Source organism: Staphylococcus sp. EZ-P03, assembly GCF_003344575.1.
Taxonomy (GTDB): Bacteria; Bacillota; Bacilli; order Staphylococcales; family Staphylococcaceae; genus Staphylococcus; species Staphylococcus simulans_B.
Genome location: NZ_QPMO01000020.1, coordinates 1 through 46,177, shown reverse-complemented (window position 1 = coordinate 46,177; position 46,177 = coordinate 1). Strand labels below are relative to the sequence as shown.

Genomic DNA, 46,177 nt, shown 5'->3' with positions numbered 1-46,177 from the left:
GGACACCCTTGTCTTTCGCTAACAGTTCCTACTGCCAAGCCTGTAATGGACTTTCACCATCAAGTTGCTAATCATGCCGAGCGCACTTAAAAAAAGACCAAAACACAAGTTTGGTCTTTCCTTTAATTACGGTGATGCAAAAGCAATTTACATCATATCTGCATGTGCATAATCTATATCCGTAAACTTATTATATTGTTTCATGAAGTGCAGTTTGACAGTACCGGTCGGGCCGTTACGCTGCTTCGCAATGATGACTTCGATTTCACCGTTATCATCATTGGTTACAGGTTCCATTCCGCCGTCGTCATCTTCTTCTCCATCTTCGCGATTATAGTAATCATCACGATATAAGAAAGCAACGATATCCGCATCTTGCTCAATCGAACCGGATTCACGAATATCACTCATCATCGGACGTTTATCTTGTCGCTGTTCTACACCACGAGATAACTGACTCAGTGCAATAACAGGACATTCTAACTCACGTGCAATAGCTTTAAGTGTTCTTGAAATCTCAGATACTTCTTGCTGACGGTTGTCTGACATACGAGAACCGCTTCCCATAATCAACTGCAAGTAGTCGATTACAATCATATCTAAACCGTGCTCTTGTTTCAGTCTGCGGCATTTTGAACGCAAGTCTGTAATTCTGATACCCGGCGTATCATCAATAAAGATTTTCGTACGTGAAAGCTTACCGACCGCAACTGTGAAACGGTTCCAGTCTTCTTCAGTCATCGTACCTGTACGCAAACGGTTAGAGTCAACGTTGCCTGAGCTGCAGATCATACGTGTTGCAAGCTGGTCTGCACCCATCTCAAGCGAGAAGATACCTACCGTATAATTACTTTCATGTGTTGCGACTTTTTGCGCAATATTTAATGCGAAGGCAGTCTTACCTACAGAGGGACGTGCAGCTAAAATGATTAAATCGTTGCGGTTAAAGCCCGCAGTCATTTGGTCTAAATCACGATAACCTGTAGGGATACCTGGTGTCTGACCACTGTTTTGGTCAAGTTCTTCAGCATTTTCATAAACTTGGCCTAAGACATCTCGGATGTCTTTAAAGCCTTCTGATTCTCTCGTTGAGGCAAGTTCTAAAATCTTGCGCTCAGCATCGCTTAAGATATCATCAAGTTCAAGTTCTGAATCATAGCCGTCTTTTGCGATTTGATCAGCAACACGAATCAAATTACGTTTCGCGGCTAATTTATAGACGATTTCTCTATAGTATTCAATATTGCGTGTAGTCGGTACATTGCTTGCCAGTTCAGCAAGATATTGCGGTCCGCCCGCTTCGCTCAATGTCCCTTCTGATGTCAGCTGGTCCATCAAGGTTACGACATCAATTTCGCTGTTTTCCTCAGAGAGGTGCATCATCGCACGGAATATGTGTTGGTGAGCGCCTCTATAAAAGGACTCAGGAAGCAAGACTCCCTGAGTTTCCCCGATGAGCTGCGGATCAATAATAATGGCACCTAAGACAGATTGTTCAGCCTCATTGTTATGGGGCATCTGGTTTTGTTCATACATTCCATCCATTTTTGATTACACCTCTGATTATTTCCAAATCTTTCTTATTGTTCAACTGTGTGAACACGGATTGTACCTTCGACAGTTTTGTCTAATTTTACTGGTACATTTGTATAACCTAATGCATGGATACCATTAGGCAATTCCATTTTACGTTTATCAATTTTAATATCATGTTGTTTTTGTAGTGCTTGTGCAATTTGTTTAGTACTTACAGAACCGAATAATTTACCGCCTTCGCCTGATTTCGCAGTCACTTCTACTTCGATTTCTTCAAGGCGTTTTGCTAATGCTTTTGCATCTTCGATTTCTTGTTCTCTTTCTTGTTCAGCACGTTTGTTTTGCTGTTCTAATTGTTTTAAGTTGCCTGGTGTTGCTTCCACAGCAACATTTTTCTTGAATAAGAAGTTGTTTGCGTAACCTACTGGTACGTCTTTTACTTCGCCTTTCTTGCCTTTGCCTTTAACGTCTTGTGTAAAAATTACTTTCATTATCCTTCACTCCTACTGATTTGTTCATCTATGGCTTGTTGTAATTGTTCTACTGCTTCGTCTACTGTTACACCTTTAATTTGAGTTGCCGCATTTGTTAAATGTCCGCCGCCGCCCAATGCTTCCATTGTCAGCTGAACGTTGATAGAACCGAGTGAACGTGCAGAAATACCGACTAAGTCGTCTTCTCTGCGGGCAACCACATAAGATGCCTCTACACCGTCTAAACTTAACAACTCATCTGCAGCTTGTGCAACTGTAACAGGATGATAAATTTTATCATTAGAACCATGTGCAATCGCAATACCATTATCTTGCAATTTCACAGTTCGGATTAATTCTGAACGATTGATATACGTATCAATATCGTCCTTTAAGAAATGCTGCGTCAAGATCGTATCTGCACCATGTGCACGTAAATAACTTGCCGCATCAAATGTTCTTGAACCTGTACGCAATGTAAAGTTGCGTGTATCCACAATAATACCTGCATACATAATTGTAGATTCAAGTCTTGTCAGACGCTGTTCTGTCGGTTGGTATTCAAGCAGCTCTGTCACAAGTTCTGCTGTAGAGCTGGCATAAGGTTCCATGTATACCAATAACGGATGAGAGATAAAGCTTTCGCCGCGGCGATGGTGGTCGATGACCACTTTGCGGTTGGCTTTATTTAAGATGTTCTCATCTAAGACCATTTCAGGTTTGTGCGTATCGACGACTACTAATGTTGTTTTCGATGTCATAGTATCCCATGCTTCATCAGATGTGATAAAGCGGTCTTTCAATTCTGGTTTCTTATCGATTTCATCCATGACACGACGCAATGTCGGGTCAATATCTTCATCGTTTAAGACAACATAAGCATCTAAATTGTTCATCATCGCAAAACGCGATACCCCGATTGCTGCACCGATAGCATCTAAATCAGGACGTTTGTGCCCCATGATGATGACTTTGTCGCCTTCCATTAAAATATCTTTCAACGCATGAGAGATAACGCGTGCACGTACACGTGTACGTTTCTCCATCGGGTCAGTCTTACCGCCATAGAAACGAACGTTGCCGTTAATATGTTTGATGGCTACTTGGTCTCCGCCGCGGCCTAATGCAAGGTCTAAACCTGATTGTGATAAATCCCCTAAATCAATCAAGTTCTCTGAGCCTTCGCCGACACCGATACTTAAAGTTAATTGGGCACGATAGCCCACACTTTTCTCACGCAGATTACGCAAGATATCAAAATTCGACTCTTCTAATTGTGCTAGGATACGTCTGTTTAAATACGCAACGAATTGGTCTGAACTGTAACGTTTGAAATAAATGTCATATTCAGATGCCCAACGACTGATAACACGTGTCACCATTGAGTTGATTTCAGAACGTTGTGTATCATTCATATTTTGTGTGATTTCATCGTAGTTATCTAAGAACAGCGTCGCAATAATCGGTTTCGATTCTTCATATAACTCATAAGTCTGTACTTCTTCTGTAATGTCGAAGAAATACAATACATGTTCATCTTCAGAATAACGAACGCGGTAATGATAACTGCCATCTGTAATTTCGATTTCTTGTGTCTTTTCTAATTGCTTCAGAATGTTAGGATACACTTCATTTATCGGATCTGAGATAACATTGCGATCTAACCGATCAGACATGAAATGGTTCATCCATTCTACATCTTCGTTCTCATCAAGGACAATAATTCCGATTGGCAAGCTTTTAATCGCGATACTGTTGCCTGCTGAAATTTGTCCGCTCAAATCATCTACATAATTATCCAACCGTAAGAATGCATTGCGCAACGCAAATGCACTGATAATAATCATGACAATCAATACTGCCGAAGCAATACCTGCAATCAATTGATTAAAGATAAACCATACAACTACTAATGCGATTGCAGTCAATACCATCAGCAAAAAAGGTATCATCAGTGCTTTCTTCGTGGATTGACGATTCATTCTGTCACCTCAAATCATTTTTTGATAAATCTTTTCAGATTGAAACATAAATCTACAACACCTAAAAGGCCTACGATAGGTATGATAGGTGTAATTAAAAATCCGACAATCATTAATAATATACCCACTGCTGCCGGTAATCGTTTTACTTTCGCAAAGAATGCGATAAAACTTAATCCTTGAATGAACATAATAAACGATAAGATGACTTGCATATTTAACACAATACTTTGGAATGTACCAGGTTGTGTTGCGAACATGACACACAACAATACTACAAAGTAGATATATGCAATCACACGTTTAAAATGCCAAGCATACAGCGGTTTAAATACTGGGGTTGCTATTTTGAACTTACGTAATATCGGGAACGTAACAATTAAGTTAATCAAAATCATGATAAAAATGATAATGATAGCATAACTTGGTAATTGGACTGCCAATTGTCTAAAGCCTTCTTCAAATACACCGCGTGAAGAAGCGTCCAACCCGCTCATTGCCATTGCGTGATATAATTGATCTTTTAATGGCTTCACAAGTACTTGTGAAAGCGGCAGCTTTTCAAAGACTTGAAGCAGCATAAACGCTGCTAATGAAATAATACTCATATATGTAGTCGCGATATAGAGTATACGTTCTTTGGAAGTACGTTCTTTCAATAATTGGCCTACAACCAAGCTTAAAACCAAGATAAAGATGATATAGCTTAGTACCAATTGACTTCCGAAAAGAACAGCCAATACAACTGTAATCAACGCGGCAACACCGAATGACATAATAGACTTATGCCATAGAATTATCCCAGGCACCGTTGCAACGAAGAATAATATGATTCCGGCAACCGGTAAAAAATAGGTGACTGCAGCAACTATCAGCAAAGCTAATGTCGCTAGAAGCGTCGCCTTCAGGTCTATTTTTGCAAACAAATTCGCCACTCCTATACTTTAGTAACTATAAGAATTATTTTAACATAGTTGGCAAGAATCACCTACTTGATATCACTGGTATCCTATATGTTTTTAAGCCTGTCGCTCATCTTTGATTCTCACTTTTTATTTTCATAACTGAGACATAGAATCCCCTAATGTTTCTATTGATTTTAAATGAGGTATAAATTAATAAAATACATATTTATTAAATTCTTAAAGGAGGAGTTATATGTCAGCCGGTGCAATCATTACATATGTCATTGTACTACTTTTGTTAGTCGTTTCAGTTATCCTTTCTGTTCGAGAATTGAAGAAAGAAAAAAGATATAGAAGCCAGAAAATAACAGTACTTTCTCTGAGTTTAACCGCAATTGCCTCACTTATTATTTTGATTTTCGGTATCATGCAATTGATGACAGGTGCTTAATATACTCTGTGCAAGGACAAAAATTTGTTAAATTTATATTAATTCACGAAAACGCTATCGAAATATGTTGCAAACCACGATATAATGAGTATGTCAAAGAAGATTTTATATTAAGAAGGAGCAGCGGAATATGCAGAAAGTTTTCTTAGCAGGAAGCAGCCTTGCGCTGTTTTTCACAAGCATATTATGTTTCGTATTGCATGCCTTGATTAGAATGAGTATCACTGGGTTTGTCTTTTTAAACGCTGGAAATTTTCTGATTCCATTAGGTTTTGCATTCGTTACACTGAGCATTATGGCATTGATCGCATTTCTATATGTCGATACTTCACAGCGTTCAGAAGCTCAAAAACAAAAAGGTAAAAGGGTAGACTTCCGTTTGTCTGAAGTTAGACACCTCGATGTCTAACAAACCCTTTCATTACAGTATTTTTAATCTATTCTATTTCAATCGATTATCCTTAGAGGGTAGTCGGTTTTTTGTTTTTCATCAGGAAATAATGGTTTGGGAAATAAAAAATCGGACGCTATGTTGGTAAGGCATAGCGTCCATGTGGTAGGTAAATATATATATTGGAACGAGGTTGGATCATCTTAATTCATTTTCCAACTACTCGATGATCCCATTTATTTTGTTGCTGGGCCGATTTTTTCTTTTCCGCCCATAAATGGTACTAATGCTTTTGGAATCGTGATTGAACCATCCGCATTTTGGTAATTTTCAACAATCGCCGCAAATGTACGACCTACTGCTAATCCGCTTCCGTTCAATGTATGAACTAATTCAGGTTTAGCATCTTTGTCGCGTTTGAAACGAATGTTAGCACGACGTGCTTGGAAATCTGTCATGTTAGAGCATGAGCTGATTTCTTTGTAGTCATCATAACTTGGAAGCCAAACTTCTAAGTCATAAGTTTTACTTGAACTGAATCCTAAGTCGCCTGTACATAAGATGACACGACGATATGGTAATTCAAGTTCTTCTAAGATTGCTTCTGCGTTGCTTGTTAACTGTTCTAATGCATCCCAAGAATCTTCAGGTTTTTCAAAGCGTACCAACTCAACTTTATCGAATTGGTGCAAACGGATTAAACCACGTGTATCACGTCCGGCAGAACCCGCTTCACTTCTGAAGCATGCTGACTGTGCAGTGAATTTACCTGGTAATTTATCTGCAGGTAAAACTTCTTCGCGGTAGAAGTTAGTTAAAGGTACTTCTGCTGTTGGAATCATGTAGAAGCCTTCTTTTTCAATTTTGAATAAGTCTTCTTCGAATTTTGGAAGTTGACCTGTACCATACATTGCATTTGCATTTACAAGTTGAGGTACCATCATTTCAGTATAGCCGTGCTGAGTTGTATGTTTTGTTAACATGTAGTTCATTAACGCACGTTCTAATTGTGCACCTTCATTTGTTAAGAAGACGAAACGTGCACCAGATACGCGTGCAGCACGTTCGAAATCAGCCATACCTAATTCTTCGACTAAATCCCAGTGTGCTTTTGCTTCGAAGTCGAATTCGCGTGGTGTACCCCATTTTTTAACTTCAATATTATCTTCATCAGTTTCGCCTTCAGGTACATCATCATGCATGATATTAGGGATTGTAGATAATCTATAATTCAACGCATCATCCACTTCATGTAATTCAGTATCAATATCTTTGATTTTATCGCCAAGTTCTCTCATTTCTTTAATAGCGTCATCCGCATTTTCTTTGTTGCGTTTTTTCTCAGCGATTTCACCGCTTACTCGGTTGCGTTCAGCTTTCATTTCTTCTGCTTTACCGATTAATTCACGACGTTTGCCATCAAGTTCTAATACTTCATCCACGATTTTCGGATCCATATTACGTAATCTTACTTTCTCTTTTAAGCGATCAGTTTCATTTCTAAACAATTTAATATCTAACATGTTTAAGTCATCCTTTCGAAATATGTGTAGGGGTATAATAATAAAAATTAATAATATTTTAGAGTAGCTTTAAAAAAAGATAAAAAAATACCACGCCCCTACAAGGGACGTGGTATACGTGTTGCCACCCTATTTAACAGTATGTATCAAAAATTGATGCACACTGCACTCTCACTAAAATAACGGTTAAAACCGGTTGTTCACTCATATGCAGGTAGATTCACCGCTAAGCCTTAATTGCTTATTCACACCAACCATAAGCTCTCTGAAATTATTACTTAGGACTACTTATCCTGCGAACAATGTTTTATTAACTTAACTTCACTATAGCAAATACTATTTTAAATTGCAACTCAAATATAAAATTTTTCTGAATTCAAGAAAAATTCATGTTATTTGCATTCTGCATCAGTATACGCAGCTTGCTGTAAATAACGCGAAACTTGCGTGATATCTTGATGGAATTGACGGTCTTCTGTAATAGAAGGTGTAATGTTTCTTAATGTCTCATATTTTTCACGTGAACGCGGCGATAATTGATCGATACCTTTCAGTTCCACTGCTTGCAGCGCAATAATCAATTCGATTGAAAGCACTCTGCGCGTATTATCCACAATCTGATAACCATGTCTTGATCCGATTGTACCCATTGAAACATGATCTTCTTGGTTAGCTGATGAAGGAATGGAATCAACACTTGCCGGATGTGCTAATGTTTTATTTTCTGAAACTAAACTTGCAGCCGCATATTGCATAATCATCGCACCGCTTTGCAATCCAGGTTCAGGACTTAAGAAGGCAGGCAAACCACCGTTTAATTGCGGATTAACTAAGCGTTCTAAGCGGCGTTCTGCGATATTGCCTAATTCACTGACTGCTACTTTTAAGAAATCTAACGCATAAGCAACAGGCTGACCATGGAAGTTGCCGCCTGAAATCACTAAGGTTTCATCATCTTCATGGAAGATTAACGGATTATCATTAGCCGCATTCATTTCACGTTCCAATTGCTGTTTCACAAACTTCAATGTTTCAAAGCTGGCACCATGGACTTGCGGAATACAGCGTAATGTATACGCATCTTGAACTCGGATTTCACCTTGATGTGTAGTTAACTGAGAATCTTCTAACCAATACAACATACGATCCGCTACTGCACTTTGTTCTGGGAAGTTGCGCACATCATGTACTTCTGGACGATAAGCATCTGTAATGCCGTTTAATGCTTGATGTGTCAGTGCCGCAATCCATTCAGATTGATATGCCAGGCTTTCCGCTTCAATACAGCTGATGACACCTTGGGCTGTCATCGCCTGCGTTCCATTAATCAAAGCTAATCCTTCTTTTGCGGAAAGTTCTAATGGTTGTCGTCCTAGCATTTCAAGCACATCTTTACTGTCTCTTTCTTCTTGCTGATAAAAGACTTTGCCTTCTCCGATTAATGCTAATGCAAGGTGAGATAACGGTGCTAGATCACCTGATGCACCTAACGAACCTTGTTGCGGAATAATCGGAATAATACGTTCATTGATGAAATAAATCAATTGATCCACTAAGTCAGTTGTTACACCTGAATGCCCTTTTAACATAGTATTCAGACGTAATACCATCATCACTAATGCTACATCATGCGAAAACGGATCCCCTGTTCCACAGGCATGGGAACGAATCAAGTTCACTTGTAATTGATTGTATTGCTCAGGGTCGATTAAGACATCGCTGAATAAGCCGAACCCTGTTGTAATACCATAAATCGTTTCTTTATTTTTAATGATTTCCTCCACAATAGCACGGCTCTGCTTTACACGTTCCATTGCTTCAGCTGAGATTGCTACCTTATCTTGCTGGTGTAAAAATGTCTTGATATCTTCAATTGTGAGCGATGCTCCGTTTAATTCTAATGTCAATTGAATTACCCCCTCAGTAAAATAAATGTATACAATTATCACAAGTATACGCTTACATTTTGGGTAGGACAATAGCTTTAGCGAAAGACGTAGCGTGTTAATACGTCACTATTTTAACAAGCTAAAATACAACTTCTGACTTCTTCATTACGTTTCATGAGTTGAACATAGTCGTAAAGCCGATACTAGAAGCAGAAATGCAGATGATAGAAGACTGCTCATCCTTGTCATGACGCATGCTTACTAAATGTTAATAAATACTTAAATTATATGTATTGACTTACCCATTCGATAGGTATAGTATATTCTAATGCATTAAGAAATTAGTAAAAAATATGGACTAACAGGCTCATCTCATTGGATTGAGATGTGCTTAAATTTTATAAGCAACCATCAACACATCGAGAAACCTAAAGCTCCATTTATGAAGCTTAAGATTCAAAATTGATAGGGAATATGGAGGGATTATGGTGGAAATTTTAACAGATGTTACTATTCCAAAAAGACAAGATGAAACCCATAAAGGGGACTACGGCAAGATACTTTTAATCGGCGGTAATGCGAATTTAGGCGGCGCAATTATTATGGCTGCACGTGCATGTGTATACAGCGGAAGCGGACTGATTACAGTCGCAACGCATCCGACTAACCATGCGGCACTGCATTCACGCTGTCCAGAAGCAATGGTTATAGATATCAACGATACAAAAATGTTAACGAAAATGATAGAAATCTCAGATAGTATTTTAATCGGACCTGGACTAGGCAGAGATTTCAAAGGTAATAACGCAATGACATTCTTACTCCAAAATATTCAACCGCACCAAAACTTGATTATTGACGGAGATGCAATTTCTATTATGAGTAAATTGAAAGTAGAAATTCCGGACTGCCGTAATATCGTCTTCACACCTCATCAAATGGAATGGGAAAGATTGAGCGGTATTCCGATTGAAGAACAAACTTATGAACGTAATCGCGAAGCAGTTGATCAAATCGGCACAGCGGTAGTCTTAAAGCAGCATGGCACTGAAATCTATTTAAAAGATAAAACTTACAAATTAGATATCGGCACACCTGCGATGGCGACAGGCGGTATGGGTGATACACTTTCTGGTATCATTACTAGCTTCATCGGCCAATTCGATGATTTCGACTATGCGGTTAAAGCAGGTACTTATGTACACAGTTATGTTGGCGAGTATCTATCTAAAGAAATGTATGTAGTACCGCCATCAAACTTAATTGCGGAAATTCCATATGCGATGAAACGTTTAGAAGAAAAAGAAGATTAAACTTAATTCATTTATAGTAATAAAAAAGCTTTCTGCTTAACCGTTGGGTTTTGCAGAAAGCTTTTACTTTATCTATTCACTTAAATTATTCTTCTTCGTTATCTTCATCTTCTGAATCCGCATTTTCAATATCTTCATTCACGCGATCCATGAAGTCTTGTCTTACTTCTTTTCTTTCGCCGTCTTCATCTTCAGTTTCATCGACAACTTCTGTATGAATTGTACGGTCGTCATCGTCTGATTCAATCACTTGTTCTTCGACTGTCGGTGTCGGTTCGTCTTCTCCAGGAAGTGCACCGCTGTCTGAAGTACCTTCTAATTCATCTTCTGGTTCTTCTTGAACTTTTGCGACAGTAGATACAAATTGATCTTCGCCTAAACGAATCAATCTGACACCTTGTGCTGAACGGCCGTTTTGAGAAATGTCGCTGACATCGATTCTGATAATGACACCATGATCTGTCACAATCATCAAGTCTTCTTCGCCAGTGACGGTAGTGATACAAACGATATCACCGTTTTTCTCTGTGATTGTCGCTGTTTTAATACCTTTACCGCCGCGATTAGAAAGACGGTATTCACCAAGCGGTGTACGTTTACCGTAACCATTTTCAGTGACTACGAGTACTTCATCTTCACTATCGCCATTCGCAACTGCAAGTCCCACAACAAAGTCGCCTTCACGTAATGAAATACCTTTTACGCCTGCTGCTGTACGGCCAAGTGGTCTTAAGAGTGATTCTCTGAAGCGGATGAGCGATGCACGAGAAGTACCTAATAATACATCTTTTGTGCCGTCTGTTAGACGTACCGCAACAAGTTCGTCTTCATCTCTGAAGTTGATTGCGATTTTACCGTTTCTGTTAATGTGCGAGAAGTTGCTTAATGATGAACGTTTCACAATACCGTTTTTCGTTGCGAAAACAAGATAAGCATCTTCTTTTTCTAAGTCTTTCACCGCAATCATCGTACTGATGGACTCATCATTTTCTAACTCAATTGCGTTGATTACAGGGATACCTTTAGACTGACGTGAGAGTTCCGGCACCTCATAACCTTTAAGTTTGTAGACACGGCCTTGGTTTGTAAAGAACAATACATGGTCATGCGTACTCATCGTAACAATCTGACTCACGAAGTCTTCATCCAACATGTTCATACCTTGTATACCGCGTCCGCCGCGATTTTGCGAACGGTACGTTGAAACCGGTAAACGTTTGATGTAGTTGTTATGACTCAATGTAATAACGATTTGTTCTTCTGGAATCAAGTCTTCATCTTCGATTTGATCAAGACCGCCAAGTTGAATTTCAGTACGGCGTTCATCACCGAAGCGTTCTCTGACATCGATTAATTCATCACGTACTAATTGCAGTAATTTTTCTTCGTCTGCAAGGATTTCTCTCAACTCTTCGATATAAGCAATCAAATCGTTATATTCAGATTCGATTTTGTCTCTTTCTAATCCTGTTAAACGTCTTAAACGCATGTCCAAGATCGCTTGTGCTTGGCGTTCAGAAAGTTCGAAGCGTTCTTGCAAACGTTCCATTGCGACTTTATCTGTTTCTGATTCACGGATTGTCGTAATAATCTCATCGATATGGTCTAAGGCAATTCTTAAACCTTCTAAGATATGTGCACGATCTTCGGCTTTTTTCAAATTGTATTCTGTACGTCTGCGTACAACTACTTTTTGGTGTTCTAAGTATTCAACTAGCGCTTCTTTAAGATTGATTAATTTCGGTCTGCCGTTGATTAATGCAATCATATTCACACCAAATGAAGTTTGCAGCGGTGTTTGTTTATATAAGTTATTCAAGATAACACTTGCGTTGGCATCTTTTCGAATATCAATAACTACTCTGACACCTGTACGCAAACTTGTTTCGTCACGCAAGTCTGTAATGCCGTCTATTCGTTTATCACGCGCTAATTCTGCTATCTTTTCAATCATACGTGCTTTATTGACTTGGAACGGGATTTCAGTCACAACGATACGTTGGCGACCGCCGCCGCGTTCTTCGATTTCAGCACGTGCACGCATTTGAATAGAACCGCGTCCTGTTTCATATGCACGGCGAATACCGCTCTTGCCTAGGATTAAACCTGCAGTAGGGAAGTCAGGACCTGTAATATCTTCCATCAATTCCGCAATTGTAATATCAGGATTGTGGCTTAGGCTTAAAATACCATTGATGACCTCTGTCATATTGTGCGGCGGAATGTTTGTTGCCATACCTACTGCAATCCCTGAAGCACCATTTACTAAGAGGTTCGGGAAACGTGCCGGTAAGACTTCCGGCTCTCTTTCTGTCCCATCATAGTTATCAATGAAGTTGATTGTATCTTTATTGATATCTCTTAATAGTTCTGTAGAAAGTTTCGTCATACGTGCTTCGGTATAACGCATTGCAGCTGCACCATCGCCATCCATTGAACCAAAGTTGCCTTGACCGTCAACAAGAGGATAACGATAGCTGAAATCCTGAGCCATACGCACCATAGCCTCATAGATAGATGAGTCCCCGTGAGGGTGGTATTTACCCATTACGTCACCTACGATACGTGCGGATTTCTTATACGGTTTATCAGGCGTCATTCCTTGTTCGTTCAAACCGTATAATATACGACGATGTACCGGTTTCAAACCATCTCTGACGTCTGGCAAAGCACGAGATACGATAACACTCATCGCATAGTCTAAGAACGATTCACGCATCTCGTTACTAATATTTCGTTCAATTATTCTTGATTCAGGATATTCAGCCATCAAGATTGCCTCCTTAAGTTATTAATTCCGTAGCTGTTGCAGTGATACATACTTTTAAGATTAGAAATCCAAGTTTGCATAGACTGCATTGTCTTCGATAAATTGACGGCGGTTTTCAACGACATCGCCCATCAGCATTTCGAATGTCATATCCGCTTCAATCGCATCATCCAATGTTACTTGAAGCATTGAGCGGTGTTCAGGGTTCATTGTAGTTTCCCATAATTGATCGGCATCCATTTCCCCTAAACCTTTGTAACGAGAAATTGACCATTTCGGTGTCGGTTTCAATTCTGATTTTAATTTCTCTAATTCACGTTCGTTAAAGACATAATACTTTTGTTTGCCTTGCGTTAATTTGAATAACGGCGGTTGTGCAATATATACATATCCCGCTTCAATCAACGGACGCATGAAACGGTAGAAGAATGTTAATAACAACGTTCTGATATGCGCACCGTCCACATCGGCATCTGTCATAATAACGATTTTATGATAACGTGCTTTCGTAATATCGAATTCTCCGCCGATACCTGTACCGAATGCTGTAATCATGGCACGGATTTCGTTATTGTTTAAGATTCTGTCTAAGCGTGATTTTTCAACGTTCAAAATCTTGCCTCGTAATGGCAGAATCGCTTGTGTTCTAGAGTCTCGGCCTAATTTTGTAGACCCTCCGGCAGAGTCACCTTCGACTATGAAGATTTCACTTTCGTCCGGGTTCTTGCTTGAACAGTCTGCTAATTTACCAGGTAAGCTGGACACTTCAAGTGCTGATTTTCTGCGTGTCACTTCACGCGCTTTTTTAGCTGCGATACGAGCACGAGAAGCCATAATACCTTTCTCCACGATAATACGAGCTACTTGAGGGTTTTCCATCAAGAAACGCTCCATATCTTCTGTGAAGAGTCTGTCTACAATCTGGCGTACTTCCGTGTTGCCTAATTTTGTTTTCGTTTGTCCTTCGAATTGAGGATTACTGTGTTTGATAGACACAATTGCTGTTAAGCCTTCACGTGTATCTTCACCAGATAAACGCTCTTTGTCCTCTTTGATAATGCCTTGTTTTGTACCATAGCTGTTCAATACACGTGTCAATGCACGTTTGAATCCATCTTCGTGCGTACCGCCTTCATACGTATGAATGTTGTTGGCATAAGATAATAAGTTTGTCGCAAAGCCTTTGTTGTACTGCAATGCGATTTCGACTTCTACGTCATCTTTGCGGTCATGAAGATAAACAGGCTCATCAAATAACGGTTCTTTGTTTTCGTTGATTAATTCAACGTAAGATTTAATACCGCCTTCATAGTGATAAGAATCTTCTCTTACCTCTTCTTCGCGTTCATCGCGTAATGTAATCTGAATGCCTTTGTTTAAGAAAGCTAATTCACGAATACGTTTTTGAAGGATTTCATACTGATACTCAGTTGTTTCAGTGAAAATCTCAGGGTCCGCTTTAAAACGGATCACTGTACCTGTACCTTCCGCTTCTCCTACAACTTTCAAGTCGTATTGCGGAATACCACGTTTATAAGCTTGGTTATACACTTTATCATTACGGTGTACATAAACTTCTAAAGTTTCTGAAAGTGCGTTAACTACAGAAGAGCCTACACCATGCAAACCGCCTGATACTTTATATCCGCCGCCGCCGAATTTACCTCCGGCATGCAAGACAGTTAAAATAACTTCAACTGCAGGACGGCCCATTTTTTCTTGAATATCTACTGGAATACCGCGACCGTTATCTTCTACGCGAATCCAGTTGTCTTTTTCGATAACGACATCGATTCTATCAGCATAGCCAGCTAATGCTTCGTCAATACTATTATCTACAATTTCCCATACGAGATGGTGCAGACCTCTTTCTGAAGTAGATCCGATATACATACCCGGACGTTTACGAACGGCTTCAAGCCCTTCTAATACCTGTATTTGTCCAGCACCATAATCTTCCGTGTTGTTCACATCTGACAATGCTTCCACCTTCACTTTCTATCACTTGATAATTTCACCTTGGTTTATTCGGTAAAGTTTTGCATGTTTCATAATTTCATGATCAATACCTTCTACAGACGTTGTTGTCACAAAGGTCTGTACCTTATCTTGAATTGTACTCAGCAGGTGAGTCTGACGGGAGTCATCTAATTCACTCAGCACATCATCAAGCAATAAGATAGGGTATTCGCCGACTTCTTTGTTGATCAGTTCAATCTCAGCCAGCTTGATTGATAATGCAGATGTACGCTGCTGTCCTTGCGAACCATACGTTTGTGCGTCCATCCCATTTACGTTGAAACCTAAATCATCACGATGCGGGCCGTAGAGTGCCACACCGCGTTCTATCTCTCTGTCCATATTATCTGCCAGCAGTTGAAGTACCTCTTCGAACAACGCTGCTTCATCCTCAGTATCAGACAGCTTCAAGCTTGGACGGTAATTGACTTCTAAAGCTTCTTTGTCGTCAGTAATACTGGCATGAATCGGTTGTGCGAGTGTTTCCAGTTCTGCGATGAAATGGGCACGTTTAAGTGTCACTTTCAAAGCATATTGCGCAAATTGCTGGTTCAAGACTTCAATCATGGTACGATCCGTCTTTTGTTTCGTTTGCAATTGCTTTAAATAATTATTTTTTTGTTTCAAAATACGCTGGTACTGTGATAAGTCGTTGAGGTACACCGCAGACATCTGACCCAGCTCCATATCGATAAAGCGGCGTCTGACTTGCGGAGATCCTTTGACGATATTCAGGTCCTCTGGGGCAAAAAGAACAACATTCAAGTGTCCGATATACTGTGTCAGACGATGTTGTTCCAAGTGGTTGACTTTAACCTTTTTGCCTTTTTTAGTTATAAACATCGTAAGCGGCATCTTGCCATGTCTATAACTCAGCTCACCCTCTATTTTAGCATACTCAGCACCAAAACGAATAAGCTCTTTATCATTAGCTGTTCGATGACTTTTAGCTAATGCAAGTGTGTAAATAGATTCTAATAAATTGGTTTTGCCTTGCGCATTTTCACCAATCAAAATGTTTACATCAGGATGGCAATCTAATGCGACTGCTTCGTAATTGCGGTAATTTTCAAGCTGGAGTGCATTTAATTTCATTGGTCACCTTGATGTGCTATTACAAAAGAACCCACTTCAGGTATTTCAATTTGATCGCCATCTTCAAGTTTCTTTCCGCGACGCGTTTCTCTTTCGCCGTTCAAGAAAACTTCGAAATCTTTTAAAAACCATTTTGCCTGTCCGCCTGATTCGATAATGCCTTCGGTTTTCAGGAATTGTCCTAAAGTAATGTCACCTTCAACCATGATTTTTTCAGTCAACACACTCACTCCATTTCTTTGTAAGGTCATTAATATATTATACCTTTTTTTGTAATAAATTTCATGTGTTACAGGTTGATTTCTAGGCTTATCTCAATAAAATTTCAGCTGTTTTTCAAAAAGTTGATTTTTTTACCTCTCTATCGCTCATTTTTTGCATTTTAAAAGGTGACATTGAAAAATTTTGTTGTCCTGATATTTTTATCCAAATCAATTTTAAAGTTTACTGTGCGACATCTGAGGGCCTTTAAAATTGATTTAAACTCCATATTTCATTTTCAACACGAAAAAACGGAAACCCTGCAAAAAGGATTTCCGTTTTTTTACGTGAATGTCACTGTTTATTTTCGGACTAGTAAGTTCTGATTGGAAGAATTAATTGAACTACTGAATCGTCATCTTTAGGTTTTAAAGTGAAAGGTTTCATAGTACCGAAGAATTCTACTTCAACTTCGTCGTTATCGATTGCTTTTAATGCGTCCATCATGTATTTAGAGTTGAATGAAATCTTCAAGCTGCTGCCTTCAACATTATTTGCGTCTACATCTTCTTTAACCGTACCGATTTCAGGTGATGTAGAAGAAAGTTCAACTTCTTGATTGCCTGTGCTAAGTTTGATGACATTATTGCCGCCTTCGCGTGCAAGCAATGAAGCACGATCAATTGCATGATAGAAGTCGCTGTTGCTCATTTCGATTTTTGTTTCATAGTTTTCAGGGAACAAGCGAGAAGTATCAGGATAATGTCCTTCAAGCAATCTTGAAATGAAATTAATGTGTCCGACTTTAAATAACACTTGGTTTGAAGCAAAGAAGATATTGATGTCATCTTCTGAGTCCGTTACGATTTTGTTTAATTCAGCTAAAGCTTTACCAGGAATGATGACATTTTTATTCTCGATGTCCTCATCTTCTAATTTTAATTTTCTTACAGCCAAACGGTGTGAGTCTGTCGCAGTGCATATTAATTCATTATCTTGAATCAACCAGTTCACACCAGTTAAAACTGGCCGTGTTTCTGAGGTGGACACTGCGAAGTTTGTTTGCGCGATGACATTTTTTAAGACTTTGATTGGTAATTGAATTGCATCATCTTGAGAAACTTGCGGCAGCAATGGATATTGATCTGGATCTAAGCCGCTTAAGTTAAACTCTGAATGACCTGATGTAATTAAAGTTTGGAACTGTTCGTTTGTTGATAACTTAACATCTTTGCCTGGTAATTTTTTAATAATATCTACAAAGAAACGACCAGGAAGTACGACTGATCCTGTTTCTGAAATTGTGACAATCTCTTCTCCGTCGACTTCTTTAGGGATTGAAATTTCAATTGAAATCTCTGAATCTGAACCAGTCAAAATGATACCTTCTTCTTTCGCATCGATTTTGATACCAGTTAAGATAGGCAATGTTGTTCTTGGTGAAATTGCTTTTAGCGTGTCATTTAATTGATTTATGAAATAGTCTCTTTTAATCGTGAATTCCATCATAAATTTTAAACTCCTTCCAGTCGTTTATAAATTAATTATATAGGTTTTAAAACCGTAGTAATAGTAGTAGGGGCTGTGGATAAGTGGATAACCCTGTAAAAACCTTGCTATGAAAAGTTATACACATGTGGATAATCTGTGTATGATGTGTACAACTTCTGCACATTGTCCACAATCATCTTTTTATCTCTGTAGTATAACAGCTCGGTTGTCTCACTTAATTTTACCCTGATCTGCTAGTAAATTTCTAAAATGTTTACTGATTTCGAATTTCTTTTTCCAGATTTTCGACTTCTTGCTTGAATAATGTATCTTTTTCCATATCTTCACGAATAGTTCTGTGCGCATGAATCACTGTTGTATGATCGCGGCCGCCGAATTCTTCTCCGATTTTCGGTAGTGAGAAATCAGTCAGTTCGCGAGAAAGATACATTGCGATTTGACGCGGATAGGCGATGGATTTTGTACGTTTTTTCGCAATAAAATCTTCAAGTCGCACGTTGTAATATTGTCCAACCACTTTTTGAATATCCTGGATTGTTATTTTCTTAGATTTCGGTGTTTGAATAATATCTTTAAGTGCTTCTGCAGTGAGTTCAGTTGTAATCGGTTCGCCTTGTAATCTGGAATAGGCGATAACGCGAGTTAAGGCACCTTCTAATTCACGGATGTTGGATTGGATTTGGTTTGCGATATAAGTTAAAGATTCTAACGGAATATCGACATCTTCTTCTTCTAACTTTTTCTGCAGAATTGCCATACGTGTTTCATAATCAGGCGGCGTGATATCAACGATCAAGCCCCATTCGAAACGAGAGCGCAAACGATCTTCTAATTTTGAAATTTCTTTAGGAGGTCGGTCGCTTGAGATGACAATTTGTTTTTCAGCTTGATGTAATTCATTGAAAGTATGGAAGAATTCTTCTTGTGTCTGCTCTTTGTTTTGGATGAATTGAATATCGTCAATCAGCAGCACATCGATATTTCTGTATTTTTCTCTGAATCTTTCGGTTTCATTATCTCGGATTGATTTAATGAATTCATTTGTAAACTTCTCGCTGGATGTATAGATGACTTTCGCATCTTTATTATTTTGCAAGACGTAATGCCCGATTGCGTGCATTAAATGTGTCTTTCCTAAACCAACGCCTCCATAGATGAATAGCGGGTTATAAGCTTTTGCGGGTGCTTCCGCTACTGCCAAACTTGCTGCGTGCGGGAAGCGGTTCCCAGGTCCGATAACGAAAGTTTCAAATGTATTATGCGCATTGAATTGGTCTTCGCTGCTGTTTTGGAAGCTTGGTATTTCGGCTTCTTTTTCATTATTTTGTTCTTTCACATCAGTTTTAAGTTGTGCATCAGCTGTCAGATCATTTTGAATGACAAATCTTGGTTTAAGCGGCGTCCCAATCGCATTTTCGAATAATTTTTCAACTATACCAGTATATTGTTTTTTCAAAAATTCTTTGATAAATCCATCATTCACTAAAATAATGGCCTCAGAATCTTCGATACCTACCAATTCTGTTTTTGGAGGCTCAAACCAAGTGTTATAACTTACTTCTGTCAATTCGTCTTTAGCTAATTCAAGAACTTTTCCCCAAATTTCTTTTTTTGACATATAAACTCCATCTTTCTTAAATTTTTTAGACTTATTCACAAAATCACATCCCGTGGATAACTTAATACACAGGATGTTGGTAATTATCCACAAGTTAATCACAATCGGTGGATAACTTTATTGAATTTTGAGTTGTGCACAGATAAAATGTTGATAAATGAAAGCTGTAAACCTTAGGTCTATCAAACTTTATAAGACTTATCCACATCATTATACTTATTAACAAATCTACCTGTCAAACCTATGTGGATATGTTACTTTTATGTGCAGGAGTCTGTGTATGGTAACATATTTATCCACAGAATGTCACTGTTCCTCTGTGAATAAGTGGATAACTTTTCAGATAACATACACATAAAATGTACTTGCTTTATAAGGTTGAATTTGTTATATTTTAGTAGTTGCTTGAATTATGACTAAGATATTGATTAATTGAACTAAGTAAGGTGAGCATTTGATAGGAGCTCATCCTTTCGCAGACACCGTAGAAAAGACTACGGAGTAACTTGGTATAAGACTGTAATATCTCGGTTATAGCAGATAAGGCTGTAGATGCAGATCTTTTCCAAGAATCTCATGATGTTAAATATGAGAAAGCGACTATAAATGAATGAAATGATTCGATATGGAGGTGTTTTTACATGGTAAAACGTACTTATCAACCAAATAAACGTAAACACAGTAAAGTTCATGGTTTCAGAAAACGCATGAGCACTAAAAATGGCCGTAAAGTATTAGCGCGTCGTCGTCGTAAAGGCCGTAAAGTTTTATCAGCATAAGATCACTGACCTATCAGTGGTCTTTTTTTTGCTTTAAAGCAGGTAAAAGATCCGCAGGTTGGAAATTGATACCCCGATTCTCTACACTAGATACGTAAGATACAAAGTAGGGTAGGGGAGCAGCAAGAAAAGAAAAATAAGTGAGTGATGGAAGTGGAAAAAGCATACCGCATTAAAAGGAACAGCGATTTTCAAGCGATTTACAGAAAAGGGAAGTCAGTCGCAAATCGCCAATTTGTCATTTATGTCATGCCTGACGAAAACTTGACTCATTTTAAATTAGGGATTAGTGTTTCTAAGAAACTCGGCAATGCAGTGACACGCAATCGTATCAAACGTTCAATCAGAGAAAATTTTAAAGTACATAAGAATGATATTATTGCGAAAAAGATTATTGTAATTGCAAGACAACCTGCAAAAGATATGACTGTACTAGAAATTCAAAAAAGCTTAGAACACGTGCTAAAAATTGCAAAACTATTCAATAAGAGAATAAAGTAGACTATCCGAAGTCTTAGGTCAGACAAACGTAAGACTAACTTCATAGAAATTGAACACATATGTGGCAATTTACAATAAAAGTCATTACAATTATATAGTTAGAAATTTAAGTAGAGGAGGCGAAGCAGCATGTTGGATTTAGATACAATTACCAGTATTTCTACTCCGATGGGAGAAGGTGCAATCGGTATTGTCCGTTTGTCGGGAAGCCAAGCTGTTGAAATTACAGATCGGCTGTATAAAGGAAAGAAACCATTAGCTGAAGTAGATTCGCATACAATTAATTATGGGCATATTATCGATCCTGAAACGAATGAAGTCGTTGAAGAAGTGATGGTATCCGTGCTGCGTGCACCAAAAACATTTACAAGAGAAGATATCGTAGAGATTAACTGTCATGGCGGGATACTTACTATCAATCGTGTTTTAGAACTGACAATGACATATGGGGCAAGAATGGCTGAACCAGGGGAATACACAAAACGTGCATTCTTAAACGGCCGTATTGATTTGTCTCAAGCTGAAGCAGTGATGGATTTCATCCGTTCTAAGACTGACCGGGCGTCTAAAGTTGCGATGAATCAAATCGAAGGACGCTTAAGCGATATGATCAAACGCCAACGTCAATCGATTTTGGAAATTTTAGCGCAAGTTGAAGTGAATATCGATTATCCTGAATATGATGATGTCGAAGATGCGACAACAGAATTCCTGTTAAAACAGTCTGAAGCAATCAAAGCTGAAATCGATCGTCTTTTAGCGACAGGTACACAGGGTAAAATCATGAGAGAAGGTCTTTCTACTGTAATTGTAGGTAAACCGAACGTCGGCAAGTCTTCTATGCTTAATAACTTAATTCAAGATAATAAAGCGATTGTCACTGAGGTTGCGGGTACGACGCGAGACGTCTTAGAAGAATATGTGAACGTCCGCGGTGTACCGTTGCGCTTAGTAGACACTGCAGGTATCCGCGAGACTGAAGACATCGTAGAAAAAATCGGTGTTGAGCGTTCACGCAAAGCACTCAGCGAGGCTGATTTGATTTTGTTCGTCTTAAACTATAACGAAGCGTTGACTGAAGAAGACCGCAAGTTATATGAAGTCATCAAAAATGAAGATGCAATTGTCATTGTGAATAAGACGGACCTCGAGCAGCACCTTGATTTAGATGAAGTGCATGAAATGGTCGGTGATATGCCTGTCATTGAAACATCAATGCTGAAACAAGAGGGCATTGATCAGCTCGAAGAACAAATCCGCGACCTATTCTTCGGCGGAGAGGTTCAAAACCAAGATATGACATATGTTTCTAACTCAAGACATATCTCATTATTAAAACAAGCAAGAAATTCAATACAAGATGCAATAGATGCGGCAGAAGCCGGAATACCAATGGATATGGTACAAATAGACTTAACAAGAACATGGGAAATTTTAGGTGAAATTATCGGAGAATCCGCAAGTGATGAATTGATCGATCAGTTATTCAGTCAATTCTGTCTCGGAAAATAATTAAGGAGGATAAACTATGGCTTTGGATTATGATGTAATTGTCATCGGTGCCGGACATGCGGGTATCGAAGCAGGTCTCGCTTCAGCGCGCCGCGGTGCGAATACACTGATGCTGACAATTAACTTAGATAATGTTGGATTTATGCCATGCAACCCGTCAGTAGGGGGCCCCGCTAAAGGGATTGTCGTTCGTGAAATCGACGCATTAGGCGGTCAAATGGCTAAGACAATAGATAGAACGCATATTCAAATGCGTATGTTGAATACAGGTAAAGGACCTGCAGTACGTGCATTAAGAGCACAAGCAGACAAAGCATTGTATCAACGTGAAATGAAACGTGTACTAGAAGATGAAGAGAACTTGCACATTATGCAAGGAATGGTAGATGAATTAATCATTGAAGGTGACGAAATTAAAGGTGTTCGTACAAACATTGGTACAGAATACCGCTCTCAAGCAGTCATCGTCACAACAGGTACATTCTTACGCGGTGAAATTATTTTAGGCAACTTGAAGTATTCAAGCGGTCCTAACCACCAATTACCATCAATTACACTTGCTGATAACTTGCGCGAGCTTGGTTTTGAAGTTGTACGTTTCAAAACAGGTACACCGCCGCGTGTGAACTCTAAAACAATTGATTATGACAAAACAGAAATCCAACCAGGTGATGATGTAGGACGTGCATTCAGCTTTGAAACAACTGAATTTATTTTAGACCAACTGCCATGCTGGCTGACTTATACAAATGATAAAACGCACCAAGTGATTGATGACAACTTGCATTTATCTGCGATGTACTCAGGTATGATCAAAGGTACAGGCCCGCGTTATTGCCCATCTATCGAAGATAAATATGTGCGTTTCAATGATAAACCGCGCCATCAATTATTCTTAGAACCAGAAGGCCGCGACACAAACGAAGTTTATGTTCAAGGATTGTCTACAAGCTTGCCAGAACATGTTCAGCGTGAAATGCTTCAAACGATTCCTGGTTTAGAAAAAGCAGACATGATGCGTGCAGGTTACGCAATCGAATACGATGCATTAGTACCGACACAATTATGGCCGACTCTTGAAACTAAGAAAATCAAAAACTTATACACAGCAGGCCAAATCAATGGTACGTCTGGGTATGAAGAAGCGGCTGGCCAAGGCTTAATGGCCGGAATCAATGCTGCAGGCAGAGTGCTCGGCACAGGTGAAAAAGTATTAAGCCGTTCAGATGCTTATATCGGTGTATTAATCGATGACTTGATTACCAAAGGAACAAACGAACCTTACCGTTTATTAACATCTCGTGCAGAATACCGCTTATTATTACGTCATGATAATGCAGACTTGCGTTTAACGGACTTAGGTCATGAATTAGGATTGATTTCTGATGAACGTTATGCGCGTTTCAATGAAAAACGTGATCAAATCCAAGCAGAAATCGACCGTTTATCTAACATTCGTATTAAACCTAATGAACATACGCAAGAAGTAATCAAAGCTCATGGCGGTTCACCATTAAAAGACGGTATCTTAGCAATTGAATTACTGCGTCGTCCGGAAATGGATTATCAAGCGATTCTTGATATTTTAGAGGAAGAACATCAAATTCCGGCAGCAGTAGAAGAACAAGTAGAAATTCAAACGAAATATGAAGGATATATCAATAAATCATTACAACAAGTCGAAAAAGTAAAACGTATGGAACAAAAGAAAATTCCACACGACTTGGACTATAGTAAAGTTGACAGCTTAGCGAGCGAAGCACGTGAAAAATTAGCAGAAGTTAAACCATTAAACATTGCACAAGCGTCACGTATTTCAGGCGTTAACCCTGCTGATATTTCAATTTTACTGATCTATCTTGAACAAGGTAAGCTTGAAAGGGTGAAATAAATGAGTGTTGAATGGTTGGCTGATAAGCTAGAATCACATGGCATTACTTTGAACGACCAACAAAAACAACAGTTTCAAACTTATTACAAAATGCTGGTTGAATGGAACGAAAAGATGAATTTAACAAGTATCACGGATGAAGAAGAAGTGTACTTGAAGCACTTTTATGATTCCATCACAGCCGCATTTTATATGGATATGACAAAAGAACTCAGCATCTGTGATGTAGGCGCAGGTGCAGGGTTCCCAAGTATCCCGCTAAAAATTGTCTTCCCGCAGTTGAAAGTAACGATTGTGGATTCACTTAACAAACGTATTCAATTCTTAAATCATCTTGCGGATGCTTTAGAATTAACAGGTGTGAGCTTTGTCCATGAGCGAGCTGAAAACTTCGGCAATACACGCGGAGACAACCGGGAGTCTTATGATATTGTGACAGCACGTGCCGTTGCACGTTTAACAGTACTGAGCGAGTTATGCTTGCCGCTCGTTAAGACAGGCGGACACTTTGTGGCAATGAAATCTTCAAAAGGCGAAGAGGAACTTGAAGAAGCACGATTTGCGATTGGTGTGTTTGGAGGAAGAGTCGAAGCGGTAGAAACCTTTGAACTGCCGGATGATGCAGGCGAACGCCAAATGATTATCATCGAAAAGCGCAGTAAAACCCCTAAAAAGTATCCTAGAAAAGCAGGTACGCCTAATAAATCTCCTTTACTAAAATAAAAATAAATATTAGTATATAATTATATTTAGAGGGAGAGATTGCGGAATGAAAAAGCCTTTTTCTAAACTATTCGGTTTAACAAACAAAGATGAAGATATGACAGGCTATACTGAAGAAGATCGCAATAATCATGTTGAATCTATTCAAATTGAGAAGATTGTGCCTAACCGCTATCAACCAAGACAAGTCTTTGATCAGACAAAGATTGATGAACTTGCGGAATCCATTCAAGAACATGGATTGCTTCAACCGATTGTGGTACGACCGATTGAAGAGGGCATGTATGAAATCATTGCAGGTGAACGTCGTTTCCGTGCTATGAGCAGTATTCATATGGCATACGCGGATGTCATTATTCGCGAGATGACAGATGAAGAAACGGCAGTCGTTGCGTTGATTGAAAATATTCAACGTGAAAATCTATCGGCAGTTGAAGAAGCGGAAGCGTATCAAAAGTTATTAGAACTTGGAGATACAACACAAAGCGAACTCGCACAAAGTGTGGGTAAAAGCCAAAGTTTTATCGCAAACAAACTACGTTTATTAAAACTTGCGCCAAAAGTGCTTTCTAAACTTGCAGAAGGTAAAATAACAGAACGTCACGCACGTGCATTGCTGAGCTTATCACATGAAGAACAAGAAGAAATGGTTCAAATCATTATTGATCAGCACTTGAATGTGAAACAAACAGAGGCCAGAGTGAAAGCGAAAGTCGGACCTGAAAAAGTCAAAGCACAAAACTTCCAATTCACAAAAGACCTCACACCAGCAAAAGAAGCACTTCAAAGCAGTTTTGAAAAAATAGAGAAAAGCGGACTTCGCGTAGAACAAAAAGAACGCGACCACGAAGACTATTTAGAAATTAAAATAAGAGTGTATAAACGCTAACAGCCATTCGTTCTTAGGAACGAGTGGTTTTATTTTTATACATGATTAGACATATTATGTCCACTTAGATATGTATAATGAAAATGATTACTTATATTTACGACATCGGAGGATATGACATGAAAGTAAGACTATTAGCATCAACTTTAGCAGCAATGACCTTGTTACTAACTGCATGTGGACAAAAAGAACAAGAACAATCAAGTAATAATCAAGACAACCAAAAAGAATCGAAAACAAAACAAGATAAAAAAGAAAACCATTCCAATCATAAAGAAAGCTCGTCTGACTCACTTGACAAGAAACATAAAGACACTAAAACACTTGAAAAAGATGTAGCACAACTAGCACCTAATGAAAAAGTTGCATTAGCATTATTTGAACCGGCAGTCAGTGATATGGCTGTAACAGCAAATGAATTGTTGAATCATTCATTTAGATTTAGAGCTACTGGTAATGTCGATGAACAACGACCAATTAATATATACAAATTAAATACAATTAGTCCAGGAATGGTCACAAATATACCACAAGGAACAACATTTTATGTAGCACGTCCAGGTAAAGGTGGAGGTGTCACTCTTATTGGCGTGAGTAATAATCAAGTTATTGTTACAGGTGGACAAGCGGCAAGTTCTTATCAACAATTAGTAAATGAAAGCTTTACTAAAATTTATAATATTAAAGATTTATATCAAAAATATGGTTCTAATCCAGACTTCAAAAAAGTAGCATCAATGATTGAAATTACTAATGCACCTATTAATAATAACCAAGCTTCTCAAAGTGCAAATAAATCTGAAAGTACATCATCTGGTGAAACAGTCACACGTGCGAATGTGATTGATAAAGTAGAGGCATATGAAGGACATAAATTAGATACAAGCAAGTATACATTTAAAGAACCTGAACAAATGGGAGACGGCCGTTGGGGCTTCTCTATCTTAGATAAAGCTGGTAACTTAGAGGGTTCATATATTATCAATAAAGATGGATCAGTTGAGAAATATGATGCTAAGGGACAACGAGTCTAGGGGGTGGCAAACATGAAATTAAACACAGTTTTTGTGTCATCTGCTGTACTGGCTTTGTTACTTGCAGGATGTGGACAAGGAGAAACAAATTCATCTGACTCATCGAAAGACGATAAGAATCATCAAACACAGAAAAAATCTGATGCTAGCCTTTCAGATTTATATAATAGTAATAAATCAAAACAGCACGATACTAATAACAACAAACATGAATCTCAATCGAAAAAGGGCGTTTATAAAAGCTTTGATCAATTAACTAAAGCCGATAAAATTGCTTTAGCAATACTTGCGCCACCAACTTCAGAATGGATGTTAACACCTTCTCAAATCTTTAACGATTCCCGTTTTAATAAAAATCATCCAATGGAATTCATACGTGAGGTTGATTTTAAAGAAGTAAAAAGACCTTCAAATGCAGATATTTTAGTAGCAACTGAAGGTGGTAATGGTGGTGTCAAATTTGACTTCCATGTTAAAGTCGCGATTAATGATACCCAAATTGCAGTATTAGGAGAAAAAGGTGCTATTCTTAAGTATAAAGAGATATTTGAATATGGAAAAGTTTATAATATAAAAGACTTGTATGAAAAATATAAAAGTGATCCCGATTTACCTAAAATTGTAAGTTTAATTTCGGTGGATGAAACGTATCATCCTGATACAAGAAATTTGAATACAGATAGTGATTCAGACTCAGACAGTTCATCATCATCAAGTGAAACAGTCACACGTGCGAATGTGATTGATAAAGTAGAGGCATATGAAGGACATAAGTTAGACACAAGCAAGTATACGTATAAAGAACCTGAACAAATGGGAGACGGTCGTTGGGGCTTCTCTATCTTAGATAAAGCTGGTAACTTAGAAGGTTCATATATTATCAATGCAGATGGATCAGTTGAGAAATATGATGCTAAGGGACGACGTATATAAGCGAAGAAAGCTGGCTTCTTATGTGTAAACATAGGAAGTCTTTTCTTATTTGACAAATGTCAGAATTTTTACAATAATAGAGGTGATAAACAATTACCAATATTGTGAGAAATACATAGTTATGCTATATGTTCCTTTAGGGGTAACGTATAGCTTTTTCATTATTTAAGGAGGGACGTAATTTGGTCATTTCAAGAAGATTATCAAAAATTCCGGACAGTTACTTTGGAAAAACAATGGGGAGAAAAATAGAACATGGACCGCTTCCCCTCATCAACATGGCTGTAGGTATTCCTGACGGGGAAACACCTGAAGGTATCGTAGATGAGTTTGCGAAAGCACTGCGTGTGCCAGAAAACCAAAAGTATGTCGCATTCCAAGGGAAAGACACATTCAAACAAGCGATTGTGGATTTCTATCAGCGCCAATACGGTGTTGAATTAGACAAAGATGATGAAGTTTGTATCTTATATGGTACTAAAAACGGGTTAGTCGGTCTGCCTAACTGTATTGTGAATCCTGAAGATTATGTTTTACTGCCAGATCCTGGTTATACAGACTACTTAGCAGGGGTCTTATTTGCGGATGCGAAACCTTATGCCTTAGAGCTTGAACCGCCATACTATCAACCTGATTTTGATAAAGTACCGGAGGAAGTCTTAGGTCAGACTAAGTTAGTGTATTTAACTTACCCTAATAACCCTACAGGCTCTACAGTGACACAAGATGTGTTTGAAGATGTGGTTCAAAAGTTTAGAGGTACGCAAACGAAGATAGTACATGACTTTGCTTATGCGGCATTCGGCTTTGATCATAAGAATCCGAGTATCTTGCAGACAGAAGGCGGTAAAGACGTCGCAATTGAAGTATATTCGCTGTCTAAAGGCTATAACATGTCAGGCTATCGTGTAGGCTTTGCGGTCGGTAATAAAGACGTGATTGCGGCACTTAAGAAATATCATACACATCACCATGCAGGTATGTTTGGTGCTTTACAAGATGCGGCGACATTTGCGCTCAATAACTATGATTATTTCTTAGATAAACAAAGTGAAGTCTTTAGAGCACGCCGCGACCGTTTCACTGAAATCTTAGATGAAGGCAACATTCCGTATGAACCAATGACTGGCGGTATCTTCTTATGGCTAGCGACACCAGAAGGTTATGATGGCGAACAATTTGTGGAATTCTTGCTTCAAGATCAATCTATTTTAGTTGCTCCAGGTATTCCGTTTGGGGAAAATGGCCGTAATTACGTACGTGTCTCTCTTGCATTAGATGATGCACAGTTGGATGAGGCTGCGAAGCGGTTAAAATCATTAAGTGATATGTATAAAGCTTAAATAAGTATTTGCTTTCAATTAAATAAAACCAATCATTCAATCACTGCTTGTTGACTATCATCTGCGAGCGGTGATTTTTTGCATCAAAATAAGGTACTGAATATAAAGGCTGTGCACTCACGGGGTGGTGGGAAATGCGGCTTTATATTCAGTACCTCTTGTTTTTTAGTAGTAAAAAAGGAGTATAGTTTGCCTAATATCGGGAAATAGGCGGTTTTTAATTTTACTATTTCGTATCGGGTTAGAAATAGTATGGATTATGAAAAGAAATGTTCTTATCGGGTTTAAGAACAGTGGCGATTCATTGCCCCAATTCCTGAGGACCCAGGGCAACGTAGCCAACTTTTTATTGTATTTACTCATAACTTTTAAGGAGTCGTTTTTAAAATTTAATAATGGCAGCACGTAATGGATGATCGCGGTCCATTACTGCTTGTTTGGTGTAATCGCAAATGCACGGACCGGGAATCCTGGTGCATCTGCCGGTTTTGGACTGATGGTATAAATGACTGCACCTCTTTGTGGGAGACGGTCTAAGTTAGTTAATAACTCAATTTGGAACGTATCTTGTCCCAGTACATAACGTTCACCGATTAAATCGCCGTGTTTTGCGACATCGACTGAAGCGTCTGTATCGAATGTTTCATGGCCTACTGAACGTACGCCGCGTTCTTCTAATAAGAATTGCAATGCATCGAGTGACCATCCGGGTGCGTGAGGATTGCCTTCTGCATCTTTATTCTCAAATTGTTCCACATTCGGCCAACGGTGTGACCAATCACTGCGGAATGCGACGAATGTATCTGGTTCAATACGGCCGTTTGCTTGTTCCCATTCTAATAAATGCTGCTTAGTTAAACGGAAATCGGGATTTTCCGCAACTTCTTTAGAATAGTCGAGAACAATTAATGGCAATACTAATTCTTTTAAATCTAATTCATGCAAATATCTTCTGTTTTCTACAAAGTGGATGGGGGCATCAATGTGTGTACCATATTGTGTGGCAACACTCCATCTTTGTACAAAATAACCATTTTCTTTAACTGTACTGATCGTATCAATGTATGCTGCTTCTAATGCGCTGAAATGTGGACTGTCTGAATCGAATGTATGTGTTAAATCCACCCATTCATTTTCTTTCAAACTTTTCAGCTGATCCCATAAAGGATAACTCATCTTGAACACCTCTTACTGACTGATTTGTTTTTGGTGCTTTTTGAAATGTATGGCGGTTATTTTATAGGTTGGCTGACTAGTGGTACTTGAGACTGCTCTCCCACTAGCAAGCCTTTGCCTATAAAGTTGAAACTTGTATTACGCTGTTTCTTGTCCTTCTTTATTTCTTAATTTTTTAACTGCTGAAACTAAAACTGTTAATGCTTCTTTTACTTGATCTTCATTACGTGTTTTCAAGCCGCAGTCTGGGTTAACCCAGAATAATGAACGGTCGATTTCTTGTAAACCACGGTTAATCGCAACTGTGATTTCTTCTTCAGTCGGGATACGCGGACTGTGGATATCATATACACCTAATCCGATACCTAAATCATACGTTACATCCTCGAAGTCTTTGATTAAAGCACCATGGCTGCGTGATGTTTCGATTGAGATAACATCTGCATCCAAGTCGTGGATTGTATGGATGATTTCGCCGAATTGAGAATAGCACATATGCGTATGAATTTGTGTCGCATCCGCCACTGAAGATGTAGCTAAGCGGAATGAATGCAATGCTTGGCTTAAGTACTCTTCATGGAACTCAGAGCGTAATGGTAAACCTTCACGTAATGCTGGTTCGTCTACTTGGATAATTTTAATACCAGCATCTTCAAGTGCTAATACTTCTTCGTTGATTGCTAAAGCGATTTGATCTTGAACTTCATGACGCGGAATGTCTACACGTTCGAATGACCAGTTTAAGATTGTAACTGGACCAGTCAACATACCTTTTACAGGGTGGTCAGTTAAGCTTTGAGCATAAGCTGTTTCTTCCACTGTGATTGGTTTAGTCCATTTAACGTCTCCATAGATAACTGGTGGTTTAACCGCACGAGAACCGTATGATTGAACCCAACCGTATTTAGTAACTAAGAAGCCTTGTAATCTTTCGCCGAAGAACTCAACCATGTCGTTACGTTCGAATTCACCATGAACGAATACGTCTAAGCCGATATCTTCTTGGATTTTAATCCAGCGTGCGATTTCATCGCGTAAGAATTGGTTATATTCTTCATCACTGATGCGGTGGTTTTTCCAGTCTGCACGTTTTTTACGAACTTCTTTAGTTTGCGGGAATGATCCGATTGTTGTTGTTGGTAATTCTGGTAATTTTAAGCGTGCATCTTGAACTTTTTTACGTTCAGGGAATGCTGATTCACGATGTGTACGTACGCTGTCAAAGTCATATTCAAGGTTTTTGAATGCTTGGTTTTGGAAGCGTTCGTAAGCTGCTTTTAATTGATTGTATTTTTCGCTGTCGTTATCGTTGATAACACGTTTTAAAGCGTCTAATTCGTCTAATTTTTCAGTCGCAAAGCTTAAGCCTTCTTCGATAGATTCATCTAATTCTTCATCATCTAATGAAACAGGTACGTGTAATAATGAAGAAGAAGGTTGGATGACTAACTCATCTGTATAGTTTTCTAATGTTTCGATTAATTCTTTTTTCGCTTCGATATCTGCAGCCCATACGTTGCGGCCGTCGATAATACCTGCATATAAAGCTTTATCTTTAGATAATTTGCCTTCTTTGATTTGTTTTAAGTTTTCGCCGCGGTCATGAACGAAGTCTAAACCGAAACCTTTAACTGGTAATGTGTTGACGAAGTCTAAATCAACATGTTCGAAGTAAGTTTGGATGACTAATTTGTCAGCCAATCCAGCTTTTTCGAAGTAGTCATAGACATGACGTGTAACGTCTTGTAATTCTTTTGCGTTATCTGTAACTAATACAGGCTCATCGATTTGGATGTACTCAGCACCTGCATCTACAAGTGATTGCAATACTTCTTTGTATAATGGAAGCAATGCTTCGATTTTTTCTTCAAATGATTGTTCTCCGCCGCGTGATAATTGAACGAATGTTACAGGACCTAAGATCACTGGGTGTGCATTCACATTTAATTGTTTTGCAAATTCGAAACGTTCTAATAAGACATTGCGGTTTAATTTAGGTTCTACGTTGTCCCATTCAGGTACGATGTAGTGGTAGTTAGTGTTGAACCATTTGATTAAAGCACTTGCTACGTTTTCTTTAGTACCGCGTGCGATATCGAATAATAAATCATCATTAACTTCTTGGCCTTGGAAACGTTCTGGAATGATGTTGAATAATAATGATACGTCTAAAACGTGGTCATATAATGAGAAATCTCCAACCGGTACGCTGTCGATGTTATAGTGTTTTTGTAATAATAAGTTTTCTTTGTGCAAGTCGTTTAAAGTTGTTGTTAATTCATCATAGTTTGTTTTGCCTGCCCAGTAACTTTCGATTGCTTTTTTCCATTCTCTTTTGCGTCCTAAACGTGGGAATCCGATATTAGCTGTTTTAATTGTCATATTATTGCCTCCTGGTTTTTTTCAGTTTGAGTTTTAAAATAAGTTGAGAGTTCGAGTGAATAATCTACTTGTTCGAAGGGTGTAATCAGATAAAGACCGTTAAAGTGTTGTATCACTTCATCAATAAGTTTGCGGCAGATGCGCAAGCTTAATTCTTTGGTTTTTTGTTTATCGTCTTTGACCGCTTCAAACTGTTCTAATACTTCATCTGGCAATGAAATGCCAGGTACTTCATTGTGTAAGAATTGTGCGTTTCGATAACTTGTGATCGGCATGATACCGATAAAGAACGGTGTGTCGAGATGTGCAGTCTTTTCAGCGATTTCTTTAATACGTTCGACCGTGTAAACCGGCTGTGTAATAAAGTAATTCATACCGCTGTCGACTTTCTTATCTAACCGTTTGATTGCTGCTTCCATCTTGCGGACATTCGGATTGAATGCACCGGCAATATTGAAGTTGGTTTTTGTTTTCAATGCGCCGCCGTCAATGTTAAGGCCGTCGTTGAAACGTACAGCAAGTTCAGCTAAGCCTTTAGAATTTACATCATAAACATTCGATGCACCTGGCAGATGCCCCACTTTAGATGGGTCACCTGTAATCGCGAGTATCTCATTGATGCCGAGCAGTGATAGGCCGAGCAAGTGAGATTGTAAACCGATTAAATTTCTGTCTCTGCAGGTAATGTGCACGAGCGGTTCAATATTGTAATTCTGCTTAATGATACTGGCAGCTGCGATGTTGCTGACACGTACGGTTGCTAGCGAGTTGTCTGCTAAAGTAATCGCGTCGATTTTCGCTTTGTCTAACTTTTTGACATTGGCAAAGAATTTGGTTGTGTCTAAGTGTTTCGGTGTATCAAGTTCTACAATAACTGTCGGGCCTGCTTTGACTTTAGTTGTCAGATTGTCTTTTTGCACCGGGATAGAAGGGTAATTGCTTTTTCTTCTAATCGGGATGACTTTCTTTTCTAAAGCCGGTTTCAAACCTTCCACCGCTTGTTTGATGAAGCGGATATGTTCAGGTGTGGTACCGCAGCACCCGCCGATTAAGTGGACGCCTTCTTTCACTAAGGTTTCCGCAATTTTTCCAAAGTATGCGGCGTTATCGCTGTAATGAATGGCTGAGTCTTCAAAATCAAGAAGGCTGGCATTCGGATAACATGAGAGAATCGCGTGCTGCGGAATCTCGATATGTGTGAAAGATTGCTGCATGTGGTGCGGGCCATGGTGGCAGTTTAAGCCGATGACATCTGCACCTTCAGCTTCCACTTGTTTTAATGCTTCGTTAATTTCAGTTCCGTCTTGCAAGTAGTTGGTGCTAGAAGCGGTTAATTGTGCGATAACAGGAATGTTATACTTTTTCTTCGTCGCTCTGATCACTTGCAAGAGTTCGTTTAAATCATAGTAAGTTTCAAAGAGGAGTGCGTCGACACCCTCGTCTATCAATGTTTCAATTTGAATATCAGTGTGATAAAGGATTGTCGAAAGCGACAATTCATTTTGTTTCACACCTTTAAAACCTCCAACAGTTCCTAATATAAAAGTGTCTTCATTGGCTGCTTGCTTTGCTATTCTTACGCCGGCACGAATGATATCTTTCACTTGGTGTTCCAACCCGAAAACTTGAAGTTTTTCGAAGTTAGCACCATAAGTATTGGTTTGGATCACATCTGCACCAGCTTCAATGTAAGATCGATGAATTTGTTCTATTTTCTTAGGGTGTGTCAGGTTATATGCTTCAGGACAAGTATCGATCCCTTCTGAGTAGAGAATCGTTCCTATTGCACCGTCAGCTACTAATACGTTGTTGCTCAAAGTTTGTAGAAATCGGCTCATAGTATGCTTCCTCCAATGCTGCTTCAAAATCTGCTATCAACTCGTCTGGGTCTTCTAAGCCCACACTCAGTCTCAATAGATCGAACGTTATTCCGCGTTCGTTGCGCACATCTTCTGGAACAGAAGCATGCGACATTGTGGCTGGATGAGATACGATGGTTTGAATGCCGCCTAAGCTGACTGCGATTTGCGGGATTTTCAAGGCTTTAGCGAATGTCGGCACTTTATCAGGGTCGCTTAATCTAAAGCCGAGTACTGCACCGCCGTTTTCAGCTTGGCGTTGGTTAATGTCATCATTTCCTGGGTAATACACGTTAGTAATTTCAGGGCGTGTTCTTAAGAATTCAACGATTTTTTCAGTGTTTTTCACTGATTGATTCCAGCGGACATAAAGCGTTTTAAGATGTTTCGTTAATGTCCAACTATCTTGAGCTGATAATCCGCTTCCTAAAGTGTTTTGCAGGAATCTCAAAGATTCCGCAACTTCCGCATTATTTGTAACTACTGCACCGGCGATTAAATCACTATGGCCGCTTAAGAATTTCGTTGCACTGTGGATGACGATGTCTGCACCTAAATGCAGCGGCTTTTGCGATAACGGTGTTAAGAAAGTGTTATCCACTGAAACGAGTACGTCATGTGCTTTCGCTATTTCTGTAATCGCTTGGATATCTGTCACTTTAAACAATGGGTTAGAAGGTGTTTCAAGGTGAATCAATTTCGTATTGTCTTGAATCGCTTGCTCCACTTCTAATGGATTAGTTGTATCAACAGCTGTGACCTCGATATTAAATCCTGGCAATACATGTTCGCATAGGCGATATGTTCCGCCGTATACATCGTTAGGAATAATTAAGTGGTCTCCGGCTTTCAGTAAGAAGAAGACTGCTGAAATTGCGCCGATTCCTGAGTTGTATGCGATTCCGTACTCGGCATCTTCTAAGGCTGCAAGCTTTTCTTCTAACAATGCTCTGTTCGGATGACCTGATCTTGCGTAATCGTAAGGGACCTCTGAACCGATCAATGCTGTCGGGAAAGTCGATGAGTCGTAAAGTGGCGGGTTGGCTGCTGCAATGTTCGGGAATTGATGGTACTTAATTAAATTTGTTTCTGGTGATAGTGACATTGAAATACACTCCTTTAGTTATTGAGATTGCTTTTGGCTGCGGAAGGTCTGGAACTAAGGAGGGAAGCTGACCACGAAAAAAAGCTTCCGTCCTTTAAACCCGAAAAAAGATTCGGATGTAAAGGACGAAAGCTTGAGCTTCGCGGTACCACCTTAATTCGCTGCTTTATTGCTAAAGCAACCTCTTCCAGTACGCTAAATCTGTTCATGGCCGATACTGAAGTCCGTGGTACGTTATCTATATGTCAGCAATCGCTGCAAGATTTTTTAAAATAACGTTATGCGTCATTCCAGTACGCCATTATGCAAAAATGTTAATACTGTAGCGCTGTAACGGGCGCCCCCGTTGATGCCTCATATCGACACCACCACTCCAAGGCCATTTTCAAACTTTCTTTCTGTGCCTCCTTTCAGCGGACGGAAGCTCTCTGTGCCAGCAGTGTAAGTTCTACTTTCCTTATTATCGTGTTTAGAAACGATATTCAATTGTCATTCTTGGTGAAAAATGTTTTGTTTTTTGTTGATGACCACATTGTATATTGGTTCTGAATCGTTTGTCAACAGAATTTTCAGAATAGTAGGTCTATACTGAAAATAAAAACCGAGTTAACCCCTAGAGTATCAAGGGATAAAGGGATTTAAAATTTTTTTGAAAATTTTTATTTTCAACCCTCATACTTTGGGCTAGTTTTTAGAGTTCACAAGAAAAATTGCTTTATTGCGTGCGCTATTTTTCATACAATAAGAGAGGAACAAAAATAAGGATTTGGACTAATGATGTTCAATTTAAAACAAAGCGAGGTGACTGAAACGTGCATGACTCGAGTAATGAGCAAGAACACAAAGTTGAAAGTGTAGCTTTAGATAAAATACGGCCGAATCCGTATCAGCCTAGAAAACATTTTGATGATTTGAAGCTAGATGATCTTGCGGCTTCAATTCGTGAACATGGTGTTTTGCAGCCCATCATCTTGCGCAAAACCGTACAAGGCTATCATATTGTTGTAGGAGAGCGGCGTTTCAGAGCCTCAAAAAAAGCTGGGAAGACTGAAATTCCGGCTATCGTTAAAACAATGACAGATGCTGAGATGATGGAACTGGCGATTATAGAGAACTTGCAGCGTGAAGATTTGAATGCAATAGAAGAAGCGAAAAGCTACCGTAAACTAATGGATGATCTGCATTTGACACAAAAAGACGTCGCACAGCGTCTAGGCAAATCACGCCCCTATATTGCCAATATGCTGCGATTGCTGAACTTGCCTGAATCTATCGCAAAATGGGTAGAAGACGGTCGGTTATCAGGTGCACACGGCAGAACTTTATTGATTTTAAAGGACGAGGCATTGATGAAACAAGTTGCTGAACAAGCAATGAAAGCATCATGGAGTGTCCGTTATCTAGAACAACATTTGTCTGAAATGACATCTGATACAAAGCAGACAACACAAGCAGCCAGTCAAAAGAAACCGCGCATGATTCAAAGACAAGAACGTCTGCTTCAAGAACACTATGGCACAAAAGTCGCGATTACTACGAAAAAGAATAAAGGACAAATTACCTTTGAGTTTAAGTCAGAGGAGGAATTCATGCGTTTAATACAACAATTAAATAGTGAATCATAAGAAATTATGTTGTATTCATGGTAAAATATATATTTGTTGTTAAAGGACAGGAGGACGACCATTTGAATACCTTTTGGAATACATTACGAGGTGTGTTCAATTCACTTATTGAACCCCTGACAAAACCAGACACCTATGCTGACATCTTGAACAAGCTGATTATGATTGTAATCTACGTTGTAGTTGCGATTATCATCATCAACCTTGTTAATAAATCAATTGATCAGTTCTTTAAATTGCAAAACCGCAATCCGCATGGCAGAAAACGTTCTGTCACACTGACAGCCTTATTAAAAAACGTAGTACGTTATGTTGTATGGTTTATTGTGCTGACAACGATACTTGGAAAATTCGGTATCAGTGTCACAGGTCTCTTAGCCGGAGCTGGTGTAGTCGGTTTAGCTATCGGCTTTGGTGCACAGACGATTGTAAAAGATATCATTACTGGCTTCTTTATTATATTCGAGAACCAATTTGATGTAGGTGATTATGTTAAAATTAACTTGAACGGGACTCCTATTACTGAAGGGACAGTTCAGTCCATTGGTCTGCGTTCAACACGCATTCATGCTTATACAGGTGAATTAGTAGTTTTACCGAACAGCGTGATGTCAGAGATTACCAACTTCTCAATCAGTAACGGCAAGGCATTAATAGAAGTGCCGATTGCAATGGATGAAGATGTCGATAAGGTAGAAAGCAAACTTAAGGAGTTCTTGGATACATTACATTCAAGCTACTATGTCTTCGTCTCAAAACCTGAAATTCTCGGTATTGAGGATTTAACAGGTAATGCATACATCTTGAAAATTGCGGCTGAAACAACGCCGAATAATGCAGTACCAGGATCACGTATCTTGCGTAAAGAGGTTGCTAATTTCTTGAATCAAGAGGGAATTAAATCACCTGTTCCGATTATGATGCAGTTTGATGGACAGAAACCTCAATGATAAGAATTCATAATGATGGAGGATTGTAAATGGTGGCTCAGTATGGTCTGAATGATATTGTAGAGATGAAAAAGGCGCATGCTTGCGGCGCTAATCGATTTAAAATTATTCGTATGGGTGCAGATATTAGAATTAAATGCGAACATTGCAATCGAAGTATTATGATGCCTCGTACAGAGTTTAATAAGAAATTAAAGAAAATACTTGTATCAAATGATACGAAAAAGAAGGAGAATGACTAATGGCTTTAACAGCTGGTATCGTAGGCTTACCAAACGTCGGGAAGTCTACACTATTTAATGCAATAACAAAAGCGGGTGCACTTGCGGCGAACTACCCATTCGCTACGATTGATCCTAACGTTGGGATTGTAGAAGTACCGGATTCACGTTTAGATGCACTATCAGACATCGTTAATCCGAAAAAAGTAATTCCTACAACGTTTGAATTTACAGACATCGCAGGGATTGTTAAAGGTGCCTCTAAAGGTGAAGGATTAGGAAATAAATTCTTATCTCACATTCGTGAAGTAGATGCAATCTGCCAAGTCGTGCGTGCGTTCGATGATGATAACGTGACACATGTATCTGGACGTGTAGATCCATTAGATGATATCGAAGTTATCAATATGGAATTAGTACTTGCGGATTTAGAATCTGTCGACAAACGTTTGCCGAGACTTGAAAAAATGGCACGTCAAAAAGACAAAGACGCAGTTAACGAAGTACGTATTTTAGAACGTATTAAAGAAGCATTAGAAGCAGGAGATCCGATTCGCAGTCTAGAATTCAATGAAGAAGATGCAAAATACGTTAAACAAGCACAGCTTTTAACTTCAAAACCAATGATTTATATTGCGAATGTTGGCGAAGATGAAGTGAATGAAGCGGATAACGAAAAAGTTAAAACAATTAAAGAATACGCTGATAACGAAGGCTCAGAAGTTATCGTAATCAGCGCGAAAATTGAAGAAGAAATCGCGACATTAGACGATGAAGATAAAGAAATGTTCTTAGAAGACTTAGGTATTGAAGAACCAGGTTTAGACCGTTTAATCCGCAGCACATACGACTTATTAGGACTTGCGACATACTTTACTGCAGGTGTACAAGAAGTACGTGCTTGGACATTCAAAACAGGCATGACTGCACCGCAATGTGCGGGTATCATCCATACTGACTTTGAACGCGGGTTCATCCGTGCCGAAGTTACAAGCTACCAAGACTTTGTAGATAACAAAGGTGAACAAGGTGCTAAAGAAGCAGGTAAAATGCGCTTAGAAGGTAAAGATTATATCATGCAAGACGGTGACGTTGTACACTTCAGATTCAACGTTTAATTAAGTAAACAACTAACTAAAAACACGCACTTAACAAGGCATACTATTATGCTTAGTTGAGGGCGTGTTTTTTTGTGCACACTTTTATCACTATAAAGCGATAGGATTTCTATACGTATACAATTCACACAATAATAATGAATGGGTGTTGTGTTAAAATATTATTTTAATTTATTTTGTTTAAAATAAGTGCTTTGATTAAAGGGAAATGGTATATATGAATTAGATATAATGTGTAACAGCTGATGAACTGACATATAGAGAGGACGTTTTAATTATGGTGTTGTTTCCAAGCAGTATTTTTCTTTTAATATTAGGAAAGCTATTTCAACAAATACCGCCGGATGATATTAATCCTTTTTGGGGATTTCGAACAAAAAAGTCTAAGAAAAATAAAGAAAATTGGATACTGGCTCAAAAAGAATTCAGTTTGCAGTCTATAAATATGTTTAAGTACGCTGCGTTCGTCTCATTCTTTTGGCTGTTAGCTGATATTGCCTTCTTATTTTTAAATAATGATAAGGTTATGGTGATCTCGGTGCTGCTTCAGTCTCTTATATTACTAGGATTATTAGTGGTGTTGTATATCAATGTTAACAACAAGTTGGATTGAATAAAGAAGGTATGAAGCGGTAAACTTTTGTATGTAATTTAAGACCACCCTCGACGGAAGGGAGTCTTAAAATAGACAGGTTTGCTATATGGTTGAAATCCTCAAATGCTGAAAATGATACTTTAGCTATATCTGCATGTTTTTATAAATTTCAAATTTAATAGCTGATAAGCACTCTTTAAAGCGAGTTAAACTCTAACACTTAGGGATACCTAAGTGTTTTTGTATATGTACATTTCTGACATATGAGAATTAATAGTTACTGTTTAAGGAATATATATAACATTAATTTCAAGAATGATATTATAAAAATGATTAGTGGTTTTTGTTTATAAAAGCAAGCGGTACATAACAATTTTTTGAAAGGTCTAGGTTAAATGATTCAACCATTGAGATTTAAATAGAACCGGAGGAATTTGAATGAATAGAATTAAATCACAACTACTTGATTTGCTTGCGTTGCTACCTTATGTCATATCAGCGATATTAGTGTTTTATGTCATTTCTGCAAACGATCACATCATTACACAAAAATTAGACAGTATTCAAGACAGTGTGGATATGTCAGATGTACAAATTAACTTATTGGTTGTTATTTTAATAGTTATATCTAGCTTGGTTACTTTCTTTGTCACGTATTTTTTGTTAAAACTGTTAGCTTTTGTTTTTAAACTCGGTAATACATATCAAAATAAAAGTTTATATATGTCGTTGCTGCTTGGATTTACCATTGCGAATGTTTTTGCACTGATTTTCAGTGATCTGATAGGACTACCGTTAGGCGCTATTAAGTATATCACCCCGTTAATAGATATAGGAGTTTTTGCGGCTGCATTCTACTTTTTAGGTGAAAATAAAAGGAAAACGACCATCATACTGGTTGTTGGAAAACTTATTATTAATCTTATCAGTTGGTTATTATAATTAAATAATGGAATTTAATAGAACGATGTAACAGTATTGCGACAAGGTTACATCGTTCTTTTTTATGTTTAAGAACTCATTATGAATGCAGGATTAACTGTGTGTAAAGGCGTTGAACTATGGATAGGCTATTCAAATTATTGAGTAATGCACTGAAATAACGATAGATTGTGTCTTCAAAAATGTCGAACAAGTCATAAAAGTTTTTTATGAAAGTTGTGTAAATTAATAAGTTTTTCACAATTTCCAAAAAGATAATGATAGAATTGTGTTATAGAATTACAAAGGAAAGAAGTGAAATGTTAGATGCCTAAAAAGCACCGAAATGATTTGTTTTTTGACAAAAAATTAAGAAATAAGTACCACATTAGAAAATTCAGCGCAGGGATTGCTTCTGTTTTATTCGGGACGTTAGTTTATGTCTCTCTAGATCAGCAAGCACAAGCTGCAGAAGCACCTGCCTCTGACACATCCACAGTTAATGATACCAACCATCCGCAAGCTCCCAGCAGCACTGCAAGTGCTGAACAACCACTTAATACACAAACAAGTACTGCAACCACTGCACCAACAGAATCTGTAAGCGATTCCACAAAAACAGCAGATTCAACGATTCAACAACCTTCAACTGATAATCAAACAAGCCAAGTCGATACGAAACCTGAACCTGTTTCAGCACCTCAGCCGCAAGCTTCAACTGATACTGTTAAGACAGAAACAGCGGCACCAACAGCAAATGAAACAACGACAGCGCCAGAAGTTTCAACAAATACCGATGCAGCACCAAAAACTGAGGAAACTAACAATACAGCACCTCAAACAGAAACAGCACCGGCTCCTGAAACAGCAACACGTGCTATGACTGCTTCAAGTCCTGCACCTGAGGCACCTATAACAAATACAAGTGCACCGGCACCAGCTGCAAATGCACATCCTGTAGACAATGTAGAGGGTGTAACGGAACAAGTATATTCGAAATCAATTCCGGTATATCCGAAATCAGATGTTGCGAAAACAGCTAAAATGCAGCGCGGTATTTATCAAGCACGAGAAAGTTTAGGATTGATCGTACCAGCTGGAAAAGAATTTTATATCCGCCAAGCACAAGGCAGCAATGAAGCTGATTTGCGTGTAGATTTAATGACGAATGACAGATTACAAGTTCGAAATAAAACTGTTTCGCGTGACGGCAGCTGGACTAATATCTCTACAGGTATTGATAGTGCCGCATTTGTACGCATTCCTACTGGATTGAATCAACAACCTGTAGTTGAATATTATGTTCAAGACAATGCAGGTGTGACGTTGCCTACTTATCGCAAAAACGGCGACAAAGCAGCGTTCGATAGTGATTGGGCTGCGCGTGATACAAGTTACGGATATGTAGATGGGGATAAAATTGCATTTTTAGTTCCTAGAGAAGACCGTGAAAGAATCGCAAACCTAGGTCAAGATCCTGGAAGATGGGGCTTTACGGACTTAGATGACATGATCGGCTATTACGAAGATGTGATTAATCACTATGACAAATGGGTCGGATTAAATGATGACATTAACTCTGTACATTACAACGTAGGACAAAAGTACTTTACGATTGCGGATGCGCATGGTCCAGGGTTAGCTTATTATTCTACAAATAACATGGGTTCTAACAACACTTCAATGTCTGGCTATCTTGAAAAAGGCTGGTTAGGTCTTCACGAAGTGGGTCACGGTTATGATGGCGCAATGACATATGATCATAAAATGGATTTAATTGAAGTAGAAAATAATATCCTAGCAAACCAATACCAAACAGAAGTTATGGGTGTTAATGATGGTTGGCTGTATGAAGGCAACCAAGAAGGCGTTCAAAAAGGCTTTAATGATAGATTAGTCACTGGTGATTTAAGCTATGCGAACGGAGGCTTTAGAGGACGACTTGATTTCATGACGAAAATGGTACGTTTAACAGGAATTGAAGGCTTTACTGATTTGTGGAAAGGGATTCGACAAGAAGAAGCGGATATGGCAAATGCCAGCAAACCTTTTGCGCAAGATGTACCAAGATGGATCAACACTTATTGGTTAGCTGATAACGGTATTAACGGTACAGCATATTTTGACTTATATAAAATCAATCTGCCGCAAACCCTAAAAGACCAATTAGATACGTACAATAACACGTACACTTATCCTTTATCACTGTTAATAAACAATCCAGAAGAGCAACAGCGTTTAACTCAAAAACTAGGATTATCTACACCATACGAACTCGTAAAATCTTCAGATTTAGCTGATACTAGTGTGCGTGCAGATGCAGAAGTAAGTCTGAACCTTAACGGTCAAACCTTACCAGATAATGTCAAAGTAAGCTTGATGGAAGGTACTCAAGAGGTTGCGAGTGCAGAAGTTGTAGACGGTAAGGCAGTCTTCCCTCAAGTACGTGCTGGTGTATATAAAATCGTAGCGCCATTATCTACAACATATGCATTACCTGAAAGTGAATATATTGTAGTAAAAGAAAGCGGAGAAAACCAAGCAGTTTTAAACTATCCTAAAAATGATGATGTGCAAGACAGTGTAACGCAAACTATTTCGTTAAGAGGTTTATCTAACTTTGAATTTGCGTCAGCGAACTACAACCCTGACACAAAACAAATTGAATTCAAACAAAACGCAGGACAACCGCATGTTTACTTTACAGATGAATATGCACACATGACTATTCAAAAAGCAGACGGTACAAACGTATTAGATAAATCCTATATCGGTAATCAAAGACTTTCATCTGAAACACAAACATTTGATTTAGACTATGGAGATAAAGTAATTGTGCATCACCGTGAACCGGCTGCACGTCGTGTCTTAGTTAGAAATGAAACGAAAGAAAATGTTACAGTACCGCTTGCTGATCAAGAAACAGTGACATACACACTTACTGATAAAGGTTTCATTGTAGATGGTGAAACACAAACTGATGCCAATCGCCGTTATGACGAAGCAATCCAATCTGATGTGGCACAAGTTGCTGCTGCTATTCAAGCACACCCAGAAAGAGATTACCGCAGCCAATTATTCAAAGTATTCCAAGGCGTAGAATATGCAGATCCGAATATTAAAGCAGAATTGATGAATATATTAAATCCGCTTGTTGAGGCATATAGAGTAGATACTCCTGTAGTTAATCCGATTGAAGCTGGAAGCACAAGTATCAGCGGTACCGGAGAAGCGGGAAGTACGATAACTGTTACATTTAAAAATGGTCAAAAAGCAGAAGTAGAGGTACCTGAAAATGGGCAGTGGACAACACAATTGCCGCAAGGAACAACAGTAGAACATAACGATGTTACACAAGTGTTTGCTACTGGAAAACACGGTACAGTATCAGAAACAGTATCTGTGAAGGCGTTAGATACAATAGCCCCAACAGTGCCAACTATTAATAATGTAGAGGCAGGCACAAATACTGTAACAGGAAAAGCGGAACCATCAAGTACCGTGAAATTAACATTAGCAGATGGATCGACAAAAGAAGTTGTGACGGACGCACAAGGAAACTGGACAGCAGAATTCAGTGCACCATTTGCATATCAAGCACCGATTAAAGCTGTTTCAACTGATAAGGCTGGAAATCAATCAACAGAAGCAACAAAAGTGGTTGAAGATACAACGGCCCCGCAAGCCCCAGTAATTAACAAGGTAGAAGCGGGCGCAAATACTGTAACAGGAACAGCTGAACCATCAAGTACAGTGACATTAACATTGGCAGATGGAGCAACTAAAGAAGTTGTGACAGATGCACAAGGAAACTGGACAGCAGAGTTTAATGCGCCGTTTGTATATCAAGCACCAATTAAAGCAGTATCAACAGATAAAGCTGGCAATCATTCAACAGAGGCAACCCAAACAGTAGTGGATACAACGGCCCCACAGACACCTGTAATTAATAAGGTAGAAGCGGGCACTAATACAGTATCAGGAACAGCGGAACCATCAAGTACCGTGACATTAACATTAGCAGATGGATCAACAAAAGAAGTTGTGGCAGATTCACAAGGAAACTGGACAGCGGAATTTGATACACCATTCGCATATCAAGCACCGATTAAAGCAGTATCGACAGATAAAGCTGGTAATGCATCACAAGAAGCAACAAAAGTAGTTGAAGATACAACAGCGCCGCAAGCACCTGTAATTAATAAGGTAGAGGCAGGTACAAACACAGTATCAGGAACAGCAGAACCATCAAGTACCGTGAAGATAACACTAGCGGATGGATCAACTAAAGAAGTACAAGCAGATATACAAGGAAACTGGACAGCAGAATTCAGTGCACCATTTGCATATCAAGCACCAATTAAAGCAGTATCAACAGATAAAGCTGGCAATCATTCAACAGAGGCAACACAAACAGTAGTAGATACAACAGCGCCGCAAGTCCCAGTAATTAACAAGGTAGAAACGGGCGCAAATACTGTAACAGGAATAGCGGAACCATCAAGTACAGTGACATTAACATTAGCAGATGGAACTACAAAAGAAGTTGTGGCAGATTCACAAGGAAACTGGATAGCAGAATTTGGAACACCTTTTGCTTATCAAGCATCAATTAAAGCTGTTTCAACAGATAAAGCTGGTAATCATTCAACTGAAACGACACAAACAGTAGTAGATACAACAGCGCCGCAAACACCTGTAATTAACAAGGTAGAAGCGGGAGCTAGCACAGTAACAGGCACAGCGGAACCATCAAGTACCGTGAAATTAACATTAGCAGATGGATCAACTAAAGAAGTTGCGACATATGCCCAAGGAAACTGGACAGCAGAATTTGATACACCTTTTGCATATCAAGCACCAATTAAAGCAGTATCAACAGATAAAGCTGGCAATCATTCAACAGAGGCAACACAAACAGTAGTGGATACAACGGCCCCAC

General features: G+C 38.8%; 35 protein-coding genes and 2 other annotated features. Of the genes, 19 read left to right on the top strand and 16 right to left on the bottom strand.

Features of this window, described 5'->3' with window-relative positions:
- Window positions 1–147 precede the first annotated feature (147 nt).
- From dnaB to DVJ99_RS10190, 4 genes are read right to left on the bottom strand one after another with little or no spacing between them, the layout of a single operon-like run.
- On the bottom strand, window positions 148–1,545 hold the full coding sequence (gene dnaB, locus DVJ99_RS10205) for a replicative DNA helicase (RefSeq protein ID WP_114604116.1): 1,398 nt from the start codon (window positions 1,543–1,545) through the stop codon (window positions 148–150).
- A 35-nt stretch (window positions 1,546–1,580) separates the two neighbouring features.
- The gene (gene rplI / locus DVJ99_RS10200) at window positions 1,581–2,027 is read right to left on the bottom strand and encodes a 50S ribosomal protein L9 (RefSeq protein WP_105994055.1); all 447 of its coding nucleotides are present in this window, start codon (window positions 2,025–2,027) and stop codon (window positions 1,581–1,583) included.
- Window positions 2,027–3,991, bottom strand: a complete 1,965-nt coding sequence (locus DVJ99_RS10195; protein ID WP_114604115.1) for a DHH family phosphoesterase — start codon at window positions 3,989–3,991, stop codon at window positions 2,027–2,029. Before DVJ99_RS10195 ends, rplI begins: the two co-directional genes overlap by 1 nt.
- A gap of 14 nt (window positions 3,992–4,005) precedes the next feature.
- Window positions 4,006–4,932 (bottom strand): DUF2232 domain-containing protein, encoded by a 927-nt coding sequence (locus DVJ99_RS10190; protein WP_205527059.1) that lies wholly within the window; start codon window positions 4,930–4,932, stop codon window positions 4,006–4,008.
- Between the two features lie 217 nt (window positions 4,933–5,149).
- On the opposite strand from DVJ99_RS10190, the gene DVJ99_RS10185 reads away from it, so the two are divergent.
- Together DVJ99_RS10185 and DVJ99_RS10180 are read left to right on the top strand one after the other, a co-directional pair.
- Complete coding sequence (locus DVJ99_RS10185) at window positions 5,150–5,347, top strand: hypothetical protein (protein WP_114604113.1); 198 nt, start codon at window positions 5,150–5,152, stop codon at window positions 5,345–5,347.
- A 130-nt stretch (window positions 5,348–5,477) separates the two neighbouring features.
- Window positions 5,478–5,756 carry a hypothetical protein gene (locus DVJ99_RS10180; protein WP_114604112.1) on the top strand — a complete coding sequence of 93 codons (279 nt, stop codon included), beginning with the start codon at window positions 5,478–5,480 and terminating at the stop codon, window positions 5,754–5,756.
- Between the two features lie 218 nt (window positions 5,757–5,974).
- Here DVJ99_RS10180 and serS read toward each other — a convergent pair whose 3' ends face one another.
- Together serS and hutH are read right to left on the bottom strand one after the other, a co-directional pair.
- Window positions 5,975–7,261: a serine--tRNA ligase gene (gene serS / locus DVJ99_RS10175; protein WP_105994060.1), complete on the bottom strand. Its 1,287-nt coding sequence runs from the start codon at window positions 7,259–7,261 to the stop codon at window positions 5,975–5,977.
- 100 nt (window positions 7,262–7,361) lie between these two features.
- Window positions 7,362–7,571, bottom strand: a binding site (T-box leader).
- Between the two features lie 82 nt (window positions 7,572–7,653).
- Window positions 7,654–9,168 (bottom strand): histidine ammonia-lyase, encoded by a 1,515-nt coding sequence (gene hutH, locus DVJ99_RS10170; protein WP_105994061.1) that lies wholly within the window; start codon window positions 9,166–9,168, stop codon window positions 7,654–7,656.
- 470 nt (window positions 9,169–9,638) lie between these two features.
- On the opposite strand from hutH, the gene DVJ99_RS10165 reads away from it, so the two are divergent.
- Window positions 9,639–10,463: an NAD(P)H-hydrate dehydratase gene (locus tag DVJ99_RS10165; protein ID WP_105994096.1), complete on the top strand. Its 825-nt coding sequence runs from the start codon at window positions 9,639–9,641 to the stop codon at window positions 10,461–10,463.
- Window positions 10,464–10,548: 85 nt separating this feature from the next.
- Here DVJ99_RS10165 and gyrA read toward each other — a convergent pair whose 3' ends face one another.
- The 6 genes from gyrA to dnaA form a co-directional block, all read right to left on the bottom strand.
- Window positions 10,549–13,233, bottom strand: coding sequence for a DNA gyrase subunit A (gene gyrA / locus DVJ99_RS10160; protein ID WP_114604111.1), 2,685 nt, complete (start codon window positions 13,231–13,233; stop codon window positions 10,549–10,551).
- A gap of 60 nt (window positions 13,234–13,293) precedes the next feature.
- Window positions 13,294–15,222: a DNA topoisomerase (ATP-hydrolyzing) subunit B gene (gyrB, locus tag DVJ99_RS10155; RefSeq protein WP_240430834.1), complete on the bottom strand. Its 1,929-nt coding sequence runs from the start codon at window positions 15,220–15,222 to the stop codon at window positions 13,294–13,296.
- Window positions 15,223–15,234: 12 nt separating this feature from the next.
- A complete protein-coding gene (gene recF / locus DVJ99_RS10150) occupies window positions 15,235–16,347 on the bottom strand; it encodes a DNA replication/repair protein RecF (RefSeq protein ID WP_105994064.1) in 1,113 nt (370 codons plus the stop codon).
- Window positions 16,344–16,553, bottom strand: a complete 210-nt coding sequence (gene yaaA / locus DVJ99_RS10145; RefSeq protein WP_199790672.1) for a S4 domain-containing protein YaaA — start codon at window positions 16,551–16,553, stop codon at window positions 16,344–16,346. The genes recF and yaaA overlap by 4 nt, the downstream gene beginning before the upstream one ends.
- A 367-nt stretch (window positions 16,554–16,920) precedes the next feature.
- Entirely contained in the window at window positions 16,921–18,057 is a 1,137-nt protein-coding gene (gene dnaN / locus DVJ99_RS10140; protein ID WP_105994065.1) for a DNA polymerase III subunit beta, read from the bottom strand.
- 256 nt (window positions 18,058–18,313) lie between these two features.
- Window positions 18,314–19,678 (bottom strand): chromosomal replication initiator protein DnaA, encoded by a 1,365-nt coding sequence (gene dnaA / locus DVJ99_RS10135; RefSeq protein ID WP_199790669.1) that lies wholly within the window; start codon window positions 19,676–19,678, stop codon window positions 18,314–18,316.
- Between the two features lie 641 nt (window positions 19,679–20,319).
- On the opposite strand from dnaA, the gene rpmH reads away from it, so the two are divergent.
- From rpmH to DVJ99_RS10090, 9 genes are all read left to right on the top strand, one after another.
- Window positions 20,320–20,457 carry a 50S ribosomal protein L34 gene (gene rpmH / locus DVJ99_RS10130; protein WP_000240855.1) on the top strand — a complete coding sequence of 46 codons (138 nt, stop codon included), beginning with the start codon at window positions 20,320–20,322 and terminating at the stop codon, window positions 20,455–20,457.
- Between the two features lie 147 nt (window positions 20,458–20,604).
- Window positions 20,605–20,958 (top strand): ribonuclease P protein component, encoded by a 354-nt coding sequence (rnpA, locus tag DVJ99_RS10125; RefSeq protein ID WP_162912182.1) that lies wholly within the window; start codon window positions 20,605–20,607, stop codon window positions 20,956–20,958.
- Between the two features lie 132 nt (window positions 20,959–21,090).
- The gene (mnmE, locus tag DVJ99_RS10120) at window positions 21,091–22,470 is read left to right on the top strand and encodes a tRNA uridine-5-carboxymethylaminomethyl(34) synthesis GTPase MnmE (RefSeq protein ID WP_199790673.1); all 1,380 of its coding nucleotides are present in this window, start codon (window positions 21,091–21,093) and stop codon (window positions 22,468–22,470) included.
- A gap of 16 nt (window positions 22,471–22,486) precedes the next feature.
- On the top strand, window positions 22,487–24,361 hold the full coding sequence (gene mnmG / locus DVJ99_RS10115) for a tRNA uridine-5-carboxymethylaminomethyl(34) synthesis enzyme MnmG (RefSeq protein ID WP_105994068.1): 1,875 nt from the start codon (window positions 22,487–22,489) through the stop codon (window positions 24,359–24,361).
- The gene (rsmG, locus tag DVJ99_RS10110) at window positions 24,362–25,084 is read left to right on the top strand and encodes a 16S rRNA (guanine(527)-N(7))-methyltransferase RsmG (RefSeq protein WP_105994069.1); all 723 of its coding nucleotides are present in this window, start codon (window positions 24,362–24,364) and stop codon (window positions 25,082–25,084) included. It abuts the gene before it with no gap.
- 46 nt (window positions 25,085–25,130) lie between these two features.
- Window positions 25,131–25,973 carry a nucleoid occlusion protein gene (gene noc, locus DVJ99_RS10105; protein WP_114604109.1) on the top strand — a complete coding sequence of 281 codons (843 nt, stop codon included), beginning with the start codon at window positions 25,131–25,133 and terminating at the stop codon, window positions 25,971–25,973.
- Between the two features lie 119 nt (window positions 25,974–26,092).
- Entirely contained in the window at window positions 26,093–27,007 is a 915-nt protein-coding gene (locus DVJ99_RS10100; protein ID WP_114604108.1) for a hypothetical protein, read from the top strand.
- A 12-nt stretch (window positions 27,008–27,019) separates the two neighbouring features.
- Complete coding sequence (locus DVJ99_RS10095; RefSeq protein ID WP_114604107.1) at window positions 27,020–27,940, top strand: hypothetical protein; 921 nt, start codon at window positions 27,020–27,022, stop codon at window positions 27,938–27,940.
- A gap of 182 nt (window positions 27,941–28,122) precedes the next feature.
- Window positions 28,123–29,283, top strand: a complete 1,161-nt coding sequence (locus DVJ99_RS10090) for an aminotransferase class I/II-fold pyridoxal phosphate-dependent enzyme (RefSeq protein ID WP_114604106.1) — start codon at window positions 28,123–28,125, stop codon at window positions 29,281–29,283.
- 426 nt (window positions 29,284–29,709) lie between these two features.
- Here the strand turns inward: DVJ99_RS10090 and DVJ99_RS10085 are convergent, their stop codons facing one another.
- The 4 genes from DVJ99_RS10085 to DVJ99_RS10070 all read right to left on the bottom strand — a co-directional run bounded on the left by DVJ99_RS10085 (window position 29,710) and on the right by DVJ99_RS10070 (window position 35,805).
- Window positions 29,710–30,459 carry a cyclase family protein gene (locus tag DVJ99_RS10085; RefSeq protein WP_105994077.1) on the bottom strand — a complete coding sequence of 250 codons (750 nt, stop codon included), beginning with the start codon at window positions 30,457–30,459 and terminating at the stop codon, window positions 29,710–29,712.
- 138 nt (window positions 30,460–30,597) lie between these two features.
- A complete protein-coding gene (gene metE / locus DVJ99_RS10080) occupies window positions 30,598–32,841 on the bottom strand; it encodes a 5-methyltetrahydropteroyltriglutamate--homocysteine S-methyltransferase (RefSeq protein ID WP_114604105.1) in 2,244 nt (747 codons plus the stop codon).
- Window positions 32,838–34,679, bottom strand: a complete 1,842-nt coding sequence (locus DVJ99_RS10075; protein WP_105994079.1) for a bifunctional homocysteine S-methyltransferase/methylenetetrahydrofolate reductase — start codon at window positions 34,677–34,679, stop codon at window positions 32,838–32,840. The genes metE and DVJ99_RS10075 overlap by 4 nt, the downstream gene beginning before the upstream one ends.
- Window positions 34,633–35,805, bottom strand: a complete 1,173-nt coding sequence (locus DVJ99_RS10070; RefSeq protein ID WP_114604104.1) for a trans-sulfuration enzyme family protein — start codon at window positions 35,803–35,805, stop codon at window positions 34,633–34,635. Before DVJ99_RS10070 ends, DVJ99_RS10075 begins: the two co-directional genes overlap by 47 nt.
- A 118-nt stretch (window positions 35,806–35,923) precedes the next feature.
- Window positions 35,924–36,278 (bottom strand) — a binding site (T-box leader).
- A gap of 339 nt (window positions 36,279–36,617) precedes the next feature.
- Between DVJ99_RS10070 and DVJ99_RS10060 the strand changes: the two genes are divergently transcribed.
- The 7 genes from DVJ99_RS10060 to DVJ99_RS10030 form a co-directional block, all read left to right on the top strand.
- Window positions 36,618–37,430: a ParB/RepB/Spo0J family partition protein gene (locus DVJ99_RS10060; protein WP_114604102.1), complete on the top strand. Its 813-nt coding sequence runs from the start codon at window positions 36,618–36,620 to the stop codon at window positions 37,428–37,430.
- A 62-nt stretch (window positions 37,431–37,492) separates the two neighbouring features.
- The gene (locus DVJ99_RS10055; RefSeq protein WP_232167532.1) at window positions 37,493–38,380 is read left to right on the top strand and encodes a mechanosensitive ion channel family protein; all 888 of its coding nucleotides are present in this window, start codon (window positions 37,493–37,495) and stop codon (window positions 38,378–38,380) included.
- 29 nt (window positions 38,381–38,409) lie between these two features.
- Window positions 38,410–38,622, top strand: coding sequence for a DUF951 domain-containing protein (locus tag DVJ99_RS10050; RefSeq protein ID WP_105994084.1), 213 nt, complete (start codon window positions 38,410–38,412; stop codon window positions 38,620–38,622).
- Window positions 38,622–39,719, top strand: coding sequence for a redox-regulated ATPase YchF (gene ychF, locus DVJ99_RS10045; protein WP_105994085.1), 1,098 nt, complete (start codon window positions 38,622–38,624; stop codon window positions 39,717–39,719). The genes DVJ99_RS10050 and ychF overlap by 1 nt, the downstream gene beginning before the upstream one ends.
- Before the next feature lie 277 nt (window positions 39,720–39,996).
- The gene (locus DVJ99_RS13490; protein ID WP_114604101.1) at window positions 39,997–40,332 is read left to right on the top strand and encodes an SdpI family protein; all 336 of its coding nucleotides are present in this window, start codon (window positions 39,997–39,999) and stop codon (window positions 40,330–40,332) included.
- 420 nt (window positions 40,333–40,752) lie between these two features.
- Window positions 40,753–41,256 (top strand): hypothetical protein, encoded by a 504-nt coding sequence (locus DVJ99_RS10035; RefSeq protein ID WP_114604100.1) that lies wholly within the window; start codon window positions 40,753–40,755, stop codon window positions 41,254–41,256.
- Between the two features lie 306 nt (window positions 41,257–41,562).
- A partial coding sequence (locus tag DVJ99_RS10030) for an Ig-like domain-containing protein (protein ID WP_114604099.1) occupies window positions 41,563–46,177 on the top strand: 4,615 nt, incomplete at its 3' end.

Coding starts and splice junctions, on each gene's coding strand:
- DVJ99_RS10100 (WP_114604108.1), top strand. CDS start 26,093: ATGAAAGTAAGACTATTAGCATCAACTTTAGCAGCAATGACCTTGTTA.
- DVJ99_RS10070 (WP_114604104.1), bottom strand. CDS start 35,805: ATGTCACTATCACCAGAAACAAATTTAATTAAGTACCATCAATTCCCG.
- gyrA (WP_114604111.1), bottom strand. CDS start 13,233: ATGGCTGAATATCCTGAATCAAGAATAATTGAACGAAATATTAGTAAC.
- DVJ99_RS10195 (WP_114604115.1), bottom strand. CDS start 3,991: ATGAATCGTCAATCCACGAAGAAAGCACTGATGATACCTTTTTTGCTG.
- DVJ99_RS13490 (WP_114604101.1), top strand. CDS start 39,997: ATGGTGTTGTTTCCAAGCAGTATTTTTCTTTTAATATTAGGAAAGCTA.
- serS (WP_105994060.1), bottom strand. CDS start 7,261: ATGTTAGATATTAAATTGTTTAGAAATGAAACTGATCGCTTAAAAGAG.
- rsmG (WP_105994069.1), top strand. CDS start 24,362: ATGAGTGTTGAATGGTTGGCTGATAAGCTAGAATCACATGGCATTACT.
- ychF (WP_105994085.1), top strand. CDS start 38,622: ATGGCTTTAACAGCTGGTATCGTAGGCTTACCAAACGTCGGGAAGTCT.
- DVJ99_RS10075 (WP_105994079.1), bottom strand. CDS start 34,679: ATGAGCCGATTTCTACAAACTTTGAGCAACAACGTATTAGTAGCTGAC.
- noc (WP_114604109.1), top strand. CDS start 25,131: ATGAAAAAGCCTTTTTCTAAACTATTCGGTTTAACAAACAAAGATGAA.
- DVJ99_RS10095 (WP_114604107.1), top strand. CDS start 27,020: ATGAAATTAAACACAGTTTTTGTGTCATCTGCTGTACTGGCTTTGTTA.
- dnaN (WP_105994065.1), bottom strand. CDS start 18,057: ATGATGGAATTCACGATTAAAAGAGACTATTTCATAAATCAATTAAAT.
- rnpA (WP_162912182.1), top strand. CDS start 20,605: ATGGAAGTGGAAAAAGCATACCGCATTAAAAGGAACAGCGATTTTCAA.
- yaaA (WP_199790672.1), bottom strand. CDS start 16,553: ATGGTTGAAGGTGACATTACTTTAGGACAATTCCTGAAAACCGAAGGC.
- recF (WP_105994064.1), bottom strand. CDS start 16,347: ATGAAATTAAATGCACTCCAGCTTGAAAATTACCGCAATTACGAAGCA.
- DVJ99_RS10035 (WP_114604100.1), top strand. CDS start 40,753: ATGAATAGAATTAAATCACAACTACTTGATTTGCTTGCGTTGCTACCT.
- rpmH (WP_000240855.1), top strand. CDS start 20,320: ATGGTAAAACGTACTTATCAACCAAATAAACGTAAACACAGTAAAGTT.
- rplI (WP_105994055.1), bottom strand. CDS start 2,027: ATGAAAGTAATTTTTACACAAGACGTTAAAGGCAAAGGCAAGAAAGGC.
- DVJ99_RS10085 (WP_105994077.1), bottom strand. CDS start 30,459: ATGAGTTATCCTTTATGGGATCAGCTGAAAAGTTTGAAAGAAAATGAA.
- mnmG (WP_105994068.1), top strand. CDS start 22,487: ATGGCTTTGGATTATGATGTAATTGTCATCGGTGCCGGACATGCGGGT.
- dnaB (WP_114604116.1), bottom strand. CDS start 1,545: ATGGATGGAATGTATGAACAAAACCAGATGCCCCATAACAATGAGGCT.
- dnaA (WP_199790669.1), bottom strand. CDS start 19,678: ATGTCAAAAAAAGAAATTTGGGGAAAAGTTCTTGAATTAGCTAAAGAC.
- DVJ99_RS10185 (WP_114604113.1), top strand. CDS start 5,150: ATGTCAGCCGGTGCAATCATTACATATGTCATTGTACTACTTTTGTTA.
- metE (WP_114604105.1), bottom strand. CDS start 32,841: ATGACAATTAAAACAGCTAATATCGGATTCCCACGTTTAGGACGCAAA.
- DVJ99_RS10180 (WP_114604112.1), top strand. CDS start 5,478: ATGCAGAAAGTTTTCTTAGCAGGAAGCAGCCTTGCGCTGTTTTTCACA.
- DVJ99_RS10050 (WP_105994084.1), top strand. CDS start 38,410: ATGGTGGCTCAGTATGGTCTGAATGATATTGTAGAGATGAAAAAGGCG.